This is a genomic window from Affinirhizobium straminoryzae (assembly GCF_007004135.1).
Classification (GTDB): domain Bacteria; phylum Pseudomonadota; class Alphaproteobacteria; order Rhizobiales; family Rhizobiaceae; genus Neorhizobium; species Neorhizobium straminoryzae.
On sequence record NZ_VJMG01000046.1, the window covers coordinates 1 to 48,022 of the forward strand.

At 63.4% G+C, this 48,022-nt stretch carries 47 protein-coding genes and 1 other RNA gene; 30 read left to right on the forward strand and 18 right to left on the reverse strand.

The features are described from left to right. Positions 1 to 449: ABC transporter transmembrane domain-containing protein (locus FNA46_RS15700; protein ID WP_246103130.1), on the reverse strand; the 449-nt coding region annotated here is incomplete at its 3' end. Positions 450 to 695: 246 nt separating this feature from the next. On the opposite strand from FNA46_RS15700, the gene rpmE reads away from it, so the two are divergent. Both rpmE and FNA46_RS15710 read left to right on the forward strand, forming a co-directional pair. Then, positions 696 to 917: a 50S ribosomal protein L31 gene (gene rpmE / locus FNA46_RS15705; protein WP_143126153.1), complete on the forward strand. Its 222-nt coding sequence runs from the start codon at positions 696 to 698 to the stop codon at positions 915 to 917. A gap of 141 nt (positions 918 to 1,058) precedes the next feature. Further along, complete coding sequence (locus tag FNA46_RS15710) at positions 1,059 to 1,946, forward strand: D-alanyl-D-alanine carboxypeptidase family protein (protein ID WP_143126154.1); 888 nt, start codon at positions 1,059 to 1,061, stop codon at positions 1,944 to 1,946. Between the two features lie 116 nt (positions 1,947 to 2,062). Here FNA46_RS15710 and FNA46_RS15715 read toward each other — a convergent pair whose 3' ends face one another. The 12 genes from FNA46_RS15715 to FNA46_RS15770 form a co-directional block, all read right to left on the reverse strand. After that, positions 2,063 to 3,385, reverse strand: a complete 1,323-nt coding sequence (locus tag FNA46_RS15715) for an acetylglutamate kinase (protein WP_143126155.1) — start codon at positions 3,383 to 3,385, stop codon at positions 2,063 to 2,065. A gap of 156 nt (positions 3,386 to 3,541) precedes the next feature. Further along, a complete protein-coding gene (gene rcdA, locus FNA46_RS15720; RefSeq protein ID WP_143126156.1) occupies positions 3,542 to 4,054 on the reverse strand; it encodes a protease adaptor protein RcdA in 513 nt (170 codons plus the stop codon). Between the two features lie 354 nt (positions 4,055 to 4,408). Further along, positions 4,409 to 4,600, reverse strand: a complete 192-nt coding sequence (locus FNA46_RS15725; RefSeq protein ID WP_143126157.1) for a DUF1192 domain-containing protein — start codon at positions 4,598 to 4,600, stop codon at positions 4,409 to 4,411. 14 nt (positions 4,601 to 4,614) lie between these two features. Then, the gene (locus FNA46_RS15730; RefSeq protein ID WP_143126158.1) at positions 4,615 to 5,439 is read right to left on the reverse strand and encodes a TIGR00282 family metallophosphoesterase; all 825 of its coding nucleotides are present in this window, start codon (positions 5,437 to 5,439) and stop codon (positions 4,615 to 4,617) included. Between the two features lie 10 nt (positions 5,440 to 5,449). After that, the gene (locus FNA46_RS15735) at positions 5,450 to 6,064 is read right to left on the reverse strand and encodes a 5-formyltetrahydrofolate cyclo-ligase (protein ID WP_143126159.1); all 615 of its coding nucleotides are present in this window, start codon (positions 6,062 to 6,064) and stop codon (positions 5,450 to 5,452) included. Beyond that, a complete protein-coding gene (locus FNA46_RS15740) occupies positions 6,061 to 7,347 on the reverse strand; it encodes a hemolysin family protein (protein WP_143126160.1) in 1,287 nt (428 codons plus the stop codon). The genes FNA46_RS15735 and FNA46_RS15740 overlap by 4 nt, the downstream gene beginning before the upstream one ends. A gap of 200 nt (positions 7,348 to 7,547) precedes the next feature. After that, complete coding sequence (locus FNA46_RS15745; RefSeq protein WP_143126161.1) at positions 7,548 to 8,591, reverse strand: sensor histidine kinase; 1,044 nt, start codon at positions 8,589 to 8,591, stop codon at positions 7,548 to 7,550. 15 nt (positions 8,592 to 8,606) lie between these two features. Then, positions 8,607 to 9,044, reverse strand: coding sequence for a response regulator (locus FNA46_RS15750; RefSeq protein WP_143126162.1), 438 nt, complete (start codon positions 9,042 to 9,044; stop codon positions 8,607 to 8,609). Beyond that, positions 9,041 to 10,540 (reverse strand): sensor histidine kinase, encoded by a 1,500-nt coding sequence (locus tag FNA46_RS15755; protein WP_143126163.1) that lies wholly within the window; start codon positions 10,538 to 10,540, stop codon positions 9,041 to 9,043. The genes FNA46_RS15750 and FNA46_RS15755 overlap by 4 nt, the downstream gene beginning before the upstream one ends. A gap of 140 nt (positions 10,541 to 10,680) precedes the next feature. Further along, a non-coding RNA gene (gene ssrS / locus FNA46_RS15760) (6S RNA) lies at positions 10,681 to 10,839 on the reverse strand. 45 nt (positions 10,840 to 10,884) lie between these two features. Next, positions 10,885 to 11,262: a cell division protein ZapA gene (locus FNA46_RS15765; protein WP_143126164.1), complete on the reverse strand. Its 378-nt coding sequence runs from the start codon at positions 11,260 to 11,262 to the stop codon at positions 10,885 to 10,887. Positions 11,263 to 11,311: 49 nt separating this feature from the next. Beyond that, entirely contained in the window at positions 11,312 to 11,584 is a 273-nt protein-coding gene (locus FNA46_RS15770) for a DUF4164 domain-containing protein (RefSeq protein ID WP_143126165.1), read from the reverse strand. 331 nt (positions 11,585 to 11,915) lie between these two features. Between FNA46_RS15770 and tkt the strand changes: the two genes are divergently transcribed. The 8 genes from tkt to FNA46_RS15810 all read left to right on the forward strand — a co-directional run bounded on the left by tkt (position 11,916) and on the right by FNA46_RS15810 (position 25,307). Further along, complete coding sequence (gene tkt, locus FNA46_RS15775) at positions 11,916 to 13,895, forward strand: transketolase (RefSeq protein WP_143126166.1); 1,980 nt, start codon at positions 11,916 to 11,918, stop codon at positions 13,893 to 13,895. 71 nt (positions 13,896 to 13,966) lie between these two features. After that, entirely contained in the window at positions 13,967 to 14,977 is a 1,011-nt protein-coding gene (gap, locus tag FNA46_RS15780) for a type I glyceraldehyde-3-phosphate dehydrogenase (protein WP_143126167.1), read from the forward strand. A gap of 417 nt (positions 14,978 to 15,394) precedes the next feature. Then, entirely contained in the window at positions 15,395 to 17,293 is a 1,899-nt protein-coding gene (locus FNA46_RS15785) for a potassium/proton antiporter (protein ID WP_143126168.1), read from the forward strand. 73 nt (positions 17,294 to 17,366) lie between these two features. Continuing rightward, the gene (locus tag FNA46_RS15790) at positions 17,367 to 18,566 is read left to right on the forward strand and encodes a phosphoglycerate kinase (RefSeq protein ID WP_143126169.1); all 1,200 of its coding nucleotides are present in this window, start codon (positions 17,367 to 17,369) and stop codon (positions 18,564 to 18,566) included. Positions 18,567 to 18,748: 182 nt separating this feature from the next. Next, a complete protein-coding gene (locus FNA46_RS26550) occupies positions 18,749 to 21,541 on the forward strand; it encodes a methyl-accepting chemotaxis protein (protein WP_210245890.1) in 2,793 nt (930 codons plus the stop codon). Between the two features lie 22 nt (positions 21,542 to 21,563). Then, positions 21,564 to 23,048 (forward strand): chemotaxis protein CheW, encoded by a 1,485-nt coding sequence (locus FNA46_RS15800; protein WP_143126170.1) that lies wholly within the window; start codon positions 21,564 to 21,566, stop codon positions 23,046 to 23,048. A 228-nt stretch (positions 23,049 to 23,276) separates the two neighbouring features. Beyond that, entirely contained in the window at positions 23,277 to 24,176 is a 900-nt protein-coding gene (locus FNA46_RS15805) for a fructose bisphosphate aldolase (protein WP_143126171.1), read from the forward strand. A gap of 213 nt (positions 24,177 to 24,389) precedes the next feature. Continuing rightward, a complete protein-coding gene (locus FNA46_RS15810) occupies positions 24,390 to 25,307 on the forward strand; it encodes a PhzF family phenazine biosynthesis protein (protein WP_143126172.1) in 918 nt (305 codons plus the stop codon). A gap of 58 nt (positions 25,308 to 25,365) precedes the next feature. On the opposite strand, the gene FNA46_RS15815 is transcribed toward FNA46_RS15810, so the two are convergent. Both FNA46_RS15815 and FNA46_RS26095 read right to left on the reverse strand, forming a co-directional pair. Further along, the gene (locus FNA46_RS15815; protein ID WP_143126173.1) at positions 25,366 to 25,635 is read right to left on the reverse strand and encodes a hypothetical protein; all 270 of its coding nucleotides are present in this window, start codon (positions 25,633 to 25,635) and stop codon (positions 25,366 to 25,368) included. Between the two features lie 104 nt (positions 25,636 to 25,739). After that, complete coding sequence (locus tag FNA46_RS26095) at positions 25,740 to 25,901, reverse strand: hypothetical protein (protein WP_185969878.1); 162 nt, start codon at positions 25,899 to 25,901, stop codon at positions 25,740 to 25,742. A gap of 239 nt (positions 25,902 to 26,140) precedes the next feature. On the opposite strand from FNA46_RS26095, the gene FNA46_RS15820 reads away from it, so the two are divergent. Both FNA46_RS15820 and FNA46_RS15825 read left to right on the forward strand, forming a co-directional pair. After that, the gene (locus FNA46_RS15820) at positions 26,141 to 27,397 is read left to right on the forward strand and encodes an MFS transporter (RefSeq protein WP_143126174.1); all 1,257 of its coding nucleotides are present in this window, start codon (positions 26,141 to 26,143) and stop codon (positions 27,395 to 27,397) included. Between the two features lie 133 nt (positions 27,398 to 27,530). Beyond that, positions 27,531 to 28,379: an MBL fold metallo-hydrolase gene (locus FNA46_RS15825; RefSeq protein WP_143126175.1), complete on the forward strand. Its 849-nt coding sequence runs from the start codon at positions 27,531 to 27,533 to the stop codon at positions 28,377 to 28,379. A 58-nt stretch (positions 28,380 to 28,437) separates the two neighbouring features. On the opposite strand, the gene FNA46_RS15830 is transcribed toward FNA46_RS15825, so the two are convergent. After that, the gene (locus FNA46_RS15830; RefSeq protein WP_143126176.1) at positions 28,438 to 28,941 is read right to left on the reverse strand and encodes a pyridoxamine 5'-phosphate oxidase family protein; all 504 of its coding nucleotides are present in this window, start codon (positions 28,939 to 28,941) and stop codon (positions 28,438 to 28,440) included. 161 nt (positions 28,942 to 29,102) lie between these two features. On the opposite strand from FNA46_RS15830, the gene FNA46_RS15835 reads away from it, so the two are divergent. Both FNA46_RS15835 and FNA46_RS15840 read left to right on the forward strand, forming a co-directional pair. Further along, entirely contained in the window at positions 29,103 to 29,849 is a 747-nt protein-coding gene (locus tag FNA46_RS15835) for a YebC/PmpR family DNA-binding transcriptional regulator (protein WP_143126177.1), read from the forward strand. 235 nt (positions 29,850 to 30,084) lie between these two features. Beyond that, entirely contained in the window at positions 30,085 to 30,729 is a 645-nt protein-coding gene (locus FNA46_RS15840) for a hypothetical protein (RefSeq protein WP_143126178.1), read from the forward strand. A 95-nt stretch (positions 30,730 to 30,824) separates the two neighbouring features. Here the strand turns inward: FNA46_RS15840 and FNA46_RS15845 are convergent, their stop codons facing one another. Further along, on the reverse strand, positions 30,825 to 31,835 hold the full coding sequence (locus FNA46_RS15845) for an LLM class flavin-dependent oxidoreductase (protein ID WP_143126179.1): 1,011 nt from the start codon (positions 31,833 to 31,835) through the stop codon (positions 30,825 to 30,827). A gap of 173 nt (positions 31,836 to 32,008) precedes the next feature. Next, positions 32,009 to 33,343, reverse strand: coding sequence for a hypothetical protein (locus tag FNA46_RS15850; RefSeq protein ID WP_143126180.1), 1,335 nt, complete (start codon positions 33,341 to 33,343; stop codon positions 32,009 to 32,011). A gap of 192 nt (positions 33,344 to 33,535) precedes the next feature. Here FNA46_RS15850 and ruvC point away from each other — a divergent pair, with 192 nt between their 5' ends. The 16 genes from ruvC to glmM form a co-directional block, all read left to right on the forward strand. Beyond that, positions 33,536 to 34,048: a crossover junction endodeoxyribonuclease RuvC gene (ruvC, locus tag FNA46_RS15855; RefSeq protein ID WP_143126181.1), complete on the forward strand. Its 513-nt coding sequence runs from the start codon at positions 33,536 to 33,538 to the stop codon at positions 34,046 to 34,048. Between the two features lie 207 nt (positions 34,049 to 34,255). Then, positions 34,256 to 34,873, forward strand: coding sequence for a Holliday junction branch migration protein RuvA (gene ruvA, locus FNA46_RS15860; RefSeq protein ID WP_143126182.1), 618 nt, complete (start codon positions 34,256 to 34,258; stop codon positions 34,871 to 34,873). Positions 34,874 to 34,928: 55 nt separating this feature from the next. After that, a complete protein-coding gene (locus FNA46_RS15865; protein ID WP_143126183.1) occupies positions 34,929 to 35,189 on the forward strand; it encodes an AbrB/MazE/SpoVT family DNA-binding domain-containing protein in 261 nt (86 codons plus the stop codon). Further along, positions 35,186 to 35,584, forward strand: a complete 399-nt coding sequence (locus tag FNA46_RS15870) for a type II toxin-antitoxin system VapC family toxin (protein ID WP_143126184.1) — start codon at positions 35,186 to 35,188, stop codon at positions 35,582 to 35,584. The genes FNA46_RS15865 and FNA46_RS15870 overlap by 4 nt, the downstream gene beginning before the upstream one ends. Beyond that, the gene (gene ruvB, locus FNA46_RS15875) at positions 35,581 to 36,621 is read left to right on the forward strand and encodes a Holliday junction branch migration DNA helicase RuvB (protein WP_143126185.1); all 1,041 of its coding nucleotides are present in this window, start codon (positions 35,581 to 35,583) and stop codon (positions 36,619 to 36,621) included. Before FNA46_RS15870 ends, ruvB begins: the two co-directional genes overlap by 4 nt. Continuing rightward, entirely contained in the window at positions 36,614 to 37,126 is a 513-nt protein-coding gene (locus FNA46_RS15880; RefSeq protein WP_143126186.1) for an NUDIX hydrolase, read from the forward strand. Before ruvB ends, FNA46_RS15880 begins: the two co-directional genes overlap by 8 nt. Positions 37,127 to 37,170: 44 nt before the next feature. After that, positions 37,171 to 37,614: a tol-pal system-associated acyl-CoA thioesterase gene (gene ybgC / locus FNA46_RS15885; protein ID WP_143126187.1), complete on the forward strand. Its 444-nt coding sequence runs from the start codon at positions 37,171 to 37,173 to the stop codon at positions 37,612 to 37,614. 239 nt (positions 37,615 to 37,853) lie between these two features. Next, positions 37,854 to 38,573 (forward strand): protein TolQ, encoded by a 720-nt coding sequence (gene tolQ / locus FNA46_RS15890; protein WP_143126188.1) that lies wholly within the window; start codon positions 37,854 to 37,856, stop codon positions 38,571 to 38,573. 26 nt (positions 38,574 to 38,599) lie between these two features. After that, positions 38,600 to 39,061 carry a protein TolR gene (gene tolR / locus FNA46_RS15895; protein WP_143126189.1) on the forward strand — a complete coding sequence of 154 codons (462 nt, stop codon included), beginning with the start codon at positions 38,600 to 38,602 and terminating at the stop codon, positions 39,059 to 39,061. 10 nt (positions 39,062 to 39,071) lie between these two features. Further along, positions 39,072 to 40,199 (forward strand): hypothetical protein, encoded by a 1,128-nt coding sequence (locus FNA46_RS15900; RefSeq protein ID WP_143126190.1) that lies wholly within the window; start codon positions 39,072 to 39,074, stop codon positions 40,197 to 40,199. 14 nt (positions 40,200 to 40,213) lie between these two features. After that, positions 40,214 to 41,521 carry a Tol-Pal system beta propeller repeat protein TolB gene (tolB, locus tag FNA46_RS15905; RefSeq protein ID WP_143126191.1) on the forward strand — a complete coding sequence of 436 codons (1,308 nt, stop codon included), beginning with the start codon at positions 40,214 to 40,216 and terminating at the stop codon, positions 41,519 to 41,521. A 172-nt stretch (positions 41,522 to 41,693) separates the two neighbouring features. Beyond that, on the forward strand, positions 41,694 to 42,233 hold the full coding sequence (gene pal, locus FNA46_RS15910; protein ID WP_143126192.1) for a peptidoglycan-associated lipoprotein Pal: 540 nt from the start codon (positions 41,694 to 41,696) through the stop codon (positions 42,231 to 42,233). Positions 42,234 to 42,419: 186 nt separating this feature from the next. Then, positions 42,420 to 43,409: a tol-pal system protein YbgF gene (gene ybgF, locus FNA46_RS15915; protein ID WP_143126193.1), complete on the forward strand. Its 990-nt coding sequence runs from the start codon at positions 42,420 to 42,422 to the stop codon at positions 43,407 to 43,409. Between the two features lie 2 nt (positions 43,410 to 43,411). Further along, positions 43,412 to 44,842, forward strand: coding sequence for a tRNA lysidine(34) synthetase TilS (gene tilS / locus FNA46_RS15920; RefSeq protein WP_143126194.1), 1,431 nt, complete (start codon positions 43,412 to 43,414; stop codon positions 44,840 to 44,842). A 43-nt stretch (positions 44,843 to 44,885) separates the two neighbouring features. After that, positions 44,886 to 46,823: an ATP-dependent zinc metalloprotease FtsH gene (gene ftsH / locus FNA46_RS15925; protein WP_143126195.1), complete on the forward strand. Its 1,938-nt coding sequence runs from the start codon at positions 44,886 to 44,888 to the stop codon at positions 46,821 to 46,823. Positions 46,824 to 47,063: 240 nt separating this feature from the next. Continuing rightward, positions 47,064 to 48,022: phosphoglucosamine mutase (glmM, locus tag FNA46_RS15930; protein WP_143126196.1), on the forward strand; the 959-nt coding region annotated here is incomplete at its 3' end.

Below are 48,022 nucleotides of genomic sequence, written 5' to 3' on the forward strand. Positions count from 1 at the left end.
TTCGGGCTGGTGAGAATCATCATCCCCATCGCGCCGAGACAGAGGATCAGGTTGCGCAGCGCCTGCGACGCCGAGGCGCCGAAGGCGGACTTGATCTGCGTCGTGTCCGCCGTCAATCGCGAGACGATCTCGCCGGACTGATTGACGTCGAAGAAGGAGGGAGAGAGCGCCGTAACGCGGGAAAACACCTCGCGGCGCAGATCGGCCACCACGCGTTCGCCGATGGTGATGACATAGTAGTAGCGCAGTGCGCTGGACACGGCGAGCAGCGTGGCCAGGGCCAGCAGCATGGCGAAATAGCTGTTGATGAACTGGCCGTCGGCGGCAGCGAAACCGTGGTCGATCATGCGCCGCACGGCGGTCGGCAGGGCCAGCGTGGTGGCCGCGGCCAGAAGCAGGAAGAGGGCCGCGGCGCCAACCATCGACTGGTAACGCAGCACATAGGGCATCAGGCGGAGAAGAGGTTGCGGCGTGCGGCGTTTCTTCTCGTTGGTTGGTGCGGTATCGGTCACGATGCCCCCGTGATCTGCCCCGTCAACTCTCCGGCGCGGGTACTTGTGCTTTCAAAGTCCTTCCTGTATAGGCTCCGCATCGAATTGGGAAGCCGTGGCCGGACCGGTCTACGGCTTCATTTATGGAATAGGGTCTCTCGCTGCAATTGCGACAAATGGACCCCGCACAGCAGGAAGAGTGTCATGAAGGCCAACATCCATCCGGACTACCACAAGATCAAGGTCGTCATGACCGACGGCACCGAATACGAAACCTTTTCGACCTGGGGGTCGGAAGGCGCGGTTATGAACCTGGAAATCGATTCCAAGTCGCACCCGGCCTGGACCGGTGGCAGCCAGCAGCTGCTGGACCGCGGCGGTCGCGTTTCCAAGTTCAACAAGCGCTTCGCAGGCCTCGGTCTCTGATGCCCTCGCCGGGTGGCGTCCCGGCGGTGTTGACAACCGTATCCGAACCGTCCGAAGCCCAAAGCTTCGGGCGGTTTTTTGCTTAGAGCGCCCGGCCGGCCTGCGGCAATGGCGGGCGGGATTTTCGTTTACGAGGTTTCCATGCTGTCTTTGTCGCGTTTCCTGCCCCGCCTGATGCTGTCCGGTCTGCTTCTGTCTGCCGCAGCACTGCCAGCCTTCAGCGGCGAGGCCCGTGTGCTGGTCGACATGACGACCGGCACGGTGCTGGAACAGGAAAATGCCGACGCCCTGAACTATCCGGCCTCGCTCACCAAGATGATGACGCTCTACCTCACCTTCGAGGCGCTGCATAACGGGCGTCTCACCTGGGATACGCGCATCACCATGTCGGAAAATGCCAATGGCAAGGAGCCGTTCAAGTTCGCGATCGGCGCCGGCAAGACGGTAAGCGTGCGCGAGGCGGTGACGGGCATGATCGTGCTCTCCGCCAATGATGCGGCCGTCGCCATGGGCGAGACTTTGGGTGGTTCGGAAGCCGGCTTCGGCCAGATGATGACGGCGAAGGCACGCGCGATCGGCATGGGCCGCACCGTGTTCCGCAATCCCGCCGGCCTGCCGGATCCCGATCAGGTGACGACGGCCGCCGACATGGCGCGTCTCGGTCAGGCGCTGATTCATGATTTTCCGGAGGAGTACAAGCTGTTCTCCCAGAAGAGCATGGTGTTTCGCGGCATGAAGCTGCGCGGCCATAACGGCGTGCTGAACACCTATGCCGGTGCGGACGGCATCAAGACCGGCTATACCGAGGCCTCCGGCTACAACCTTGTCACGTCTGTCGCGCGCGGCGGCCATCGTCTGGTCGGCGTGGTGCTGGGCGGCAAGACGGCGCAGGCCCGCGATGCGCAGATGAAGGACATGATGGACCGGCACCTGCCGCCGGCTGACGTGGCTGCCAAGCCAAAGGCGCCCGCCAAGCCGGTTGCCCGCAAGCCCGCCACCATTCACGAAGCCGCCATCGGCAAGCCGTAAGCGGCTTTCATCCACGGTCATCAAAACCGATAATGGCTTTTGCATCCCCCTGGCCGAAACAAGGTGAGGGGGGTGTTGCCTGATGATTGCAAGCCGGTCGCTCGGCTCGCAGCGGATCAGAGAAGCGTCGGCATCCGCGCCGCGCAATGGTCGACGCAGGCCTGGATCTGCCCGAAGGTCTCAAGCCCGTACCAGAAGACCTTCCACTTCTCCTGTTTGAAGCAGCCGTCCGACTGGGCGTAATAGAAGATGTTCACCTGGTTGTTGTGGCGGGAGCGCCAGAACAGCTTCGGCGTCTCGTCCCGCATGACCTTCCAGACCGCGCGCCCCAAGCCTTCACCCTGTGCGTCGTCCAGCACCGCGAACTTGTCGAGATACGGAATGCCGTTTTCCTCGCTGAGGATCACGGCGGCGCGATAATTGTCGCTCACATAGGCCCGCAGCAGGCTGGTGCGTTCAAAGTAGTCATCCACAAGCTGCCGGCCGAAGCTCGATTCGATGAGGGCTCGCAGCTTTACCAGATCGAGGTCGTCCCAGCGGGTGACGCGCAGCACGTTTTCGCCGCGGCGTACCAGCGTGCCGGAGCCCTTGTGGGTGAAGAGTTCCTTGGCGAGATTGGCCGGGCTGGTGATCGCGATGGAGGATTCCAGCGGCAGGCGCTCCAGCATGTCCTTCATCTGTCCGATCGCGAAGGGGATCGCACTGCCGGACAGGGATTGCCGGGCAAACTGGCCGTATTCGGTGGAAAGGTTGATCGAATCGATGATGCGTCCGGTCGCATCAAGCAGACCGCCGGCGCCGGTCAGGAAAATGATCTTGAAAGGTTGCAGAACCTGTACGAGTTCGTTGATCGCGCAGTCGGAGCCAATCTTCAGGATCTGGCCGCCTGCCGTTTCGGCGAGACTGCTGATGACCGGGATCGAGCCGGCCTGCAGGCTGGATTCGATGGGGGCGAGGTTGACCGACGTCACCCGGCCGATCAGGCCAAGTGCGTCGCGGTCGATGTAATCCGCCTCGAAGACGCCGCCCATGACGGAGGTTGCCCGCGCACCGTTGTGCTGAAGGGCCTCGACGAGCTGGAGATTGAGGTCCTGGAAGGTGCGACGCAGCCGCGCGAGGGCGTCCGGAGAGACGGTCCTGCGGGGTGCGTCCCCGCCGGCGGTCCCGCCGATGACGGACAGCTCCTCTTCCAGCTTTCGCCCCGCGCCCATCAGGATGACAGGGGTGAGACCGACATCCTGCAGGAAAGACAGCGAGGAGGCGATGGCTTCCAGATCATCCTGCAGCACCGCGTCATCAAGACTGACGACCGCAAAACGCTTGGCATCCACCTGCGAGAAGCGCTTGAGATACTGGTTGATCTCCTTGGCGCTTGCCATGATCGAGAGCAAACGTACGATGGTCTGACGGGTCTGGTATCGAGGCAGAAATGACGGCATGGAGGGGCTCGCGACGCACTGGTGTTGCGGCACTAACCATGACAGGCCCGCTCAGGCAAGCGGCTCGCATGCCTCTCGTCCCGTTGGACGCCCGCGCGCAACAAAAAAAAGCGGACGAAACGCCCGCTTCTTCAAGATGGATCCGGAAAACCGGTGTCAGCTTGGGCTGAAGGCGGTGCGCAGGAGATCGAGCTGGGCGCGCACGCTGTTTTCGTTGTCCGGAACGATGGTTTCGTTCGGACGATAGATTTCGCGGTCGAGCAGGGCAACGCGGTTCTGCAGGCGCAGCGACCGCTCGACGAGATCGCGGAAGGCTTCCGGCAGATCGCCCCAGCCCGGCGCCATGCGGTCGACATTGAAGCCGTCAAGACGAACCTTGCTCTTTTCGACCACGACCTGGTCACGGCTCATCTCGCCATTGTTGACGGCGCGCTGCAGCAGAAGCCAGGAGGCCATCTGCATCAGGCGGGTGGTCAGGCGCATCGATTCGGCTGCATAGAGCACCGTTGCGAGACGCGGCAGAACCTTCGAGGCAGCACGGCCCGGGCCGTCGAGATAGGCAGCGGTTTCTTCCACCAGCGCCATGCCCTCGCTGTAGAGCGCCTTGAATTGCGACGAGTTAGCGGCACGGCCGGCGAAACTGACGGTATTCAATACCTGTTCTGACATCGAGATATTCCTGCTAACGCATCAACTTGTTGAGCAATGGCGGAGACGGACGAAAGTTCCGTACACCGCAGTTCGTGGCTCAGAAGATGCTACCAGTAGCGGAAATCCGCAAGGCAATTCTTAAGGAAGGGTTAATTCCCACAGTTTACACAGGGCGCCAAAAAAAAGAGCCGCAGGAGCGGCTCTCAAGGTAAAACAGGGAGAATCAGACCACTTCACAGCAAGGAAACCCAAAGGTGAAACTGTCTGAGTCCGGCAGAACCGGACAGTCCCGATCATCGTCGGGATTGCTTAACATGCGTTTAAAATGCCACCGGATTTTCCGGATGCCGATAGGAATTCGTATCCTCCGGCTCAACGTCTGAACAGGCTTTCGGCTGCCTTGCGGCCTGCATCCTTGCGCTGCCGCTCGCCCTCAAGCCGGATGATTTCCGCCTGAAGAAGGGCAATCCGCTGCTCAAGATCCTCGACGGAAAGCATCGAGAGATCGCAGCCGATCTCGTGTGCGGGGCGTTTTGCAGGCTTGTCGTCGTCGAAGATGCTCATGGCCGTCTCCTCGTTCAGCGCCAGAAATCGGGAATCGTCTCCGTCAGCCGCGGGCCGATGCGCAGCGGCGCGATCTTTTCCGCAAGACCCGTCGTATCCGAGATTTCAACGCCGACGCCGCAGATGGTCGCGGGGCCGTTCGCGGCCTCGAACCGGCCCTTCGGCATCTTGGAAATGAAGCGGTTGAGCGGTTCTTCCTTGTCCATGCCGAGCGAGGAATCGTAATCGCCGCACATGCCGGCATCCGACATGTAGGCGGTGCCGCCGGTGAGGATCTGGTGGTCGGCGGTCGGCACATGGGTGTGGGTGCCGACGACGAAGCTGGCGCGGCCATCGACGAAATGGCCAAAACACTGCTTCTCGCTGGTTGCTTCCGCGTGGAAATCGAAGACGATGGCGTCCGCCTGTTCCTTCAGCGGGCAGGCGGCGAGGATGGCTTCCGCCGACTTGAAGGGATCATCGAGTTCCGGATGCATGAAGACGCGGCCCATGATGTTGGCGACCAGCACGCGCGCGCCGTTGCGGGCATAATAGAGACCGGAACCGCGACCGGGGGTTCCGGCCGGATAGTTGGCAGGGCGCAGGAACTGGTCGTGACGGCCGGCAAACACCACCGCCTCCTTCTGGTCCCAGACATGGTTGCCGGTGGTGACCACGTCGGCGCCGGCATTGATGGTTTCGAGGAAGATGTCCTCGGTGATGCCGAAGCCGCCTGCGGCGTTCTCGCCATTCACGATGACGAAATCCAGCTTCAGGTCGGAGACGAGGCCAGGCAGGCGCTCCCAGACGGCCGTCCGGCCCGTCTTGCCTACCATGTCGCCGAGAAAGAGAAGTCGCATGCCTGTCCGATCAACTGTTGAATGGCCTAAAGCCGCTTTCCGTCAGGATCGCGTCCAGCCTGATGTCATGAGGTTCTGCCGGAACAGATGCCACCTCCTGACAATCAAAGGCAATGCCGATCAGTGCGGGATGCCTGCCTTTCCTGTGCAAACGATCAATGGCACGGTCATAATAGCCACCGCCATAGCCGATACGCTGGCCCTGTGCGTCAAAGGCAGACAACGGGATCAGCATGATCTCGGGGTCGAGCACGGCGGCCTCCGGTCCCGGGCCATAGGTGCCGAAGCCCATCGGCATCAGGTCCGCGCCCGGCACCAGTTCGCGAAACACGATGGTTTCCTTGTCGAGGATCACGGGCACCGCGATGCGTGCGCCGGCCATGCGCAGCGCCGAGAGGAGGGGACGGATGTCCGCCTCGGAGCGGATCGGCAGAAAGCCGGAGACGATCGTGCCGGGTTGAACCGTCAGAGCCGCCTGCCCATGCTCGGCAAGCTGCAGGCTTTTCTCGATGCGGTCGTCGGGCGCAAGGGCATTGCGCGCGGCAAGCCGTTCGCCGCGCAACCGCGCCTTGGCGGACAACGGATCGACCGAAGGTGCGGCCTGAGGGGCGGCCAGATCGCTCATGCGGCGTCTGCCAGCCTGCGCACCAAAAGCTTGTCGATGCGCCGGCCGTCCAGATCCACCACCTCGAAGCTCCAGCCGTTGCGGCTGAAACCTTCGCCGAGTTCCGGCAGGCGTTTCAACTCGTCCAGCACGAAACCCGCCACCGTTTCGTAATCGGGATCCTCCTTCATGGAAAAGCCCATCTGGTGGGAAAATTCGTCGATCGGCATCCAGCCTGCCACCAGATAGGAGCCGTCCTCGCGCTGCACGACCGGAGGCTCCTCCACCTCGTCTTCCTGGAAGACGCCGGTGATGGCCTCCAGAATGTCGCCGGAGGTGATGATGCCCTCGAAGTGCCCGTATTCGTCATAGACGAGCACCATCTGGGCCGGCGCCTTGCGCAGCGCCTGGATCACGTCGAGCGCGCCGGTGAGGTCGGAAACCACGGGGGCTTCGCGCATGTTGTTGAGGATGTCCGGATCGCGTCCCTGGCCGAGCGCCTCGTAGAAATCCTTGAGGAAGAGGACGCCCAGGATCTCGTCGGAGGAGCCGTTGCGCACGGGAAGGCGGGTGCGCTGGGTGGCGCGCAGCTGCGCGCGGATTTCCGTCATGTCGTCCTCGATGTCGATCACCTCGACATCGCGGCGCGGCGTCATCAGGCCGCGCGCGGTGCGGTCGGCCAGTCGCATGACGCCGGAGATCATCGCGGATTCCTCCGTCTCGATGACGCCGGCGCTCTGCGCCTCGGCGAGCACGCTGCGGATTTCCTCGTCCGTCATCCGCTCTTCCGACTGGCCGCGCTGGCCAAGCAGGCCGAGAACGGCCTTGCCTGAGGCATCGAGCAGCCAGACCAGAGGCAGGGCGAAGCGCGACAGAACGAGCATGGCGGGGGCGACGCGAGCAGCGACCGATTCCGGGGCGCGCAGTGCGATCTGCTTCGGCACCAGTTCGCCGAGGATCAGCGAGAGATAGGTGATGGCGACGACCACCGAGCCGACGCCGAGACCATCGGCGAGCCCGGCGGACAGGCCCTGGTCCTGCAGCCAGCCGGCAAGACGAGCACCCAGGGTTGCGCCTGAGAAGGCACCCGAAAGCACGCCGACCAGCGTGATGCCGATCTGTACGGTGGAGAGGAAGCGGCCGGGATTCTCGGCCAGACGCAGCGCCAGCGCTGCGCCCTTGTTGCCCTGGTCCGCCATCACTCTGAGGCGCACCGGGCGCGACGAAACCACCGCCAGTTCCGACATGGCGAGAACGCCATTGAGGAGGGTCAGCAATACGACAATAACAATTTCGGTTATCAAGAGACGCTCATGGGTTAACGCCAGGGAAGAAGATCCGCACAACTGCGGTTCTTCCCGGATCGGCACGATCAGCCGGCCAATCCTGCCGCGTCAACACCGGAAGGAAAAACAAGGTTCCCGGCGGGCTGCGGCTGACAGTGGGGGCAATGTAGCCTTGCGGGGAGCGCATTGCAACGCATGGACGCGAACATCGCGCCGTATCATGCCGGTTCGGCGGCGAGTTCCAGGCACAATTCCGCCCGCGTGCCGGGTTGGGAAGGCACGTAGCGGATGGCCGAGCCGAGCGTGCTTGCCATCGAGCGGATGATGCGGCTGCCAAGCCCGGTGCCCTTCGGAACCGAGCCTTCCTCGATGCCGACGCCGTCATCTTCCACCGCCAGAAGTGCGCGGCCATCGGGGCTGCGCGTCAGTGTCACCCGCACCTCGCCCTCGCGCCCGGGCGGATAGGCATATTTGATCGCATTGGTGAGAAGTTCGGTGACGATCATCCCGACGGAGACCGCACGGTCGGAGGCGAGCACCACCGGATCGGCATCGAGGCGGATGGACGGCCCCTGGCTTCCGACATTGACGGAACCCTGCACCTCCTTGACGAGCGTGCTCAGATACTTGTCCATCTCCACCTGCCGCACGTCGTCGGAGGTGTAGAGGCTGCGATGCATGCCGGCAATTGCGGTGATGCGCGCCTGCGTTTCGCTGAGCGCCGCGCGCACCGTCTCGTCGCGGCTGTTGGTCGCCTGCAGGCGGATCAGGGCGGCGACCAGCGCCAGACTGTTGGCGACGCGGTGGTTCACTTCGGCGAGCAGCACCTCCGCCCGTTCCTTGCCGAGCCGGATCTCCTGGTCGGCACGCTCCTTTTCCCGCCTGAGTTCGGCGGTCGCGATCGCCTGGCGCAGCGCGCTTTCCATCAGCGACCAGAATTCCTCGCCCACCGTCTTGATCACATAGTCGGATGCGCCGTTCTTGAGCGCATCCACGGCGATCGTCGCCTCGCTGGAGCCGGTGACATAGATTGCCGGAACGCTGTAGCCCAGTTCGCGGAAGCGGCGCAGGATATCAAGGCCGGTTTCGGCGCTCAGATAATGGTCGAGCACCACCGCATCGAAGTGGCGTGCCTGAAGCGCGGCCATGCAGGCCGCACCATCCGTGACATGGTCCACCGCATAGCCGAGCCGACCGAGCGAGCGCTGGGCGAGGCGCCCGAGCGCAACATCGTCATCGACGTAAAGTATGGTCTGCGGCATCGGCGGAACGGATCCTCAGGGAACTTGCATGACGGAGAAGAACAGGCCGAGCTGCCGGATGGCATTGGCAAAGCTGTCGTAGTCCACCGGCTTGGTAATGTACACATTGGCGCCGAGATCGTAGCAGCGCTGGATTTCCCGCTCGTCGTCCGTGGTGGTGAGAATCACCACCGGCAGCCGCTTGGCATGCGGGTTGGATTTCACCTTCTCCAGAATGTCGATGCCGGACATGTCCGGCAGGTTGAGGTCGAGCAGGATCAGGATGTAGCGACCCTGAATGTTGTCGCCGGTGCGATCCGGTCCGAGGATGTAATCGAGGGCCGCATTGCCGTTGGTGAACGGTATGATCTCGTTGTTGACGCCGGCGCGGCGCACGTTCTTCTCGATGAGGCGCGCATGGCCTTCATCATCCTCGACCATCACGATGGTGACTTCTCGGCCTGCTGCCTTCATGACCCGTTACTCCTGACATACTGGGAAAGATCGGTCGGCAGGCGGATGATGAAGGTCGACCCGCTGCCGAGCGTGGATTGGACGGTGATCTCGCCGCCGAGATTACGCACCAGAGAGCGCACATGGGCAAGTCCTATCCCTTCGCCCGGGCTGTCCTGCAGGCCGGAGCGGCGGAAAAGTTCGAAAATGCGCTCGTGATCTTCCGGCGCGATGCCGCGGCCATTGTCTGTCACCTCGATGCGCAGCATGCCGCGCCCGGCCGGCTGGGCCCGCACGGTCAGGCTGAGCGCGCGATCGGGATGCTTGTACTTCACTGCATTGTCGAACAGATTGCCGAAGATCTGTTCCAGCGAAAAGCGGTCGGTGATCAGACGGCTCGCGCCGCCAAGGGCGATCGTCACGGCACCGCCGCCCTCGGTCACCTGATGGTTGATGCTGTTTGCCGTTGCCTCCATCAGATCCTTGAGATCGACGGGCTCCGGCTTCAGTTCGCGGCGACCATCGCGCGAAATCTTCAGGATGGCATTGATCAGCCCATCCATCTTTTTGGTGGACGAGCGGATGAAGCCGATCGCCTCCGGCAGGTCTTCTTCCACCGCCAGACGCGCCTGGCGGATGTCCTCCTCGCTCGGTGGGCGGTCACCGGCGAGCACATAGGCGCGGATCGATTTCAGCGTCTGGTCGAGTTCGCTGGTGAAGCCCATGATGTTGACCAGCGGTGCCCTGAGGTCATGCGAGACGATATAGGCATAGCGCTGGATTTCGCGATTGGCCTGGATCAGGTCCTCGGTGCGTTCGGTGACGCGTTCCTCAAGGCCCGTATTCAGTTCCTCCACCGCCCGGTGGGCGCGTGAGAGTTCCCGCACATGCTGGGCAACGACCACGATTGCGCCGCCGACCACGAGCATGATCACGATGCCGCCACCCAGCGTGAACCATTGCAGTGCATCGGCGGTGTCGCGCAGGTCCTGGATGCCGGAATTCAGGCGCCGGTCGAGATCGCGCACCATGGTCACGAGCTGTGCGCTCATCTGGTCCATGATCTCGCGTCCGCTCGAATTGCGCACGATGTCGGCTGCGGCATCGAACTGGCCGTCGCGGGCAAGATCGACCGTCGATTTCATCTCCTCGAGCTTCTTGTCCAGCAGCGCTTCGAACTGGTCCAGCGGGAAGGTAACCACGGACTGGCTGGCATAGCTCTTCCGCAGCCGTTCGCGCTGACGGTTCATGCCCTCTGTTGCCGCGGTATAGGGCGTCAGAAAGGCATTGTCGCGGGTCAGAACATAGCCGCGCTGGCCGGATTCCGCAGCGCGCAAATACAGCATCATGTCGGAGGAGGCCGAGCGCAGATCGCGCAGCTTCACCACGTCGTTGAAATAGCTTTGCGTCATGCGCGACAGAATGAAGGAGGCCGTGACAATGGCCGCCAGAACCGCCGCGCCGACAAGCAGCATCAGCAGCGACGAGCGCGCAAACTTCGTGTTGGAAAATGGCATGGTACGCGGAACCCTAACCCCTTGAGCGGTAAAATGGATCGCAATCGGCGGATGTCAAGCAGGCCGCCTGCGCGAACATTACCCGCGACCGGCTGTCTCAGCCGGAACCATTGACTGGCAACAGGGCAGGGGAAGAAGAGGTGCGATCCACGGCGACCGATGGAGATTTACGATCCTGGGTGCCTACAAACGTAGGTGGGCACCGTGTGTCCAGGCCCACGGGCCTGGTCAGGGACAGCTCCCTTTGGATCGAGTATGGCCCCAGGGATTGTGGTTCCTGTCGGGAAGCGCAGACCGCAGCCGCAATATAGGAGAGGTTCGAACGTTGCGCCAGAGGTCATTCATCAATTCGTTGGCGCGGTCGGCCGGGCATTCAGCTTGGCGGTGATTCCGTTGAGACGGCTTGCAAGCTCGCTGAGGGCTGCTGCGACCGCATGGTCACTTGCCTGCTGCTGTTGTTCCACGCCGTCATGGCTCTGGCGCAGCACGGCAAGCTCGGCTTCCACCGCGGAAAGCCGGCGGCTGACCTCCGACAGTTCGTCCATCACCATGATGCCGGCCATGACCGTGACGCGCAGATCGCCGATCTCGCCGAACTGGCTCTTGAGGTGGCTCACATAGCGGTCGAACCGCAGCGCAAGGCTTTCAAGATGCGCCTGCTGGCCTTCCTCGCAGGCCATGCGGTAGGCCTTGCCGTCGATCATTACCGTGACTTGCGCCATGCCTGCCTCTTGCCTGTCAAACGGGACCTCGCGAAGCGGGCCTCTGAAACTATCGATCGAGGACGGCGCGGATCGTTTCCATCGCCGTCACCAGCCGCCGCGAGACTTCCCGGTTCACCTCTTCCAGCCGGTTCGCCCGAAATTCCGCCTGATCGAGTTCCTGTGCAAGCCGTGCACGGTCGGCATGCACGCGGCGCACTTCGTTTTCCACGTCGGCAGCCTCGCGCTGGCGTTCCATGCGCATGTCTATGGCATTTTCCAGGCCGTTCACGGCGTCCCGGAGTTCGGAAAGGGCTGCATTCAAGATCTTGTCCACCGGCATTCTGGGGCTACCCGGCCTCGACGGTCCACGCTCGAATCGCGTGCATCCGCTCCTGATTTGACCATCGACACTAAGCATCGTGGTCCACAGGGTCAATAAAACCGGAGCGGGCGGGGCGTTCATGCCTGTGGATCAACACGGTTTTCTGCTCCCGGCCGGGGGCTTCTGCGCCGTCTTTCGCGGCGGTCTTGCCGGGCGCGGCAAAACGCTCGGGAACCCGCCTGCATCCCTCCCGTTTGTTGACTTGGCCGTCGCACCTGATAAGGATCGACCGCGCCTCATGTGGTCCTTTCAGGGACCGTGATTGACACTGCGAACCAGCGGACTAGCCATGACCTCTCCCGAAAAACATAACCGGATGGCGAACGCGATCCGTTTCCTTGCCATGGATGCCGTCGAGAAGGCCAATTCTGGCCATCCCGGCCTGCCCATGGGTGCTGCGGACATCGCGACGGTTCTGTTCAGCCGCTACCTGAAATTCGACCCGAAGAACCCGCTCTGGCCGGACCGCGACCGTTTCGTCCTGTCGGCCGGCCACGGCTCCATGCTCCTCTATTCGCTCCTCTACCTCACCGGGTATGAGGACATGACGATCGAGGACATCAAGCAGTTCCGTCAGCTCGGCTCCAAGACTGCCGGCCATCCGGAATACGGCCATGCTTCGGGCATCGAGACGACCACCGGTCCGCTTGGCCAGGGCATTGCCAATGCCGTCGGCATGGCGATTGCCGAGCGCAAGCTCGCCCAGGAATTCGGCTCCGACCTGCAGAGCCACTTCACCTATGCGCTGGTCGGCGACGGCTGCCTGATGGAAGGCATCAGCCAGGAAGCCATCGCGCTTGCCGGCCACCTGAAGCTCAACAAGCTGATCGTTTTCTGGGACAACAACAACATCACCATCGACGGTGCGGTCTCCCTGTCGGACTCCACCGACCAGATCGCTCGCTTCAAGGCCGTGCACTGGAACACGATCGAGATCGACGGCCATGATCCGGATGCGATTGCGGCGGCCATCGAGAAGGCCCAGGCCTCGGATCGCCCGACGCTGATCGCGGCCAAGACGATCATCGGCTTCGGCGCGCCGAACAAGCAGGGCACCCACAAGGTGCACGGCTCGCCGCTCGGCGCCGAGGAAATCGCGGCCGCCCGCAAGGCGCTGAACTGGGAATCGGAAGCCTTCGTCGTTCCGGCCGACGTGCTGGACGCCTGGCGTCTGGCGGGCCTGCGCTCCACCAAGGCGCGCAAGGAATGGGAAGAGCGTCTGGCGACGACCGCGGCTGAAACCCGCGCCGAGTTCGTGCGTCGCTTTGCCGGCGATCTGCCGGGCGGCTTCGACAGCGCCATCGACGCCTTCAAGCGGAAGATCGCCGCCAACCCGCCGACGGTTGCCACACGCAAGGCCTCCGAGGACGTGCTGGAAGTGATCAACGGCCTGCTGCCGGAAACGCTCGGCGGTTCGGCGGACCTGACGCCGTCGAACAACACCAAGACCAGCCAGATGAAGGCGATCACGCCGACCGACTTCTCGGGCCGCTACATGCACTGGGGCATTCGCGAGCATGCGACGGCCGCAGCGATGAACGGCATCGCGCTGCATGGCGGTCTCATCCCCTATTCGGGTGGCTTCCTGATCTTCTCCGATTACTGCCGTCCATCGGTGCGTCTCGCCGCCCTCATGGGCATCCGCGTGGTGCATGTCTGGACGCATGATTCCATCGGCGTTGGCGAAGACGGCCCGACCCACCAGCCGGTCGAGCATGTCGCAGCCCTGCGCGCCATTCCGAATCTGCTCGTCTTCCGTCCGTGCGACGAGGTCGAGACGGCGGAATGCTGGCAGCTGGCACTCAACGACAAGACGCGTCCCTCCGGCCTGGCGCTGACCCGCCAGAACCTTGCGCCGATGCGCAAGGAATACGAGGAACGCAACCTGTGCGCCTCCGGCGCCTACGAACTCGTGTCGGCCGCTGATGCGAAGGTCTCGATCTTCGCCTCCGGTTCGGAAGTGGAAATCGCCGTCAAGGCGGCTGAGCTTCTGGAAGCCAAGGGTGTTGCAACCCGCGTCGTGTCCGTTCCCTGCTTCGAACTGTTCTTCGAGCAATCCGAAGACTATCGCGAGGCGATCATCGGCCACGCGCCGGTCAAGATTGCGGTCGAAGCGGCGGTGCGCGAGGGCTGGGATGCCTTCATCGGCAGCGATGGCGCCTTCATCGGCATGAAGTCCTTCGGGGCCTCCGGCCCGGCCAAGGACCTCTACAAGCATTTCGGCATCACCGCGGAGGCTGTCGTGGCTGCCGCCGAAGCCAAGCTCTGAGCCAGCACGGGGGCGCCCGCCCGGCGCCCCTCCATTACCCTAAAAGCGCATTTTCAAGGGAGTGAATGCACATGACTGTCAAGGTTGCCATTAACGGCTTTGGCCGTATCGGCCGCAACGTTCTGCGCGCCATCGTCGAGTCGGGCCGCACCGACATCGAGGTCGTCGCGATCAATGATCTCGGCCCGGTCGAAACCAACGCCCATCTGCTGCGCTACGATTCGATCCACGGCAAGTTCCCGGCCGACGTGAAGGTCGAAGGCGACACCATCATCGTTGGCGGCGGAAAGCCGATCAAGGTCACGGCCATCAAGGATCCGTCGACCCTGCCGCACGGCGAGCTCGGCGTCGACATCGCCATGGAATGCACCGGCATCTTCACCGCCCGCGACAAGGCTGCCGCCCACCTGACGGCTGGTGCCAAGCGCGTGATCGTGTCTGCCCCGGCCGATGGCGCTGACCTGACGGTCGTCTTCGGCGTCAACCACGACAAGCTGACCAAGGACCACCTCGTCATCTCCAACGCATCCTGCACGACGAACTGCCTCGTTCCGGTCGTCAAGGTGCTGAATGACGCGCTCGGCATCGATCATGGCTTCATGACGACGATCCACTCCTACACGGGCGATCAGCCGACGCTCGACACCATGCACAAGGATCTCTACCGCGCCCGCGCGGCAGCGCTCTCGATGATCCCGACCTCGACCGGCGCCGCCAAGGCTGTCGGCCTCGTGCTGCCGGAACTGAAGGGCAAGCTCGACGGCACCTCGATCCGCGTGCCGACCCCGAACGTCTCGGTCGTCGACTTCAAGTTCGTCGCCAAGAAGAACACCACCAAGGAAGAAGTCAACGAAGCCATCATCGCTGCCTCCAACGGCGCGCTGAAGGGCATTCTCGGCTACACTGCCGAGCCTCTGGTCAGCCGTGACTTCAACCACGACAGCCATTCCTCGATCTTCGCGCTCGACCAGACCAAGGTTCTCGAGGGCAACTTCGTGCGCATCCTGACCTGGTACGACAACGAGTGGGGCTTCTCTAACCGCATGGCTGACACGGCGGTTGCCTTCGCCAAGTTCATCTGATCCCGAAAGGGATTTGCATCAGGGCGGTCGGGTGCTTATCCGGCCGCCCTTTTTTCATGGGTGCACGCGCGATGTTTTTTACGCTCCGCCCTTCTCCTGCCGAATTTGATGCTGCCTAATGGGGCATCGCCTGATTCTCCGGCATATGCCGGATCTGCATAGACTTTTTTGCCCCCCGCTTTGCCCCCGAAGCGGTCACGCCCGGTGCCTTTGCGCCGATGGTGGCGAAAGAGCCGTATGCGATGCGCGTCGCGGGCGGAGCCTTCGCGCAAGGCTCTTCACGCAGGGTCAGACGAGAATGGTCGCGCCGGCCTTCGAGGCGGCGGTCGAAGTTGGGTCAAGGGTCGGTGCGCCTCGCGTCACCGGTGCCATGCGGTGGCGGTGCCATCGGCGACAGGGAAACGGAGGGCGCAAGCCTTGGAGGCATTCTACATCATCCTGCTGGTCGGAACCGTCCTGGTTCTGGCGGCGGCCTTCTCCAGTCTCCTCGCCTTCCGCTTCGGTGCGCCGCTTCTTCTTGTCTTCCTGATGATCGGCCTGCTGGCGGGCGTCGATGGCATCGGCATCCAGTTCAACAACTATCCCGCCGCCTACATGATCGGCTCGCTGGCGCTGGCGGTCATCCTGTTCGATTCCGGCTTCGGCACCTCCCTGCACGCCTTCAAGATCGCTGCTGCACCCGCCATTGCGCTTGCTTCGGTCGGCGTCATCCTGACCGCCTCGATCTTCGCCTTCGCGGCCTCCCTGATGCTCGGCCTCAGCTGGCTGGAAGGGTTGCTGCTCGGCTCGATCGTCGCCTCCACCGATGCGGCGGCGGTGTTCTTCCTGCTGCGCATCGGCGGCATCCACATCCGCGACAAGGTGCGCTCCAGCCTGGAAGTCGAATCCGGCACCAATGACCCGATGGCCGTGTTTCTCACGGTGGCGCTGGTGGAACTGATCAGTTCCGGTCATGGTGCCGGCGGCTTCAACCTCGATCTGCTGGCCATGTTCGTCAAGCAGATGGGGCTTGGCGGCGCGCTCGGCCTGCTTGGCGGCATCATGATCGTCGCGGTGCTGAACCGCCTGCCGGTCGATCGCGGGCTGGCGCCGATCTTCGTGCTGACGTTGTCGCTTCTCGTCTTCGCCTTCACCGGTGCCGTCGGCGGCAGCGGCTTCCTGGCGGTCTATGTCGCCGGCATCTTCGCCGGCAACCGCAAGATCTTTGCCAAGGAGGCCATCACCCGCTTCCAGGACGGGCTGACCTGGCTCGCGCAGATCATCATGTTCCTGGTGCTCGGCCTGCTGGCAACGCCCTCGCAGTTTCCGGCCATCCTGTTGCCGGCGGTTGGGCTTGCGCTGTTCCTGATCTTCGTCGCGCGCCCCATCGCGGTGTGGCTCAGCCTGCTGCCCTTCGATTTCACCCAGCAGGAAATCGGCTTCGTCGCCTGGGTCGGCCTGCGCGGGGCCGTGTCGATCCTGCTCGGCATCATGCCGATGCTGGGCGGCGTCGATAGCAACCACGTCTATTTCAACATCGCCTTCATCATCGTTCTCGTGTCGCTGATGGTGCAGGGCTGGACGATCCGGCCGGTGGCCGAGCGACTCGGCCTCATCATTCCGCCGCGCATGGGTGAGGTTGACAAGGTGGAACTCGATCTGCCGGGCCGGGCGACGCACGAACTGATCTCCTACCGCGTCATCAAGGACAGCCCCGTGCTGCGTGGCGAGCGCATTCCGCGCTGGGCCATGCCCTCGCTCGTCATCCGTGATGGCCGCAGCATGCGCTACCAGTATGCCGGCCGGCTGCGGGAAAACGACTATGTCTATCTCTTCATCGCGCCCGGTTATTCGCGCCTGCTTGACCGGCTGTTTGCAAGCCGCGCGCCGGTGGACGAGGATGACGCCGATTTCTTCGGCGCCTTCGCCATCTCGCCCACGCGCCCGGCCAAGGAACTGGATGCGGCCTATGGTCCCGGCCTCCTGACGGTGGCCGAACAGGCCATGACGATCGGTGACCTGATGGCCTATCGGCTCGGCGGTCATGCCGAATATGCCGACCGCGTACGCCTCGGCTCGATCATCCTGATCGTGCGCGACATCGACGAGCATGGTCATATCGAAACCGTCGGTATCTCGCTGGAGGCTGTGGAGCCGGCGACCCGGCTGCCGATCTTCATCAACATGCGCGAAATTGCCCACCGGGTGCGGGATACGCTGCGGCGCTATCGCGGCAAGACCGTTCCGGCGGTGGCCTCGGGGGCTGCGGGCGCTTCGGCAAGGTCGGCCCCGGCACCGGCGCAGGCCCCCTCCGACCGCGACGAAAAACCCGTCTGAACTGCCTTGCGTCACCGGTCAGGTGGGGTATGGTCCGCTTCGAAATTCCAACCCAGAACAACGGATCCAGACCATGGCGGCCTTCAAGACCCTTGACGACCTCTCCGACATCGCGGGCAAGCGCATCCTCGTGCGCGTCGATCTCAACGTCCCCGTTTCCGACGGCAAGGTGACCGACACCACCCGCATCGAGCGCGTGGCGCCGACGATCCTGGAACTGTCGGGCAAGGGCGCGAAGGTGATCCTGCTGGCCCATTTCGGCCGTCCGAAGGGCGAGCCGGTGGCCGACATGTCGCTGAAGCTGATCGCGCCGGCCGTGGAACAGGTGCTCGATCATGCGGTTCTCTTCGGTGATGACTGCATCGGTCCCGCCGCTGCCGAGGCGGTGGCCAGGATGCAGGACGGCGATATCCTGCTGCTCGAAAACACCCGCTTCCACAAGGGCGAGGAGAAGAACGACGCGGACTTCACCAGGGCGCTGGCTGCCAATGGCGACATCTATGTCAACGACGCCTTCTCGGCCGCCCATCGCGCGCATGCCTCTACCGAAGGACTTGCCCATCACATGCCGGCCTATGCGGGCCGCACCATGCAGGCCGAGCTGGAAGCGCTGGAAAAGGGGCTTGGCCAGCCGAACCGCCCGGTCGTTGCCATCGTCGGTGGCGCCAAGGTGTCGACCAAGATCGATCTCCTGATGAACCTGGTGAAGAAGGTCGATGCGCTCGTCATCGGCGGCGGCATGGCCAACACCTTCATCGCCGCACGCGGCACCAATGTCGGCAAGTCGCTCTGCGAGCATGACCTGGCTGAAACCGCCAAGCAGATCATGATCGAAGCCGCCAGCGCCCAGTGCGCCATCATCCTGCCGGTCGATGGCGTCGTCGCCCGCGAGTTCAAGGCCGGTGCCGAGAACGAAGTGGTCGATATCGAGGCCATCCCCGCCGATGCCATGGTGCTCGACGTCGGCCCGAAGTCGATCGAGGCGATCAACGGCTGGATCGAGCGGGCCCAGACACTGGTGTGGAACGGTCCGCTCGGCGCTTTCGAAATCGCGCCCTTCGATGCCGCAACCGTTGCCGCTGCGAAATTTGCCGCGGCCCAGACTGTTGCCGGCAAGCTCGTTTCCGTCGCCGGTGGCGGCGATACGGTTTCGGCCCTCAACCATGCCGGCGTCGCAGACGACTTCTCCTATGTCTCGACCGCCGGCGGCGCCTTCCTCGAATGGATGGAAGGCAAGGAACTGCCGGGCGTGGCCGTGCTCTCGAAGGTCTGAGCACAGCCGATCCTGTCTGTCATGGTCCGAAGGCCGCCCGTCCCGCGACGGGCGGCCTTCGCCGTTCGGGGCCAGCCTGCCCTGGCGGATGCAAGCGCAATGCTGTTTTCATTCATCTAAATAAAGGATTGCTAATATTTTGCGGTTAAACGAGAGGGGCTGCAATCTGTCGGGACCCATCGATGCTTACGCTCAAGAACACCAATCGCGCGCTGTTCGAAACCCTCTGCGACCTCCTGGCCCAGCACTATTTCGTCATCAAATTCGATACGCAAAGCGGCCGCGTGCTGGATCTCAGCCGCCACGCGCTGGATGTGCTGGGCGGAACCGAGGCGGAGCAGAAGCGGCATACCTTCGCCGACCTTCTGATCTCGGACGAAGGCCAGCGTAGCGTCTGGTGGGAGAAGGCGCTGGCGGGCGAGTTCCAGGATCTCGCGGTGCGCGCCGTCGATGCCCGGGGGGACGCCGTTCGCCTGCTCGGCCATCTTGTCAGCGGCGACGAAACGGGCTCGACGGTGCTGCTCGTTGCCACCCGGATCGAGGCCGACAAGACCGATCTTCTCGATCTGCGCGGCCGGGCGGATGCGCTCAGCCGCTCGCAGGCGATCATCGAATTTTCTATGGACGGCACGGTGCTGGCGGCCAACGACAATTTTCTGGAGCTGATGGGCTACAGTTTCGAGGAGGTTCGCGGCAAGAAGCACGCGCTGTTCTGCGAGCGCAGCCATGTGGCGAGCGACGAGTACCGCGCCTTCTGGGAGAAGCTTGGCCGGGGCGAGTTCATCGATGGCGAGTTCAAGCGGATTGGCCGCAATGGCCGCGAGGTCTGGATCCGGGCGAGCTATACGCCGATCTGCGATGCCTCCGGCAAGGTCGTGCGCGTCATCAAATACGCGATGGACGTGACCGAGACGAAGAAGGCAACGGCAGAAGCCTCCGGCAAGATGGCGGCCGTCGATCGGGCGCAGGCGGTGATCGAGTTCGATCTGGCTGGCAATGTTCTGGCCGCCAACCAGATCTTCCTCGACCTGACGGGTTATGGCGCCGACGAGATCGTCGGCCAGCACCACCGTCTGTTCTGCGACAAGGAGTTCGTAAGGTCCGGTGAGTACAAGCGCTTCTGGCAGCGCCTCACCGAGGGCCATCACGAAAGCGGTGAATACAAGCGCTTCGGCAAGGACGGCAAGCGTATCTGGATCCAGGCGAGCTACAGCCCGATCTTCGATCTCAATGGCAATCCGTTCAAGATCGTCAAGTTCGCGATGGACGTGACGGACACCAAGCTGAAGGCTGCCGAGGCGGAGAGCAAGGTGACGGCGATCGAGCGGTCGCAGGCCGTGGTCGAGTTTGACCTGAAGGGCAATGTCCTGCGCGCCAATCCGCTGTTTCTCTCGGCGCTGGGATACGAGGCAGACGAGGTTGTCGATCAGCATCACCGGATGTTCTGCGATCCGCTCTTTGCCACCACCGATGCCTATCAGCGCTTCTGGCAGAAGCTTGGGCGCGGCGAGGTGGATTGCGGCATCTACCGCCGCGTCGGTCGTGACGGCCGCGAGGTCTGGATCCAGGCCACCTACAATCCGATCTTCGACATGGAAGGCAAGCCGGTTCGGGTGATCAAGTTCGCCACTGACATTACCGAGCAGCGCCGGCGCAATGCGGAATTCGAAGGCAAGGTGCAGGCCATCGGCCGCAGCCAGGCGGTCATCGAATTCGACATGAAGGGCAATATCCTCGCAGCCAATCCGAACTTTCTCGATCTGCTCGGCTATCACGAGGCGGAACTCGTGGGCAAACACCACCGCATGTTCTGCGACGTATCCTACGCCAAATCCGACGAATATCGCCTGTTCTGGGACAAGCTGGCGGCCGGTGAATTCCATTCCGGCGAATATTATCGCCTCGGCAAGAACGGCAGGGAATTGTGGATCCAGGCGACCTACAATCCCATTCTCGATGCCAATGGGGTGCCGCAGAAGGTGGTGAAGTTCGCCTTGGACGTGACCGCCAGCAAGCTCAAGAATGCCGAGTTCGAGAGCCGGGTCAGCGCCATCGACCGCTCGCAGGCGGTGGTGGAGTTCGATCTGGAAGGCCATGTGGTGGGCGTCAACGAGAACTTCCAGCGCGTGATGGGCTATTCGAAGCGCGAACTGCTCGGCCAGCATCATTCGCTGTTCTGCAGCGTCGAACTGGTGAAGACGCAGGCCTATCGCGATTTCTGGATCGACCTGAACAAGGGACTGACGCAGACCGGCCGCTTCCACCGCATCGGCAAGTTTGGCCGCGATGTCTTCATCCAGGCCTCCTACAATCCGGTGATGGATGTGAAGGGCCAGATCGTCCGGATCATCAAATATGCCTATGACATCACCGATCAGGTCAAGCTGGAGCGGGAGATCCGCACCACATCCAGCCAGATGGAGACGGTGGTGAAGGATCTGACCCAGTCGATCGAGGAGATCACCAGCAGCGCCTCCAATGCCACGACGCTCGCAACGCAGACGCAGAAGAATGCCGAGGAAGGCTATGCGGCACTCGCCAACGCCATCTCCGCCATCGAACTGATCGAGCGCTCCTCCAACGAGATCTCCGACATCGTCAAGGTCATCTCCGAAATCGCCAACCAGACCAATCTTCTCGCCTTCAACGCGGCGATCGAGGCGGCGCGTGCGGGCGAACACGGTGTCGGCTTCTCGGTGGTGGCGGGCGAGGTACGCAAGCTTGCCGAACGCTCCTCGCAGGCGGCACGCGAGATCACCAAGCTGATCGATGAATCCGTCAGCCGCGTCGGTCAAGGCACCGCCCGGTCACGCGATGCCCGCTCCGCTTTCGAGCGGATCGTGGAAAGCGTCGGCCAGACCAGCCAGTCGATCCACGATATCGCCGACTGCACGGGCGCGCAGCAGACCGTGTCGAGCGATGTGGTGCGCCTGATCCACGATCTGTCGCGGGCGACCTCGGAGGCCGCGGCCTGAGCCCCGGCGAAGGGAGGATGCCATGCAGATGATGCCGCTCGCCCTGCCGGTTGCCGCAAGCGCGACAACGGCCCGTCTCGATGGTCGGCGCGCCTATGGCACGATCCTCGCCGGCGGGCTTCTCGTTGCCCTGCCCGTTGACCATACGCGCGAGGTGGTGCCGCGCCCGGACGAACTGCATCCCTTTCCGCAACTGTGCCCGCTGGTCTGTGGCGCCTTGCTGCTGCGCGGCTCGATCATCCCCGTTGTCGATCTTGGCCGGCTGCTCGGCGTCTCGCTGGTGGCAGCGCGGGTGATCGTGGTGATGCGCTGCGAGGGGCGCCTGCTCGGCCTGCTCGCCGATGGTGTCGGGGATATCGATCTGGTCGGCGCCGACCAGCTGGAGGATCTGGTCATACCGGAGCAGGGTGGCGGCACCGGCGCGATCCCTGTGGTGCAGACGCTGCGGCTGGAGGATCGGGTGGCCTCCGTTCTCTGTCCCCACCGGGTGCTTGCCCATCCCGGTCTGCCGAGCGTGCCGGAGACGTCGGGAGGGGAGCGCGAGGGCGATGCCGAGCGTTCGCAGCCGCTTCTGCTGTTTCGTCTGGCGGGCTATGTGTTTGCCGTGGCGGCCGATGCGGTCGCCACCACTCTTCCGATTGCCGAGCTTGGCGCCTCGCCCGTCGTGTCGGATCTCTGTCTCGGCGTGGTGATCTATCGCGAGCATCAGGTGCCGGTGATCGATCCGTTGTTCCTGCTCGGCATCGACCGGGTCGAGCGTCCCGTCCGGTCGGCAGCGGCATTGATCCTGCGTCTCGGGGCAGACAGCCATGTCGGTCTGCTGATCCATGATGTCATCGACATTCTGCGCTTCTCCCGTACCTCGATGAATGCGCCGCCCGCCGGCATTTTCGGCGATGCCAGCCTGCTGGAGGCGATCTTGCGGCTTTCCGACGGAACGGATGTGATGCTGCTCGATCACCGCCAGCTGGAGGGTGAGGAGCGGCTGTGCGGGCTGGCGGCGATCGCCAGGCTTTCGCAGCAGAAGGCGCAAGCGACCGCCGCCGAAGGGGGCCGTCGGGTGGCGGGCGAGGGCGAACCCTTCCTCGTCTTTTCCGCAGGCGGGCGGTTTGCCATGCCGCTGATCGAAACGAGCGAAATCATCATGCCACCGGCCCATGTGACGCGGGTGCGCGACCGCGCGGACGGCATTGCCGGTTTCTTTTCCTATCGCGGCAGCGGCGTCACGATCATCGACCTGGCGGCCTGGCTGCGGCGCATGCCGTCCACATCGAATGATGCGGAAGCCCGGCTGCTGATCGTGCGCGGCACCCGCAATGTCATGGCCTTCCAGGTGGAGGCCGTGCATGCGATCGAACATGGCCGCATCCGCCACAGCTCGCCTGCTGCGCGCGAGGGCCGTCCCGGCGCCCGCTACCTGCCGGACGAGATGCTGGAATATGTCGAGGACGGTGAATTGCGTTCGCTGAGCCTGCTGCATCTTGCCAGACTTGCGGATGAGATCTAGGCTGTCTGTCTGCGCGCCAGGGATGCGCGGATCCGCAGCCTGGGCGCGAGTGCTTGCGCCTGTGGACAGCCTTTAAACAATTTAGATAATTTAAACGATTGAATAAAATTCAATCGTTTCAAGCGCTAAGCGCAGGATTTCCCTCTTAAAAAACTTCTGTTATCCGCGGATGGTATCCATCGGGATACGAACGCGTTGTGCGCCGACCTTAGGGACAGGAGTGTAAGCATGGGGTATGCCAAGATGTTGGACAAGATGAGTTCCGCGCCCGGATTTATCGCGGCGCTGGATCAGAGCGGCGGTTCAACACCCGGAGCCCTGCGTCTCTATGGTATCTCCGAGTCCGACTATCAGACGGAAGAGGACATGTTCCGTCTGATGCATGCCATGCGCGTGCGCATCATGAGCGCACCGGCCTTTACCGGCGACAAGGTGATCGGCGCCATCCTGTTCGAACGCACGATGGATGGCGACGTGGATGGTGAGCCCGTTCCCACCTACCTCTGGGAAAAGCGCGGCGTGGTGCCCTTCCTCAAGGTCGACAAGGGCCTCAACGCCGAAGAGAACGGCGTGCAGACGATGAAGGCCATGCCGGAGCTTGACGCGCTGCTGATCCGTGGCCGCGAAAAGGGCATTTTCGGCACCAAGATGCGATCGGTCATCGCCCATGCGGACAAGGCCGGTATCGAAGCCGTTGTCGCCCAGCAGTTCGAGGTGGCACGCCAGATCATCGGCCAGGGCCTGATGCCGATCATCGAACCGGAAGTCTCGATCAAGAGCCCGACCAAGGTCGAGGCCGAAGCCATTCTGCGCGATGTGATCGCCGAGCATCTCGACAAGCTGCCGGCCGACGAAACCGTCATGCTCAAGCTGACGATCCCGACCGTTGCCGATTTCTACGCGCCGCTGGTCGCCCATGGCTCGGTTGTCCGCGTCGTCGCCCTGTCGGGCGGCTACAGCACCGTGGATGCCTGCGAAAAGCTCAGCCATAACCACGGCATGATCGCCAGTTTCTCGCGCGGCCTCACCGAAGGCCTGCGCGTTTCGATGACCGATGCCGAATTCAATGACAGCATTGCCGGAACGATCGACCAGATCTACGGCGCCAGCGTCAACAAGGTCGGCTGAGACCCCGGATTTGATGGAGGGGAGGAGAGGGGTCGCTCCAGCGATGGGGCGGCCCTTCACTTTTTCTGATCGGTTGCGTCAGAAACTTTGGCTGGATGGATGGAGTGCGCCGGGCTACCGAAAGGCGGAAAGGGTGTCCCCGGTTCGTCTGGAACGGGCCGTCCTTGAACCCGAACAAGACGTCCGGGCAAGACCGGACAGCGAGGCCATGCCATGACCGTATCCGCGTTCGTCACCGTCGACGTTTTCTCCGACGAGCGTTTCAAGGGCAATCCGCTCGCCGTGTTCGTCGATGCGCGCGGTCTCGATCACCAGACGATGCAGCAGATTGCCGCCGAATTCGGCTATTCGGAAATCACCTTCGTGCTGCCGCCGGAGGATCCTGCCAACCACGCGCGGGTGCGCATCTTCACGCCGGTGACGGAAGTGCCCTTCGCCGGCCACCCGAATGTCGGCACGGCCTATGTGCTCGGCCAGCGGTCCGAACTGTTCGGCAGGCCGGTCGGCGACCGTCTGTTGTTTGAGGAAAAGGCCGGGCTCGTGGAGGTAGAGCTTCGCCGCCGCAACGGGCAGGTGACCGGGGCGGCGATCCGCGCGCCCCGCCCGCTGGAGGTGCGCCAGAGCGTGGCGCCGGACACCGTGGCGGCCTGCGCGTCTCTTTCGCCGCGCGATGTGCGCACCGAGCGGCATCACCCTTGCGTCGTCTCGGTCGGCCTTGCCTTTGCCGTGGCGGAACTGGTGGATCTCGAAGCCCTCGGCCGTGCCCGTGCCAATGCCGATGCGGTGCGGCAGGTGCTGGCCAACCAGGTGATGCCGGAGGGCGATTTCCCGCTGTTTCTCTACGTGCGCGATCCCGCCGATCCTTTCAGGCTGCGGGCGCGCATGTTCGCGCCCCTCGACAATGTGGCGGAAGACCCCGCAACCGGCAGTGCATCGGGGGCATTGTCCGCCTTCCTGTCGACGCTGGAACCGGTCGCAGAAGGCCGCTTCGATTTCACCATCGAGCAGGGCGTGGAGATGGGGCGTGCCAGCCGCATCGAGGTCAGCGTCGAAAAGCGCGAAGGGCGGCCGCACGCCGTCATCATCGCGGGCGATTGTGTGCCGGTCTTCGAAGGTGTCCTGTCACGATAGCCGATCGCCTGAGCCGCCGGCGCACATCACCCGCCGGCGCCCGTCACGGCAGCAAAATTCACTCGGAGGGCAGGCGTTTCTGACGCGGAAAGAGCAGCCAGACGACCAGGGCCAGCAGCAGCAGCGCCGGCAGGACGAAGACGGTTGCCAGAACGCCGCCGACGATCGCCAGCGCGAAAAGCGCGGACAACAGGCCGATCGCCGCGCCGAACACGCCCATCATCATGCCGAACAGGCCCATCGCCAGGCCGAACAGCCACATCAGGGCCGGGAACCAGAAGGGAAAGGTGACCGCAACGGCCAGCATGCTGAGGAAGACGGTGAGCATGGCGCATCAGACCTTGCCGGAGTTAGGAACCAAGCATAGGCCGGTTTTCACCGCCCGTCGAGCGGCCTTCCTGCATTTCGGCCCGCTTCGCGCGCCTGCCGGCATCAGGTAAAATCGCGTAGCAACAGGATGACGGTCCACGAAAGGAAGGCCACCACCGCCAGCTTCCAGAAATCGGCGCGACGCCGCAGGCCGGGCAGGCCGAGCGGCTTGATGATCTGCACGATCATGGCCAGAAGCAGCAGCAGGCCGATAAGTTTTGTCATGATTTTCCTGTCGCAGAATGGCCTCAGCCACAGGCTGGACATTTTTTGTCGTCACCACACATAGCTGCGGGGAGCGAGATTCGGAACCATTGTTGTGCTGGTCAAACCGGGGCGCGCCTGCCGTTTCGTCGGTTGCTGTCTCAATGCATTGCCTTTTGCAGGGACTGGCGGATCAAGTTTAACGATTGGCGTGCTTTACTGTTCGCTGAACCTGAACCGGAATATCTGCGGTCCGCCAAATGCCTCGTAATCTTCTGCCCGTCCTCAGTCTTCTGCTCGGCACGCTCTTCCTGTTTCTCGGCAATGGCCTGCAGGGCCTGCTGCTGCCGGTGCGCGGCACGCTGGAGGGTTATTCGAACGAGGTGCTCGGCCTGCTCGGCACCAGCTGGGCGGGTGGTTTCGTGGCCGGTTGCTTCGTCGCACCGCTTTTGGTGCGGCGCATCGGCCATGTCCGGGCCTTTTCCGGTTTCGGCGCCATCATCTGCATGAACGTGCTGGTCACCGGCATCGTCGTGGATGACGTTGCCTGGCTGACGTTGCGCGCCGTGACCGGTTTCTGCACCGCCGGCACCTCGATGATCATCGAGAGCTGGCTGAACGAGCGCGCGACGAACGAGAGCCGCGGGGCGATCTTCTCGCTCTATATCGCGATCACCCTGCTCGGCGTCGTCGGCGGCCAGCTGCTTGTGGGCATCATCGATGTCTCGACACCGGTCCTGTTCATGGTCTGCGGCATTCTCTACTGCGTCGCCATTTTGCCCACCACGCTGTCGACGGCTGCCTCGCCGCAGCCTCTGAAGCGGGTCAGCCTCGATCTGCCGAGCCTGTTTCGCAATTCGCCCGTCTCCTTCGTCGGCATCCTGATGATCGGCATCGCGAACGGCGCCTATGGCACGCTGGTCGCCGTGTTCGCGGCACAGGCCGGGCTGAAACAGGCGGCGATCGCCGTGATGGTGTCGATCACCATCTTTGCCGGCGCAATCATCCAGTTCCCGGCAGGGCGGCTCTCCGACCGGATGGATCGCCGTTACGTGCTGGCGGCACTCTCGGGCATCTCCGCCACCGCCGGCATTCTGCTCGTGCTGCTGCACCCGATGAATGTCTACGTGATCGTGGTGCTGGTTGCGATCTACGGGTCCACCGCCAACGCGCTCTACCCGATCGCGGTTGCCCATGCCAACGACTTCGCGGCGCCCGAGGATTTCGTGAAGGTGTCCGGCGGCCTGCTTCTGCTGTTTGGCATCGGCACGATCATCGGCCCGACGCTCGGCGGCCCGGTCATGACGCATTTCGGCCCGCATGCGCTGTTTGCAGTGACCGCCGTCGCGCATGTCTCCGTGGTGGTCTATGCCATCCTGCGCAGCCGCATGCGTGCCGCCCGGTCCTCGGCGGAGAAGGACAATTACACCGCCGCCCCGGCTGCCATCACCTCGCTTGCCACGCCGGAAAGCGTCGCGCTCGACCCGCGGGCATCCGCGGACGGCGATGGCCGATGATCGCCAGCCGACTTTGCTTCGGACCTGGCTTCGAATGACGGGAATGTGAGCATCCGGCGCGATTTCGCGCTGGACGTGCCCATGACCCTGCCTCATCTTTTTCCCGCAGGAAGACGAGGGGGAGTGGCACATCATGCTGCGCACTGTCGCATTCGCCGTTGTTGCATGCCTGTTCGGACCGGTTGTGGCCCTTGCCCAGGGCGTGCCGGGCAATCCCGCGACCGGCCCGCGGGCGCAGATGCCTGTCAGTCAGTGCCAGGCCATTGCCGAAACCATTCCCCGCGCGACATTTGCCAGTGCCAGGCCCGTCAAGACCACGGAGCTTGCCAGGCGCGAAGAGGTGAAGATCACCTTCATCGGCCATTCCACCTATCAGATCGAAAGCCCCGAAGGCGTCGTCATCGCCACAGACTATTCCGGCGTCCATCGGCCCACGCTCACGCCCGACATCGTGACGATGAACAAGGCGCATTCCACCCATTACACGCTCGCGCCACCGGCCGGCATTGCCCATGTGCTGCATGGCTGGAGCGATGTGCCCGGCGAAAAGGCGGTGCATAACATTCTGGTCGGCGATACCTATGTGCGCAATGTCGCGACCGACATTCGCGCCTATGGCGGTTTCGAGGAAAACGGCAATTCCATCTTCATCTTCGAAATGGCGGGCCTGTGCATCGGCCATCTCGGCCATCTGCATCACGAGCTGACGGATGCGCATTATACGGAAATCGGCAGGCTCGACGTGCTGATGGTGCCGACCGATGGCGGGCTGACCATGGGCGCGGACAGCATGAGCCGCGTGGTGCAGCGGCTGCGCTCCTCGCTCATCCTGCCGATGCACCGGGGCGGCCCGCCGCTCGACCGCTTCCTCGCCATGTTCGATGGCCGCTATGACGTGGTCTATGGCAAGGACGATGCGATCACGGTTTCGATGCGCAGTCTGCCGCGCAAGCCGCAGATCGTCGTGCCGCCCGGACTGTGAGACGCGGCGGCCGATCCGCCGGATTTTCCGGCGGATCGGGACAACAGTCCAACGTCCGTCAGGCGAAGCTCAGGTGCTGGCGAATGCCGATGTCTGGCGTCTTGTCTTCCTTCAGGTTCGCCTTGGCGATTTCCCAGCCGAATTTCAGGCTGTTGTCGGTGGAGGCCCAGATCTCCGCATCGTCCACATGCAGGGCGAGAAGGATCAGCGACGGGTCGTCCTTGCCGTGTTCGTACCAGGCGGCGGTGATCGAACTCCAGTATTCCTCGATCTTTGCCGTGTCCCGCCGCGCCTCGATCACGCCGGCAAGGCAGGCATGATAATCATGGTTCTTGCCGACGACGCAGAAATGCGCCCGGGTGCCGGGCCGGATGGCCTGCACCAGATCGGTATCGGTGCGGGTAAAGAACCAGATCGTGTTTGTTTTCGGGTCCGCGTGCGGGGCCATCGGCTGCATGTGCATGGAGGACCCTTCGATGCCCAGCATGCCCGCATGCACGCCGTTGATCTCGTCCCACAGCTGGCGTGCCGGTGCCTCGCGTGCTTCCGTCAGACTTACCATTGCCAATCCTTTCCTCGTCAAGTGTCGGGGAAAGAACGTCGCCCTGCCGGGCTTTGTTCCGCCGGCGGCAATGGTGTGTCGATCCGCTTTTTTCTTGAACGCGCCCGGTTTCGTGCCTATAAGCCCGCCATTCCAGACATATTACGCGATGAAGGGGTGCCATGGCTGGCCATTCACAGTTCAAGAACATCATGCACCGCAAGGGTCGGCAGGACTCCATCCGGTCGAAGATGTTCTCCAAGCTTGCACGCGAAATCACCGTCGCCGCCAAGGCCGGTCTGCCTGATCCGAGCATGAATGCGGCCCTTCGCCTGGCGATCCAGAACGCCAAGGCCCAGTCGATGCCGAAGGACAACATCGACCGCGCCATCAAGAAGGCATCCGGCGCCGATGCCGAGAGCTATGATGCTATCCGCTACGAAGGCTATGGCCCGGGCGGCGTGGCCGTGATCGTCGAGGCGCTCAGCGACAACCGCAACCGCACGGCCTCCAACATCCGCTCGATCTTCACCAAGGCCGGCGGTGCGCTCGGGGAAACGGGCTCGGTGTCCTTCTCCTTCGATCACGTCGGCGAAATCGTCTACAAGGCCTCGGCCGGAAGCGCCGACGCCGTGATGGAAGCCGCCATCGAGGCGGGTGCCGATGACGTTGTCTCGGACGCGGAAACCCACACCATCATTTGCGGTTTCGAAAGCATTGGCGAAGTGTCCAAGGCACTCGAAGCGACGCTCGGCGAAGCCGATACCGTCAAGGCCATCTGGAAGCCGCAGAACACGGTGCCGGTCGACGAGGAAAAGGCCCAGTCGCTGATGAAGCTGATCGACAGCCTGGAAGACGATGACGACGTGCAGAACGTCTATTCGAACTTCGAGGTGTCCGACGAGGTGATGGCAAAACTCTCCGCCTGACATCCTGCGGGGTTTGAAAGATCGTGGCGCCGGTCCCGCAAGGGCCGGCGTTTTGCGTTTTGCCGGACAGTCCGCCGGTCGCGGATGGCATCGCCATTTCCGACCCCGACTCCGATTCTCCAGCTTGAGGCAGGTTTCGGGTGGAACTGTCCCGGCGAACCAACCGGTCTGCCGCGTGAGTCTGTTCGACCGGAACCCCGGAGCGCTGTCAGCGCCCGCAAGACAGGAGACAGCCATGGTTTCTTCCATCGATACCGTTCGCCTGTGGTCGACACAGACGGCCATCCGCGTGTTCAAGGAAACGGAGCAGCAGGACACGGAGCAGCAGAGTCTGGCCAGCACGCTGCTTGCCCATTACGGCATCGACAGCAGCGATGACGGTAGCGCCTCGACATCCACCTACAGCCTTGCCGATGTTCTGACCGGCAACACCACCGACAGCAGCAGCGAGACGGCCCCGAAGACGGTCTCTGCCGATATCGGCAGCGAATCCTTCATGCAGGGGCTGCGCGACAAGCTTGCAGAACTGAAAAACTCTCCCGCCACCCGCGCCCAGGCGGAATCCATGCTGAAGGCACTCGATGCCGGCAAGCTGACGGTGACCGATGCCGAAGGCGGAAAGAGCGTGACCGCCTGGGATGCCACCAGCAAGGATGCCAAGCCAAACCAGCCGGCAACTGCCACGGCCGCTGAATGGAGCGGTTTCCTGAAGGCACACCTGCAACGCGATGGTAGCGGAAAATATGTCCGCAACGACGATGGCAGCTATATCGACAAGGCAAATGGCGCGAGTGCCTATTTCGGCATGATCGGCGACAAGTATTATTATCTCAGCTGGTCGACAGCCGAAGCGCCTGTAACGGGCGCCACGACCGCCTGATCTGCTCCCGGCCCCTCCTGGGCCGGTTTCTGATGTCGGGCTGTTGGGCGCGGGCTTCCCGGCAGTTCGCCGGATAGGGAGTGTGGCGGTCCCGCTCAGGCCGCCCTTGCTTGCGCATGCTGCATCAGTGGCAGGCCGGCAAACAGTTCGACGGAGCGCAGCCGCTTTTCGATGTCGTGCACCGGCATCGAGATGATCAGTTCGTCCGCCTCCGTCTCCTTCAGGAAGGCGCGAAGCTTCGTCTCCACCGTGGCTGGTGAGCCGACGGCGGCATAGCGCAGCGTGTGCTCCACGTTCATGCGTTCCATCTCGCTCCAGACGCCGTCCATGCTCTCGATCGGGCGCGGGAATTTCGTGCGCACATTGCGGCGCAGGTTGATGAACTGCTGTTGCGCCGAGGTGAAGAGATGCGCCGCTTCCGCATCGGTCGGGGCCGCCACGCCCATCACGCCCACCATGGCATAGGGCTTGTCCAGCTGGGCGGAGGGCTGGAAGCGGTCGCGATAGATCGCCAGGGCATCCAGCAGCATGTCGGGCGCGAAATGCGAGGCGAAGGCATAGGGCAGGCCAAGCGCCGCCGCAAGATGCGCGCTGTAGAGGCTGGAGCCGAGCAGCCAGATCGGTACTTCGGCACGCACACCGGGTACGGCGAGGATGGCCTGATCTTCACGCGGTTCTCCGAGAAGCCGCTGCAGTTCCACCACATCATGCGGAAAACTGTCGGCGCCGGCCTCGAGGTTGCGGCGGAGCGCCCGCGCAGTGCGCATGTCCGTCCCCGGCGCGCGACCGAGGCCGAGATCGATGCGGCCCGGAAACAGTGCTTCCAGCGTGCCGAACTGTTCGGCGATCACCAGCGGTGAATGATTGGGCAGCATAACCCCGCCCGAGCCCACTCGGATATGTTTCGTTGCCGCTGCGACATGACCGATGACAACGGCGGTTGCGGCACTTGCAATGCCCGGCATGCCGTGATGTTCGGCAAGCCAGAGCCGCCGGTAGCCGAAGGCTTCCGCCTTCTGTGCGAGGCGCCGCGACTGGTCGAGTGCGTCGCTGACGCTGGACCCGTCCGCCACGGGCGACAGGTCGAGAATGGAAAAGGGGATCATGCGTCACCACTCAAACTTTATGTTGTGTCAGATCTCCATTTAGGAAAGCCGTGGCCGCATTCTAAGGGGGCGCGGGATTTTTCCCGCACGGGTCTGCTGCAGAGGGTCTGATCGTCCGGTCAGCCCTGCACGGTTCACGCCATACTTCAGCCAGCGGACAAAGGCGAGGGGTCTCAGGTCACGCTGCGCAGCGTCGGCTTCAGTCCGCGTTCGCGGCGGACGGGCTCGTCCTGTTGCGTGAACGCGAAGAGGGACAGACGCGTATCGATGATCGCGACATCGCCGGCCACCTTGACGAGGCATGCCTCCGTGGATGCAACGATCTCGCGGCTGCGCTCCAGCACCACCGCCGTCTCGCCCACGGTCTCGTGCGCCAGCGTCAGGCGCTGGTGTTCGAGGTCGACGTTGTGCGACAGGCGCTCGGCCGGCTCGGCCATTTCCGTCAGCGCCTGCCCGACACAGTCGGTCTCGCGCAGCACCCGCGACAGGGCATGCTGGGTATCGGCCAGATGGCTGTCAACCTGCCGGTACTGCAGCATCAGGCTGCGCGCGGCCTCGGTACAGTCGGCAGCCAGCTGGCGCAGCGCATCGGCTGGAATGGGCTGCACCGTTGGACGGCCATGTGCAGCCGTCGGATGGCTGGAGGCTGACGGTGCCCTGAGCCGCTGTTCGCTGGCGCTCGCAAGGCTTTCGGCGCGGATCGCCAGATCGCCGACGCGCTCGATCAGTTGCGACAGGTCCCCGAAGGTGCTGGTGGCAGCGGCAGCGGCGTCATGCGCTTCGCCGGCCGCCCGGCCGAGACGCCAGCTGGCCTGCTGCCCTTCGGCGGCGCTGCGGCTGACTATGCGTGCATCCTCGCCGCGCAACCGGGTTGCCCGCTGCATCACCTCGATGGCGCTCAACGCCTTCTGCATGGCCGGGCGCGCATTGACGAGCCGGTCCCCGATGACCGTAAGATCCGCCTGGCTGGAGCGGGCCTGCTCGCGCATGCCCTGCGTGGCACGGCTGATCACCGAAAGGTTCAGGTTCAGCATTGAAGCGAGACGGTTGAAGCGCACCCGCAGGCCTTCCATGGCCTCCGGGAACGGCTGCTGCACCAGCGTCGTGGCGTCGCCGTTGGAGAGACGGCGCATGGCCTCATCCAGCACGCCGCGGGCGGCCGAATGATCGGCTTCGTTGTCCTGAATGGCCTCCTTCAGGCCCGAAATGCCGCGCGCCAGCGTGCCGATCGTATCCGTCCGTTCCCTGTCGGCAAGGTCTGCCTCCGTGTCCGGTCTGTTCCATTCGCTGGCCTGCTGGGCAAGCCGGTTCAAAGGGTCCGCGAGCTTGAAGGCGAGGATGGCGATTGCCGTACCTGCCGCAAACGCCGCTACAATGCTGAAGCCCAGTATTTCGGGCGAGACACGCGCCGCCTTGATGGCGATCAGCCCCACGGCCACCAGATTGAAGGTGGCAAGCAGCAGGATCGTCTCGATCGACTGGTTCTTCAAGCGGGTGAACATCATCATGATGGACCTCCAATCTTGATCTACGCACATCACCTAATGTGATTCGGTGCGTAGAGTTGCCGAAGTTGAGGCTGCTGTCCGAGGATTGATGGGCCAGCCTTAACGGGTGGTTAACGGGATTCGCGCAAATGTTTTCTTTTTGTTCGCGTTGCGTCTGGTCGATACAGGTCACGTCGCGATAGGATGGCACACATGACACAGACGATTCGCATCATCGGCATCGACCCGGGCCTCCGCCGCACCGGCTGGGGGGTGATCGACACGCTGGGCAACAGCCTCAAGTTCGTGGCCTCCGGTACGGTGACCTCCGATGGCGACATGGATCTCGCCTCTCGTCTCTGCCAGCTGCATGACGGGCTGGCCGAAGTGGTGCATGCCTATCGGCCGGACGAGGCGGCGGTGGAGCAGACCTTCGTCAACAAGGATGCCGTGGCGACTCTCAAGCTCGGGCAGGCGCGTGGCGTTGTGATGCTGGTGCCGGCGCGCGCCGGTCTGCCCGTCTCCGAATATGCGCCGAATGCGGTGAAGAAGGCTGTCATCGGTGTCGGCCACGGCGAGAAGCAGCAGATCCACATGATGCTGAAGATCCTGATGCCGAAGGTTGAGTTCACCGGCAATGACGCCGCCGATGCGCTGGCGATCGCCATCTGCCACGCCCATCATCGCGGCGGCGAGCGCATGCGCCGGGTGCTGGCCCGCGCCTGAGTTTGTTCTTGACTTGTTCCAGTTTGCGCTCTAGGCACGAGGTAAGGGGACAGAGGTGGCAGGCGGCAGTTCGATGCGGGCGGGTGCGGGGCGCCGGTGGGCATTTCCGCCGGGCGCGGGCGCATCCCGGGTTGCGGCCAGCCGCGCTGACAATCGGGCCGCCAGCGTCTTCTTTTCCTGCGGCATCATCCCGGACGGATCCCCATCATGATCGGCAAGCTCAAGGGCACCATTGACGAAATCGGCGAGGACCATGTGCTGGTCGACGTGCACGGCGTCTGTTACGTCGCCTATTGTTCGTCGCGCACCCTGGCACGTATCGGCTCTGCCGGCGAGGCGGTGGTGCTGTTCATCGAGACCTATGTGCGCGAGGACCAGCTGAAGCTGTTCGGGTTCCTCAGCGCGCTGGAACGGGAATGGTTCAACCTGCTGCAGAGCGTGCAGGGCGTCGGCTCCAAGGTTGCGCTCGGCGTGCTCTCCACCCTGACGCCGTCGGAACTTGCCAATGCGATCGCGCTGCAGGACCGCACCTCGATTTCCCGCGCACCGGGCGTCGGCCCGAAGGTCGCGATGCGCATCGTCACCGAACTGAAGAACAAGGCGCCTGCCTTTGCCGGCGAAGCCAGCGCCGGAATCGGCCTCAAGCAGGAGCTGGGGGAGGGCGTTGCGGCAGCCCCCGTGGCGGATGCCGTTTCGGCGCTCACCAATCTCGGCTATTCGCGCGAGCAGGCGGCCAATGCCGTGGCGGCCGCGCTGAAGGCTGGCGGCGAGGGCGCCGACAGCGCCAGGCTGATCCGCCTCGGGCTCAAGGAACTCTCCCGATGACCGCCTTGTTTGCGGCACCTTTCCTTACTATTGTGAAAAAGTAAGGAGGTTCGTCATGAGCGTATTTTATGGCACCATGACATCGAAGGGACAAACCACCGTTCCAGCGGAGATTCGGGACTTGCTGAAGCTCAAGCCCGGCGATCGTATCCGCTATGTCGTCAGGAATGGGGAAGTCACGCTCAAGGCCAAGAACAAGCGGTTGATCGACCTGGCCGGCATCCTTCACCGTCCAGGCATGCCGACGATGACGATCGAGGACATGAACGAGGCCGTCGGCGACGCCATTGTGGATCATGTCATGGGTCGCGAATGATCGGGCTCGACACGAATATCCTACTGCGTCTGATCCTTCAGGATGACGAGGTTCAATCCAGGCAGGCGCTTGTGCTCGTCGACAGTCTTTCTCCGGAGCAACCGGGTTTCGTCAATAGCGCGGTACTGCTGGAATTTATCTGGACAGCCCGGCGACATGTGAAAATCACCCGTGAGGAATTGAAGACCATTCTTTCAGGGTTTCTGGATTCCGGTAATCTGGTGCTCGAGGATGAAAACATCATAGAAATGACGTTGGACGAGATGGACCGCGGCGGCGAGGAATTTGCCGACATCTTCATTGCTCTCAGGAACAGGGAGCTGGGATGCCGAACCACGGTGACGTTTGACAAGAAGGCGGCACGCGCTATCCCCCATATGGAACTCCTCGCATGACCCTGCCCAACCCCATTCTCTCGCCGGACAAGAAGGGTGAGGATTTCGACACAGCCCTTCGGCCGCAGTCGCTGGACGAGTTCACCGGCCAGGCGGAGGCGCGGGCCAATCTGAAGGTGTTCATCGAGGCGGCGAAGAACCGTGGCGAGGCGCTGGATCACGTGCTGTTCGTCGGGCCGCCGGGACTTGGCAAGACGACGCTGGCGCAGATCATGGCAAAGGAGCTTGGCGTCAACTTCCGCTCCACCTCCGGCCCCGTCATCGCGAAAGCCGGGGATCTCGCCGCACTTCTCACCAACCTCGAAGAGCGCGATGTTCTCTTCATCGACGAGATCCATCGTCTCAATCCGGCGGTGGAGGAAATCCTCTATCCGGCGATGGAGGATTTCCAGCTCGACCTCATCATCGGCGAGGGGCCGGCGGCAAGGTCGGTGAAGATCGACCTGTCGAAATTCACGCTGGTGGCGGCCACCACGCGTCTCGGCCTGCTGACCACGCCGTTGCGTGACCGCTTCGGCATTCCGGTGCGCCTCAGCTTCTACACGGTCGAGGAACTGGAGCTGATCGTGCGGCGCGGTGCGCGGCTGATGGGGCTTGGCATGACGGACGAGGGCGCGCGCGAGATTGCGCGCCGCGCCCGCGGCACGCCGCGCATTGCCGGCCGCCTGCTGCGCCGGGTGCGCGATTTCGCCGAGGTGGCCCGCGCCGAGGCGGTGACGCGGCAGATCGCCGACGAGGCGCTGACCCGCCTCAACGTTGACAACATGGGCCTCGACCAGCTGGACAACCGCTATCTCTCGATGATCGCGGTGAATTTCGGCGGGGGGCCAGTGGGGATCGAGACGATTGCCGCCGGCTTGTCCGAACCGCGCGATGCGATCGAGGACATCATCGAGCCCTACATGATCCAGCAGGGCTTCATCCAGCGCACGCCCCGCGGCCGCGTGCTGACGGCAACCGCCTGGAAGCATCTTGGCCTGCAGCCGCCGAAGGATCTGGAAGCCGCACAGTTCCGCCTGAGCCTCGACGATGAGTGAGGGGACCCGCATCCGCATCAAGGCGAAGCCGAAGCGCACCTTCCAGATGCGCATTGCCGGCCTCGGTTTCCGCAACGGCCATGTGCTGGTGCATCGCGCCACGCACGAGACCTTCTGGACCTTTCCCGGCGGCGGTGCGGAAATCGGCGAAACCTCCGAAGAGACGCTGAAACGCGAGATGATCGAGGAACTGGGCGTCGCCGTCGAGGTCGTCCGTGCCCTGTGGATCGTGGAGAACTTCTTCCATTACGAAGGCCGCGACTGGCACGAACTCGGCATCTATTACCTCATGCAGATCCCCGAGACCTTTCCGTTTGCAGCGGACGGCATCGTGCACCGCATTCAGGACGGCGACAACGATCTGGAGTTCAAGTGGGTGCCGGCGACGACGGCGGCGCTGACGGCGCTGGATATCCCGCCCTATTTCATCGCGGGCGAGATCGAAAACCTGCCCGAGGTGCCGCGTCATCTCGTCTGGGATGACAAGAACCTCGATCGGGGCTAGAGGGTCGCCCCGAATCCCTGCCTGATCAAAGCGGACCAGAATTGATGGACGACCTCACCGTTTCTCTCGCCGGCCTGTTGACCGATACCGGCCACCGCCTTGTGCAGCGGGTCTATTACGAGGACACCGATTTTTCCGGTCTCGTCTATCATGCGCGCTACCTGCACTTTCTCGAGCGCGGTCGCACCGATTATCTGCGCTGCCTTGGCTGCGAGCAGAGCGCGTTGCTGGCGCTCGACGAGGAGGGGCTTGTCTTTGTCGTGCATCGCATGGAGATCGACTTCAAGGCGCCGGCCCGCATGGATGATATTCTGACAATCCTGACGCGAACGGAAAAGGCGGGCGGTGCCAAGATGGTGCTGCAGCAGGAAATCCGGCGGGGCGAAACCTTGCTGATTGCTGCAAGGGTGGTGATCGCCGTGATCAACCGGCACGGCCGGCCGCGGCGGCTGCCGGAAAGTCTTGCCAATGCTTTCACGGGCGCGTGATGCGATACGCCTGTGATGCAGAACCGGCCGTAACCTATTCTTAACGATAATATTGTCTTAATGGCCTCCACGGAAATTGTGCGGTGCACGCCTTCGTTTGACCAAATTTGAAGGCGAGAAGGCCTCCTGAAACCTCAGGCATACGGGCACTTCAGCGTACGCGCGCAAATCACAGACTGCGCTTGCGACCCGGTCCGTATTATGCGTGCCGGGCGTTGGGATTCGGGGATAGTGAACATATGGAACACGCGGATTTGGCGGCGGCTGCAAGCTCGGTAAGCCTCTTGTCGCTTTTCATGCAGGCAGGTCTGATCGTCAAGCTGGTCATGATCGGCCTGATGGGCGCTTCGGTCTGGACCTGGGCGATCGTCATTGACAAGTACATGAACTTCACGAAGGCCAGGCGCCAGTTCGACCAGTTCGAGCAGGTCTTCTGGTCCGGGCAGTCGCTGGAAGAGCTCTATCGCACGCTGGCCGAGCGGCAGAACACAGGCCTTGCCGCCATCTTCGTCGCTGCCATGCGTGAGTGGAAGAAGAGCTTCGAACGCGGCGCCCGTTCGCCGATCGGTCTGCAGATGCGCATCGACCGGGCCATGGACGTGACGATCTCGCGCGAAAGCGAAACCTACGAGGCGCGTCTCGGCTCGCTCGCCACCATCGGTTCAGCCGGTCCCTTCATCGGCCTCTTCGGCACCGTCGTCGGCATCATGACCTCCTTCCAGGCGATTGCCGGTTCGAAGTCCACCAATCTCGCGGTCGTGGCCCCCGGTATCGCCGAGGCGCTGCTTGCCACCGCGATCGGCCTCGTTGCGGCCATTCCCGCTGTCATGGCCTACAACAAGTTCATGGCCGATGCCGGCAAGCTTGGCGCGCGCATGGAAGGTTTCGCGGACGAGTTTTCCGCCATCCTGTCGCGCCAGATCGATGAAAAACTGCAGCCGCGTCAGGCCGCGCAGTAACGCGCGACGCTGAGGAGTATACGCACATGGGTATGTCTGCAGGTGGAGGCAATGCGGCGCGCGGCGGCCGGCGTGGTCGTCGGGGTGGTCGTGGTCGCGGCGGCGCGATCAGCGAGATCAACGTGACGCCGCTGGTCGACGTCATGCTCGTTCTGCTGATCATCTTCATGGTGGCCGCGCCGATGCTGACGGTCGGCGTGCCGATCGACCTGCCGCAGACCCAGGCGAAGGCGATGAATTCCGATACCCAGCCGATCACCATCTCCGTCAATCCGCAGGGTGAGGTGTATCTGCAGGAAACGCCCATTGCCATCGAGGAAGTGGTGCCGAAGCTCGAGGCGATCGCCACCACCGGCTATAACGAGCGCATCTATGTGCGTGGCGATACCGCCGCCGCCTATGGCGTTGTCATGAAGGTGATGGCGCGCATCTCCGCTGCCGGCTTCAAGAACATCGGTCTCGTGACGCAGCAAGAACAGCAAAAGTGATCCGTTCGCGATGAAGGGTAGCCTTGGCACATCGCTGGTCCTGCACTTCCTGGTTCTGACCTGGGCGCTGTTTTCGTTGAGCGCGCCGGCCAAGTTCGAGGTCGGGGACGTTGAGGCTCTGCCGGTCGATATCGTCCCGGTGGAATCGATCACGCAGATCCAGCAGGGCGACAAGAAGGCGCCGATGGCGGAGAAATCGGCCCCGAAGCCGACGCAGAAGCCGAAGGTCGTCGAGAATGCCGAAAATTCGGGCGATAACGACGTCGATCTGAAGACGCCGCCGACGCCGGTGAAGAAGCCGGTACAGACGGAAGCGGCCGCCGCGCCGCAGAAGACCGAAAAGCCGTTGCCGAACCCGACGACCGAGGACAACAAGGTCAAGGAAGTGGCGCCCGAGGAAACCGCCCCGAAGCCGCAGGAGGTCGCCGCACTTCCGCAGCCGCGTCCGGAGCCGACGCCGCCGATCCCGAAGCCGGAACCCCAGCCGACGCCGAAGCCCGAGGAACAGAAGGCAGAGGAGATCCCGACGCCGGATTCCGTGCCGGTGCCGGCCGCCCGCCCGAAGCCTGACGTGCCGAAGCCGCAGGAGGCCAAGCCCGTCGAGAAGCCTGAGCCGAAGAAGCCCGATACGCCGAAGCCCGCCGAAAAGACGCCGGACCGCAAGGTGGCCGACAAGAAGCAGGATACCGCCAAGTCGACCTCGTCCAAGCAGAGCGATTTCAACGCCGACGAGATCGCGGCCCTGCTCAACAAGCAGGATGCGGCCGGCGGCGGCGCCAAGCGTTCGTCCGCGCCGGCAGCACTCGGCGGCAAGCGTGACACCGGTGGTTCGAAGCTCAGCCAGAGCGAGATCGACGCGCTGCGTGGGCAGATCCAGAACAATTGGTCGGTCATTTCCGGCATCGAGGGGGCCCAGGGCATCATCATCACCGTGACGATGAAGCTGGACGAAACTGGCGCCATCATCGGACGGCCCGAGGTCAAGGCCACCGGCGGTTCGGACAATGCCCGCCGCACGCTGGAATCCAGTGCGCTGCGCGCCGTCATGCGCTCGTCGCCATTCAAGAATCTTCCCGCCGACAAATACGACGCCTGGAGCGAAGTCGTCGTCAACTTTGATCCAAGCGAACTGCTTTGAAAGGCTTTGTTATCATGATGAAACGTTCTTTCATCCGCGTGCTGCTTGCGCTCGCCGGGATGGCCGTGATGTTCGCGGCCCCGGCGCAGGCGCGCGTGGAAATCAACATCAATCGGGGTAATGTCGAACCGCTCCCGATTGCCGTCACCGACTTCCAGTCGGCCAACGATATCGGGGCGCAGATCTCGTCGGTGATTGCCGCCGACCTGCAGCGCTCGGGCCTGTTCGCCCCGGTCAACAAGGCGGCGTTCATCCAGAAGATCACCGACCCCAACCAGATGCCGCGCTTCGAGGACTGGAAGGCGATCAACGCCCAGGCGCTGGTCACGGGCCGCGTGACCCGCGAAGGCGATGGCCGCCTGCGCGCCGAGTTCCGCCTGTGGGACACCTTTGCCGGCCAGCAGATGACCGGCCAGCAGTTCTTCACCCAGCCCGAAAACTGGCGCCGCGTGGCCCACATCATCGCTGACGCCATCTACAAGCAGGTGACGGGCGAAAACGGCTACTTCGATACCCGCGTCGTCTTCGTTTCCGAAAGCGGCCCGAAGACGGCACGCCAGCGGCAGCTGGCCATCATGGACCAGGACGGTTTCAACGTCCGCATGCTGACCAATTCCAAGGATATCGTGCTGACGCCGCGCTTCTCGCCGAACCGGCAGGAAGTCACCTACATGTCCTTCGAAGGCCAGCAGCCGCGCGTCTACCTGCTGCAGCTCGAAACCGGGCAGCGTGAGGTCGTCGGCAATTTCCCGGGCATGACGTTCTCGCCGCGCTTTTCGCCGGATGGCCAGAAGGTGATCATGAGCCTTCAGCAGGACGGCAATTCCAACATCTACACGATGGATCTGCGCTCGCGCACGACGACGCGCCTGACCAACACCGCTGCCATCGATACCTCGCCCTCCTATTCGCCGGATGGTGGCCGCATTGTTTTCGAAAGTGACCGCGGCGGCCGCCAGCAGCTCTACGTGATGAATGCCGATGGCACCGGCCAGACCCGCATTTCCTTCGGTGATGGTTCCTATTCCACGCCGGTCTGGTCGCCGCGCGGCGACCTGATCGCCTTCACCAAGCAGTCGGCTGGCAAGTTCTCGATCGGCGTGATGAAGCCGGACGGTTCGGGCGAGCGCATCCTGACGACCGGCTTCCACAATGAAGGCCCGACCTGGGCGCCGAACGGCCGCGTCATCATGTTCTTCCGCCAGGCGGCAGGTGCCGGCGGCCCGCAGCTTTATTCCATCGACCTGACAGGGTACAACGAACAGATGATCAAGACGCCGGCCTTCGCATCCGACCCGGCCTGGTCTCCGCTTCTCGAGTAGGGCCTCACCGTGCCCCGCACGGGCGCGTTTCGGCTGCGTGCGGGGCAATTGCCTGAATTTGCGCTGAAATAGCCGTTGATAGCAGATTATTAACCATAGGCATTGACTGGCCGTTAACCAGGTGCAGTTACGGTTCGGCAACGCCAGAATGTTGATCAAGGAGAGATCGGCCATGAGCCGTACCCATACCCCGGCGATGAGCCGCATGCAGAGCCTCGCACGCAATCCCGCCGTCATCGCGCTCACGCTCGCGCTGGCGCTTGCCGGTTGCGCCAACAAGAAGAACATGCCGAACAGCGCCGGCGAACTCGGCCTTGGCGCCGGCGGCGCCGGTGCGGCAACCCCGGGCTCCAGCCAGGACTTCACCGTCAACGTCGGCGACCGCATCTTCTTCGATACGGACTCCACCTCGATCCGCGCCGACGCCCAGCAGACGCTTGACCGTCAGGCTCAGTGGCTGCAGCGCTATCCGCGTTATGCGATCACCATCGAAGGCCATGCCGACGAGCGCGGTACGCGTGAATACAACCTGGCGCTGGGCGCCCGCCGTGCCGCCGCCACCCGCGATTACCTCGCCTCGCGTGGCGTTCCGGCCAGCCGCATGAAGACCATCTCCTACGGCAAGGAACGTCCGGTCGCCGTATGCGACGACATCTCCTGCTGGTCGCAGAACCGTCGCGCCGTCACGGTTCTCGGCGGCGCCGGGTCCTGATCGGTCCCCGTCGATTGAAAGTTTTCGGAAAGGGCGGTCTTCGTGGCCGCCCTTTTTGCTTGTTCATAGTTTGGCCGAAGTTCGGTTATCTTTTGATGGTTAACGTGATGGCCTTTTGCTGGTAACAGGAATCGCAACGGCGCGCGCCATCCTGGCGCCACCGAGACATAAAGCGGGACGGACGACATGAAGAAACTTGTCTTGGCAGCAATGCTGGGGCTTGCGGCGACGAGCGGGCAGGCGAGCGCATTTTCGCTTTCCAATTTCCTTTCCGGTGGACACAGGGCCGGCCAGGTCACGCGTGTGCCCGAGGCGCCCGTGGTGCAGGTACAGAGCGCCAATGATGCGGTGCGCATCCAGCAACTGGAAGAGGTTGTTCGCCAGCTGAATGGCCGCGTCGAGGAAATGAGCTTCCAGCTGCTGCAGATGCAGGAGCAGATGCGCAAGACGCAGGAGGATAACGAGTTTCGTTTCCAGCAGCTTGAAAAAGGCCAGTCTGGTGCGCCTGCCGCTCCTTCTGTCGCTGCCGTGCCGGCAGCCGGCTCAAAAAAAAACGATGAAATTACCTCCATCATAGACGCGCCGGCCCCTGCCGCGCCCTCGGCACCGGCCACAAGCCGGCGTTCGACGGCGCCGGGAGAGACGACGCTCGGTTCGCTGGAAGTCGACAACAAGGGTGCGCCTGTCGGTGCAACGCTCAACCAGGGTGCGCGCAATTCTGCCGGCCTGCCGGGCGTTGATTCCGGCAGTGCGCCTGCTGCTGCCAGCGATCCGACCAAGACGGCATCGCTTGGCAATGAGAGCGATGCCTACCGCGCCGCCTACAATCACGTTCTCTCGGGCGACTATGCGCTCGCCGAGACCGAATTCAGCAGCTACATCACCGCCTATCCGAAGAGCGCCCGCGCCGCCGACGCCAATTTCTGGCTGGGTGAAGCCCAGTATTCGCAGGGTAAATATAACGAATCCGCGAAAACCTTCCTGAACGCACACCAGAGCTATGCCAATTCGCCGAAGGCGCCGGAAATGCTGCTGAAGCTCGGCATGTCGCTCGCTGCCCTCGACAATCGCGAGACCGCCTGTGCGACGCTGCGCGAGGTGAACCGGCGCTATCCGAATGCCGGCAAGCCGGTGCAGGCGAAGGTCGCCAGCGAAGTCAAGCGCCTGGGTTGCTGACCATGCCCCCCGAGGGCCTTGCGCAGGCGGCCGGCTCGTCCCCGCTCGCTGCAGCGTGCGATGTCCTCCTTCGACTTCCGCCCTCCGCCCGGCTTCTCGTCGCCGTCTCCGGCGGCAGCGATTCGAAAGGATTGCTTCAGGCATTCCACCTTGGCCGCCAGGATGCCGGTCGACACGACATCCACCTGTTTGCCGCCACCATCGATCACGGGCTGCGCCCCGAGGCGAGGCAGGAGGCAATGGCCGTTGCGGAATGGTGCGCCGGTCTCGGCATCCCCCATGCCACTCGCGTCTGGCAAGGAGGTAAGCCGGCCACCGGCATCTCCGCGGCGGCGCGCGCCGCACGTTATGATCTTCTCGCCACCCTTGCCGATGACGTCGGCGCCGATGCGATCCTCACCGGCCACACACTGGACGACCAGTGGGAGACGCTCGCCATGCGCGCCAGCCGCGCGGGGGGGGAGGGCGGCCTCGGCCTTGCTGGCATGGCGCCGGCGGTGCTGCTGTCTGGTCGTTACTGGCTGCTGCGGCCCTTTCTCGGCGTCCGCCGGCAGGCGATCCGCTCGTTTCTGCGCGAGGCTGGCCTTGGCTGGATCGATGACCCCTCCAACAGCGACCCGCGTTTCGAACGGGCTCGCATGCGTGCCGCACTCGCAGGGGCCGGATCCTGTCCGTCGCCCGAGGATCTGGAGCGGCTTGCGACGGAGCGCCGTGCAATTGCCGGGGAAGTGGCCGCCCGGTTTCGTCAGGGACTGTCGGTGGCCGAGGGCGTTCTCGCGCGGCTGGACCCCCAGATCTTCGCCGGCGCGGACGAACTCTTGCTCCGTGCCGCTTCTGCCGCGCTGTGCGCGGTCTTTGGCGGGCGCACGCATCCGCCCGGGCGCGAGAGCCTGGGACGGATCGTCGCATTCCTACGCACGCAGAGGCGCGGTCGCCTCACTGCGGGGCGCGTTCTCTTCGATCGACGCGGCGATCATCTTTACGTCCTGCGCGAAAGCCGTGACCTGCCGACCGTGATGGTCGCGCCTGGCGAATCGGTGGAATGGGATGGCCGCTTCCTGCTCCACAACCGCACACAGGAACAGCTTTCCATCGGCCCGCATCCGGCTGATCGTGTGCGCGCAGAGCGGACATTTCCCCAGGCGCCGGCCAGTCTGGCGCTTGCCGCGCTGCGGGCGCTGCCGGCCATCGCAGGGGAGAGCGGTGGCGAGGGGAGCAGGACTGGAGAGAATCTTTGCCGTCAGCCGATTCTGCAGCCCTACCGGGCATTCCTGCCTGCCTTCGAGCTGGATTTGGCAAATTGTTTTACCGAACAGATGGGCTTGCGGCCATTTCCGCCATTACCGTTTAACGTTTTCGATCGTAAAAGAGGATCGGCGGGGAGTGTTGCCTTGGCAACGCCCTGCCGCAATCCTATGTTATGCGACAAGTAAGGCGGCGGCTGATCACAGCCTCCGTCATTGTCCGGGGAGTTCGATGAACCCAAACTTTCGCAATTTCGCCCTCTGGGCGATCATAGCCCTCTTGCTGATCGCCCTGTTCAGCATGTTCCAGACGGCGCCGACGCAGACGAGTTCGCGGGAAGTCCCGTATTCTCAGTTTCTGCGCGACGTCGATTCCGGACGCGTGCGTGACGTTGTCGTGACCGGCAACCGCGTTCTCGGCACCTATGCCGAGAACGGCATGGGCTTTCAGACCTATTCTCCCGTCATTGACGACACGTTGATCGAGCGCCTGCAGTCCAAGAACGTGACGATCGTGGCGCGGCCGGAATCGGACGGGTCTTCCGGTTTTTTGAGCTATCTCGGCACGCTTCTGCCGATGCTGCTGATCCTCGGCGTCTGGCTGTTCTTCATGCGGCAGATGCAGGGCGGCTCGCGCGGCGCGATGGGCTTTGGCAAGTCCAAGGCCAAGCTTCTGACCGAAGCGCATGGTCGCGTGACGTTTGATGACGTCGCTGGCGTTGACGAGGCCAAGCAGGATCTTGAGGAAATCGTCGAATTCCTGCGCGACCCGCAGAAATTCCAGCGCCTCGGTGGCCGCATTCCGCGCGGGGTGCTGCTCGTCGGCCCTCCGGGGACCGGCAAGACGCTTCTCGCCCGCTCGGTTGCCGGCGAGGCGAATGTGCCCTTCTTCACCATTTCCGGTTCGGACTTCGTGGAAATGTTCGTCGGTGTGGGTGCAAGCCGTGTCCGTGACATGTTCGAGCAGGCCAAGAAGAATGCGCCCTGCATCATCTTCATCGACGAAATCGATGCTGTCGGCCGTCACCGTGGCGCAGGCCTCGGCGGTGGCAATGACGAGCGCGAGCAGACGCTCAACCAGCTGCTGGTCGAGATGGACGGCTTCGAGGCGAATGAGGGCATCATCCTGATTGCCGCGACCAACCGTCCGGACGTTCTCGACCCGGCGCTTCTGCGTCCCGGCCGTTTCGACCGTCAGGTCGTCGTGCCGAACCCGGATATTGTCGGCCGCGAACGCATCCTCAAGGTGCATGTCCGCAACGTGCCGCTGGCGCCGAATGTCGATCTGAAGACGCTTGCCCGCGGGACGCCCGGCTTCTCGGGTGCCGACCTGATGAACCTCGTCAACGAGGCTGCCCTGATGGCCGCACGTCGCAACAAGCGCGTCGTCACCATGCAGGAGTTCGAGGACGCCAAGGACAAGATCATGATGGGGGCGGAACGCCGCTCCTCCGCCATGACCGAGGCCGAGAAGAAGCTGACCGCCTATCACGAGGCCGGCCATGCGATCACCGCGCTGAACGTGCCGGTGGCCGATCCGCTGCACAAGGCAACCATCATTCCGCGCGGCCGTGCGCTCGGCATGGTCATGCAGCTGCCGGAGGGTGACCGCTACTCCATGAGCTACAAGTGGATGGTGTCGCGCCTCGTCATCATGATGGGTGGCCGCGTGGCGGAAGAGTTGACCTTCGGCAAGGAAAACATCACCTCCGGGGCGTCCTCTGACATCGAGCAGGCCACGAAGCTTGCCCGCGCCATGGTGACCCAGTGGGGCTTCTCCGATATCCTTGGCCAGGTCGCCTATGGCGAAAACCAGCAGGAAGTCTTCCTCGGTCATTCCGTGTCGCAGTCGCGCAACGTCTCCGAGGCGACTGCTCAGAAGATCGACAACGAAGTGCGTCGCCTTATCGACGAGGCCTATACCGAGGCCCGCCGCATCCTGACCGACCATCACGACGATTTCGTCGCGCTTGCCGAAGGGCTGCTGGAATACGAGACGCTGTCCGGCGACGAGATCAAGGCGCTGCTGAAGGGCCAGAAGCCCTCCCGCGATGCCGGTGACGACAGCCCGACGACGCGCGGCACCGCCGTTCCGAAGGCCGGTGCGAAGAAGGACGAACCGAAGGGCAACGGCGAGCCGGAAAGCGGTCTCGAACCGCAACCGCACTAAGGCCACCCCTGCCTGATCGTTTCAGGGGCCGTCCGGGCAACCGGGCGGCCTTTTCTCGTTGGGAACAGAGCGGGGTTTACGCTTCGGTAACGGGATATAATGGATTTTGACGGTAATTTATGTGCCCACAAGCGCAAACTATGGCATGAGCGAGCATGCCAGTCCCGCGCGGCCGCGATCCGCCGGCTGCTGCTCGGGACAGAAGACGCGCAACGAGCGCGCGAGCACCAAGGAGCATTCATGACACGCCGCTATTTTGGCACAGACGGCATTCGTGGACAGTCGAACGTTTTCCCGATGACGCCAGACCTCGCGATGCGGGTCGGCATCGCCGTCGGCACGATCTTCCGGCGCGGCAATCATCGCCACCGGGTGGTGATCGGCAAGGATACGCGTCTCTCGGGCTACATGCTGGAAAATGCGCTGGTGGCAGGCTTTACCGCAGCCGGCCTCGACGTCTACCTGCTCGGCCCCATTCCGACACCGGCCGTCGCCATGCTGACCCGTTCGCTGCGGGCCGATATCGGCGTGATGATTTCCGCCTCGCACAACCCCTTCGCCGACAATGGCATCAAGCTCTTCGGCCCGGATGGCTACAAGCTGTCCGACGAACTGGAGCAGGAGATTGAGGCGCTTCTCGACAAGGATCTCTATTCGCAGCTGGCAAAACCTGCCGAGATTGGTCGCGCCAAGCGCGTCGATGGCGATATCTATCGCTATATCGAATTCGTCAAGCGCACCCTGCCGAAGGATGTGACGCTGCACGGCCTTCGCATTGCCATCGATTGCGCCAATGGCGCCGCCTACAAGGTGGCCCCGGCGGCCCTCTGGGAGCTCGGGGCTGACGTGGTGACCATCGGCAACACGCCGAACGGCACCAACATCAACCTCGATTGCGGCTCGACCAGTCCGGACGCGCTGAAGCGGAAGGTGCATGAGGTGCGCGCCGACATCGGCATCGCCCTCGACGGCGACGCCGACCGCGTGATCATCGTCGACGAGCGCGGCGAGATCATCGACGGCGATCAGCTGATGGCCGTCATCGCCGAGAGCTGGGCCGAGGACGAGAAGCTGCGCGGCGGCGGCATTGTCGCCACCGTCATGTCCAATCTCGGTCTCGAGCGTTTCCTGGGCGACAAGGGCCTGACGCTTGCCCGCACCAAGGTGGGGGACCGCTATGTGGTGGCGCATATGCTCCA

Coding starts and splice junctions, on each gene's coding strand:
- rpmE (WP_143126153.1), top strand. CDS start 696: ATGAAGGCCAACATCCATCCGGACTACCACAAGATCAAGGTCGTCATG.
- FNA46_RS15710 (WP_143126154.1), top strand. CDS start 1,059: ATGCTGTCTTTGTCGCGTTTCCTGCCCCGCCTGATGCTGTCCGGTCTG.
- FNA46_RS15715 (WP_143126155.1), bottom strand. CDS start 3,385: ATGCCGTCATTTCTGCCTCGATACCAGACCCGTCAGACCATCGTACGT.
- rcdA (WP_143126156.1), bottom strand. CDS start 4,054: ATGTCAGAACAGGTATTGAATACCGTCAGTTTCGCCGGCCGTGCCGCT.
- FNA46_RS15725 (WP_143126157.1), bottom strand. CDS start 4,600: ATGAGCATCTTCGACGACGACAAGCCTGCAAAACGCCCCGCACACGAG.
- FNA46_RS15730 (WP_143126158.1), bottom strand. CDS start 5,439: ATGCGACTTCTCTTTCTCGGCGACATGGTAGGCAAGACGGGCCGGACG.
- FNA46_RS15735 (WP_143126159.1), bottom strand. CDS start 6,064: ATGAGCGATCTGGCCGCCCCTCAGGCCGCACCTTCGGTCGATCCGTTG.
- FNA46_RS15745 (WP_143126161.1), bottom strand. CDS start 8,591: ATGCCGCAGACCATACTTTACGTCGATGACGATGTTGCGCTCGGGCGC.
- FNA46_RS15750 (WP_143126162.1), bottom strand. CDS start 9,044: ATGAAGGCAGCAGGCCGAGAAGTCACCATCGTGATGGTCGAGGATGAT.
- FNA46_RS15755 (WP_143126163.1), bottom strand. CDS start 10,540: ATGCCATTTTCCAACACGAAGTTTGCGCGCTCGTCGCTGCTGATGCTG.
- FNA46_RS15765 (WP_143126164.1), bottom strand. CDS start 11,262: ATGGCGCAAGTCACGGTAATGATCGACGGCAAGGCCTACCGCATGGCC.
- FNA46_RS15770 (WP_143126165.1), bottom strand. CDS start 11,584: ATGCCGGTGGACAAGATCTTGAATGCAGCCCTTTCCGAACTCCGGGAC.
- tkt (WP_143126166.1), top strand. CDS start 11,916: ATGACCTCTCCCGAAAAACATAACCGGATGGCGAACGCGATCCGTTTC.
- gap (WP_143126167.1), top strand. CDS start 13,967: ATGACTGTCAAGGTTGCCATTAACGGCTTTGGCCGTATCGGCCGCAAC.
- FNA46_RS15790 (WP_143126169.1), top strand. CDS start 17,367: ATGGCGGCCTTCAAGACCCTTGACGACCTCTCCGACATCGCGGGCAAG.
- FNA46_RS26550 (WP_210245890.1), top strand. CDS start 18,749: ATGCTTACGCTCAAGAACACCAATCGCGCGCTGTTCGAAACCCTCTGC.
- FNA46_RS15800 (WP_143126170.1), top strand. CDS start 21,564: ATGCAGATGATGCCGCTCGCCCTGCCGGTTGCCGCAAGCGCGACAACG.
- FNA46_RS15805 (WP_143126171.1), top strand. CDS start 23,277: ATGGGGTATGCCAAGATGTTGGACAAGATGAGTTCCGCGCCCGGATTT.
- FNA46_RS15810 (WP_143126172.1), top strand. CDS start 24,390: ATGACCGTATCCGCGTTCGTCACCGTCGACGTTTTCTCCGACGAGCGT.
- FNA46_RS15815 (WP_143126173.1), bottom strand. CDS start 25,635: ATGCTCACCGTCTTCCTCAGCATGCTGGCCGTTGCGGTCACCTTTCCC.
- FNA46_RS26095 (WP_185969878.1), bottom strand. CDS start 25,901: ATGACAAAACTTATCGGCCTGCTGCTGCTTCTGGCCATGATCGTGCAG.
- FNA46_RS15820 (WP_143126174.1), top strand. CDS start 26,141: ATGCCTCGTAATCTTCTGCCCGTCCTCAGTCTTCTGCTCGGCACGCTC.
- FNA46_RS15825 (WP_143126175.1), top strand. CDS start 27,531: ATGCTGCGCACTGTCGCATTCGCCGTTGTTGCATGCCTGTTCGGACCG.
- FNA46_RS15830 (WP_143126176.1), bottom strand. CDS start 28,941: ATGGTAAGTCTGACGGAAGCACGCGAGGCACCGGCACGCCAGCTGTGG.
- FNA46_RS15835 (WP_143126177.1), top strand. CDS start 29,103: ATGGCTGGCCATTCACAGTTCAAGAACATCATGCACCGCAAGGGTCGG.
- FNA46_RS15840 (WP_143126178.1), top strand. CDS start 30,085: ATGGTTTCTTCCATCGATACCGTTCGCCTGTGGTCGACACAGACGGCC.
- FNA46_RS15845 (WP_143126179.1), bottom strand. CDS start 31,835: ATGATCCCCTTTTCCATTCTCGACCTGTCGCCCGTGGCGGACGGGTCC.
- FNA46_RS15850 (WP_143126180.1), bottom strand. CDS start 33,343: ATGATGATGTTCACCCGCTTGAAGAACCAGTCGATCGAGACGATCCTG.
- ruvC (WP_143126181.1), top strand. CDS start 33,536: ATGACACAGACGATTCGCATCATCGGCATCGACCCGGGCCTCCGCCGC.
- ruvA (WP_143126182.1), top strand. CDS start 34,256: ATGATCGGCAAGCTCAAGGGCACCATTGACGAAATCGGCGAGGACCAT.
- FNA46_RS15865 (WP_143126183.1), top strand. CDS start 34,929: ATGAGCGTATTTTATGGCACCATGACATCGAAGGGACAAACCACCGTT.
- FNA46_RS15870 (WP_143126184.1), top strand. CDS start 35,186: ATGATCGGGCTCGACACGAATATCCTACTGCGTCTGATCCTTCAGGAT.
- ruvB (WP_143126185.1), top strand. CDS start 35,581: ATGACCCTGCCCAACCCCATTCTCTCGCCGGACAAGAAGGGTGAGGAT.
- FNA46_RS15880 (WP_143126186.1), top strand. CDS start 36,614: ATGAGTGAGGGGACCCGCATCCGCATCAAGGCGAAGCCGAAGCGCACC.
- ybgC (WP_143126187.1), top strand. CDS start 37,171: ATGGACGACCTCACCGTTTCTCTCGCCGGCCTGTTGACCGATACCGGC.
- tolQ (WP_143126188.1), top strand. CDS start 37,854: ATGGAACACGCGGATTTGGCGGCGGCTGCAAGCTCGGTAAGCCTCTTG.
- tolR (WP_143126189.1), top strand. CDS start 38,600: ATGGGTATGTCTGCAGGTGGAGGCAATGCGGCGCGCGGCGGCCGGCGT.
- FNA46_RS15900 (WP_143126190.1), top strand. CDS start 39,072: ATGAAGGGTAGCCTTGGCACATCGCTGGTCCTGCACTTCCTGGTTCTG.
- tolB (WP_143126191.1), top strand. CDS start 40,214: ATGATGAAACGTTCTTTCATCCGCGTGCTGCTTGCGCTCGCCGGGATG.
- pal (WP_143126192.1), top strand. CDS start 41,694: ATGAGCCGTACCCATACCCCGGCGATGAGCCGCATGCAGAGCCTCGCA.
- ybgF (WP_143126193.1), top strand. CDS start 42,420: ATGAAGAAACTTGTCTTGGCAGCAATGCTGGGGCTTGCGGCGACGAGC.
- tilS (WP_143126194.1), top strand. CDS start 43,412: ATGCCCCCCGAGGGCCTTGCGCAGGCGGCCGGCTCGTCCCCGCTCGCT.
- ftsH (WP_143126195.1), top strand. CDS start 44,886: ATGAACCCAAACTTTCGCAATTTCGCCCTCTGGGCGATCATAGCCCTC.